The sequence below is a fragment of the Bradyrhizobium sp. LTSP885 genome, from assembly GCF_000938305.1.
Lineage (GTDB): Bacteria > Pseudomonadota > Alphaproteobacteria > Rhizobiales > Xanthobacteraceae > Bradyrhizobium.
On sequence record NZ_JYMT01000043.1, the window covers coordinates 167,927 to 213,622 of the forward strand.

At 64.3% G+C, this 45,696-nt stretch carries 44 protein-coding genes (1 of these 44 running past the window's edge); 25 read left to right on the plus strand and 19 right to left on the minus strand.

Annotated features, from left to right (window positions below):
• Positions 1-801, minus strand: partial view of a LysR family transcriptional regulator gene (locus UP09_RS34750; RefSeq protein WP_044542916.1) — the 5' portion only. It extends 63 nt beyond the left edge of the window; the window shows 801 of its 864 coding nt (coding positions 1-801); the start codon lies at positions 799-801; the stop codon falls past the left edge of the window.
• A 96-nt stretch (positions 802-897) separates the two neighbouring features.
• On the opposite strand from UP09_RS34750, the gene UP09_RS34755 reads away from it, so the two are divergent.
• Together UP09_RS34755 and UP09_RS34760 are read left to right on the plus strand one after the other, a co-directional pair.
• On the plus strand, positions 898-1,827 hold the full coding sequence (locus UP09_RS34755; protein ID WP_044542917.1) for a DMT family transporter: 930 nt from the start codon (positions 898-900) through the stop codon (positions 1,825-1,827).
• 99 nt (positions 1,828-1,926) lie between these two features.
• A complete protein-coding gene (locus UP09_RS34760; protein ID WP_044542919.1) occupies positions 1,927-3,276 on the plus strand; it encodes an NRAMP family divalent metal transporter in 1,350 nt (449 codons plus the stop codon).
• 22 nt (positions 3,277-3,298) lie between these two features.
• Here UP09_RS34760 and UP09_RS34765 read toward each other — a convergent pair whose 3' ends face one another.
• The gene (locus UP09_RS34765; RefSeq protein ID WP_044542920.1) at positions 3,299-3,781 is read right to left on the minus strand and encodes an Lrp/AsnC family transcriptional regulator; all 483 of its coding nucleotides are present in this window, start codon (positions 3,779-3,781) and stop codon (positions 3,299-3,301) included.
• Between the two features lie 144 nt (positions 3,782-3,925).
• Here UP09_RS34765 and UP09_RS34770 point away from each other — a divergent pair, with 144 nt between their 5' ends.
• The gene (locus UP09_RS34770; protein WP_044542921.1) at positions 3,926-5,233 is read left to right on the plus strand and encodes an aspartate aminotransferase family protein; all 1,308 of its coding nucleotides are present in this window, start codon (positions 3,926-3,928) and stop codon (positions 5,231-5,233) included.
• On the opposite strand, the gene UP09_RS34775 is transcribed toward UP09_RS34770, so the two are convergent.
• From UP09_RS34775 to UP09_RS34795, 5 genes are all read right to left on the minus strand, one after another.
• Positions 5,234-6,016 carry a TIGR02186 family protein gene (locus UP09_RS34775; protein WP_283806035.1) on the minus strand — a complete coding sequence of 261 codons (783 nt, stop codon included), beginning with the start codon at positions 6,014-6,016 and terminating at the stop codon, positions 5,234-5,236.
• Complete coding sequence (locus UP09_RS34780) at positions 6,013-6,945, minus strand: sulfite exporter TauE/SafE family protein (protein WP_044543189.1); 933 nt, start codon at positions 6,943-6,945, stop codon at positions 6,013-6,015. Before UP09_RS34780 ends, UP09_RS34775 begins: the two co-directional genes overlap by 4 nt.
• 255 nt (positions 6,946-7,200) lie before the next feature.
• Complete coding sequence (locus tag UP09_RS34785; protein ID WP_052833304.1) at positions 7,201-8,016, minus strand: COG3904 family protein; 816 nt, start codon at positions 8,014-8,016, stop codon at positions 7,201-7,203.
• A gap of 96 nt (positions 8,017-8,112) precedes the next feature.
• A complete protein-coding gene (locus UP09_RS34790; RefSeq protein WP_044542922.1) occupies positions 8,113-11,688 on the minus strand; it encodes a tetratricopeptide repeat protein in 3,576 nt (1,191 codons plus the stop codon).
• 229 nt (positions 11,689-11,917) lie between these two features.
• Positions 11,918-12,502 carry a PadR family transcriptional regulator gene (locus tag UP09_RS34795; protein ID WP_044542923.1) on the minus strand — a complete coding sequence of 195 codons (585 nt, stop codon included), beginning with the start codon at positions 12,500-12,502 and terminating at the stop codon, positions 11,918-11,920.
• 173 nt (positions 12,503-12,675) lie between these two features.
• Between UP09_RS34795 and UP09_RS34800 the strand changes: the two genes are divergently transcribed.
• The 4 genes from UP09_RS34800 (at position 12,676) to UP09_RS34815 (ending at position 18,649) form a co-directional block, all read left to right on the plus strand.
• On the plus strand, positions 12,676-13,095 hold the full coding sequence (locus UP09_RS34800) for a nuclear transport factor 2 family protein (protein WP_044542924.1): 420 nt from the start codon (positions 12,676-12,678) through the stop codon (positions 13,093-13,095).
• Positions 13,096-13,200: 105 nt separating this feature from the next.
• The gene (locus tag UP09_RS34805; RefSeq protein ID WP_044542925.1) at positions 13,201-14,991 is read left to right on the plus strand and encodes an acyl-CoA dehydrogenase C-terminal domain-containing protein; all 1,791 of its coding nucleotides are present in this window, start codon (positions 13,201-13,203) and stop codon (positions 14,989-14,991) included.
• A gap of 74 nt (positions 14,992-15,065) precedes the next feature.
• A complete protein-coding gene (locus tag UP09_RS34810) occupies positions 15,066-16,274 on the plus strand; it encodes an acetyl-CoA C-acetyltransferase (protein ID WP_044542926.1) in 1,209 nt (402 codons plus the stop codon).
• Between the two features lie 149 nt (positions 16,275-16,423).
• Complete coding sequence (locus tag UP09_RS34815) at positions 16,424-18,649, plus strand: 3-hydroxyacyl-CoA dehydrogenase NAD-binding domain-containing protein (protein WP_044542927.1); 2,226 nt, start codon at positions 16,424-16,426, stop codon at positions 18,647-18,649.
• A gap of 160 nt (positions 18,650-18,809) precedes the next feature.
• Here UP09_RS34815 and gstA read toward each other — a convergent pair whose 3' ends face one another.
• Positions 18,810-19,427: a glutathione transferase GstA gene (gene gstA, locus UP09_RS34820; RefSeq protein ID WP_044542929.1), complete on the minus strand. Its 618-nt coding sequence runs from the start codon at positions 19,425-19,427 to the stop codon at positions 18,810-18,812.
• Between the two features lie 130 nt (positions 19,428-19,557).
• On the opposite strand from gstA, the gene UP09_RS34825 reads away from it, so the two are divergent.
• The 3 genes from UP09_RS34825 (at position 19,558) to UP09_RS34835 (ending at position 22,245) form a co-directional block, all read left to right on the plus strand.
• Positions 19,558-20,082 carry a MarR family winged helix-turn-helix transcriptional regulator gene (locus tag UP09_RS34825; RefSeq protein ID WP_044542930.1) on the plus strand — a complete coding sequence of 175 codons (525 nt, stop codon included), beginning with the start codon at positions 19,558-19,560 and terminating at the stop codon, positions 20,080-20,082.
• A gap of 93 nt (positions 20,083-20,175) precedes the next feature.
• Positions 20,176-21,546 carry a glutamate--cysteine ligase gene (locus UP09_RS34830; protein ID WP_044542931.1) on the plus strand — a complete coding sequence of 457 codons (1,371 nt, stop codon included), beginning with the start codon at positions 20,176-20,178 and terminating at the stop codon, positions 21,544-21,546.
• Positions 21,547-21,690: 144 nt separating this feature from the next.
• Positions 21,691-22,245 (plus strand): PAN domain-containing protein, encoded by a 555-nt coding sequence (locus UP09_RS34835; protein ID WP_044542932.1) that lies wholly within the window; start codon positions 21,691-21,693, stop codon positions 22,243-22,245.
• An 85-nt stretch (positions 22,246-22,330) separates the two neighbouring features.
• On the opposite strand, the gene UP09_RS34840 is transcribed toward UP09_RS34835, so the two are convergent.
• The 3 genes from UP09_RS34840 to tldD all read right to left on the minus strand — a co-directional run bounded on the left by UP09_RS34840 (position 22,331) and on the right by tldD (position 25,282).
• Entirely contained in the window at positions 22,331-22,906 is a 576-nt protein-coding gene (locus UP09_RS34840; protein WP_044542933.1) for a nucleotidyltransferase family protein, read from the minus strand.
• Between the two features lie 181 nt (positions 22,907-23,087).
• Positions 23,088-23,858: a signal peptidase I gene (gene lepB, locus UP09_RS34845; RefSeq protein ID WP_044542934.1), complete on the minus strand. Its 771-nt coding sequence runs from the start codon at positions 23,856-23,858 to the stop codon at positions 23,088-23,090.
• Positions 23,858-25,282: a metalloprotease TldD gene (tldD, locus tag UP09_RS34850; RefSeq protein WP_044542935.1), complete on the minus strand. Its 1,425-nt coding sequence runs from the start codon at positions 25,280-25,282 to the stop codon at positions 23,858-23,860. The genes lepB and tldD overlap by 1 nt, the downstream gene beginning before the upstream one ends.
• A gap of 12 nt (positions 25,283-25,294) precedes the next feature.
• Between tldD and UP09_RS34855 the strand changes: the two genes are divergently transcribed.
• Complete coding sequence (locus UP09_RS34855) at positions 25,295-25,888, plus strand: GNAT family N-acetyltransferase (RefSeq protein WP_349643938.1); 594 nt, start codon at positions 25,295-25,297, stop codon at positions 25,886-25,888.
• 12 nt (positions 25,889-25,900) lie between these two features.
• On the opposite strand, the gene UP09_RS36665 is transcribed toward UP09_RS34855, so the two are convergent.
• Complete coding sequence (locus UP09_RS36665; RefSeq protein WP_063840172.1) at positions 25,901-26,386, minus strand: winged helix-turn-helix transcriptional regulator; 486 nt, start codon at positions 26,384-26,386, stop codon at positions 25,901-25,903.
• A 138-nt stretch (positions 26,387-26,524) separates the two neighbouring features.
• On the opposite strand from UP09_RS36665, the gene UP09_RS34865 reads away from it, so the two are divergent.
• The 3 genes from UP09_RS34865 to UP09_RS34875 all read left to right on the plus strand — a co-directional run bounded on the left by UP09_RS34865 (position 26,525) and on the right by UP09_RS34875 (position 28,346).
• The gene (locus UP09_RS34865) at positions 26,525-26,956 is read left to right on the plus strand and encodes a DoxX family protein (RefSeq protein WP_044542937.1); all 432 of its coding nucleotides are present in this window, start codon (positions 26,525-26,527) and stop codon (positions 26,954-26,956) included.
• Between the two features lie 305 nt (positions 26,957-27,261).
• Positions 27,262-27,582 carry a DsrE family protein gene (locus UP09_RS38695; RefSeq protein ID WP_245302375.1) on the plus strand — a complete coding sequence of 107 codons (321 nt, stop codon included), beginning with the start codon at positions 27,262-27,264 and terminating at the stop codon, positions 27,580-27,582.
• A gap of 119 nt (positions 27,583-27,701) precedes the next feature.
• Positions 27,702-28,346, plus strand: a complete 645-nt coding sequence (locus UP09_RS34875) for a TlpA disulfide reductase family protein (protein ID WP_245302378.1) — start codon at positions 27,702-27,704, stop codon at positions 28,344-28,346.
• A 21-nt stretch (positions 28,347-28,367) separates the two neighbouring features.
• Here the strand turns inward: UP09_RS34875 and UP09_RS34880 are convergent, their stop codons facing one another.
• Positions 28,368-28,901, minus strand: a complete 534-nt coding sequence (locus UP09_RS34880; RefSeq protein WP_044542938.1) for an invasion associated locus B family protein — start codon at positions 28,899-28,901, stop codon at positions 28,368-28,370.
• 510 nt (positions 28,902-29,411) lie between these two features.
• On the opposite strand from UP09_RS34880, the gene coxB reads away from it, so the two are divergent.
• The 8 genes from coxB to UP09_RS34920 all read left to right on the plus strand — a co-directional run bounded on the left by coxB (position 29,412) and on the right by UP09_RS34920 (position 36,150).
• The gene (coxB, locus tag UP09_RS34885; protein WP_044542939.1) at positions 29,412-30,251 is read left to right on the plus strand and encodes a cytochrome c oxidase subunit II; all 840 of its coding nucleotides are present in this window, start codon (positions 29,412-29,414) and stop codon (positions 30,249-30,251) included.
• Positions 30,252-30,331: 80 nt separating this feature from the next.
• A complete protein-coding gene (gene ctaD / locus UP09_RS34890) occupies positions 30,332-31,960 on the plus strand; it encodes a cytochrome c oxidase subunit I (RefSeq protein ID WP_044542940.1) in 1,629 nt (542 codons plus the stop codon).
• A 61-nt stretch (positions 31,961-32,021) separates the two neighbouring features.
• On the plus strand, positions 32,022-32,960 hold the full coding sequence (locus tag UP09_RS34895; protein WP_044542941.1) for a heme o synthase: 939 nt from the start codon (positions 32,022-32,024) through the stop codon (positions 32,958-32,960).
• Between the two features lie 55 nt (positions 32,961-33,015).
• Positions 33,016-33,180, plus strand: a complete 165-nt coding sequence (locus UP09_RS34900) for a cytochrome c oxidase system small membrane protein (protein ID WP_044542942.1) — start codon at positions 33,016-33,018, stop codon at positions 33,178-33,180.
• Positions 33,181-33,185: 5 nt separating this feature from the next.
• Positions 33,186-33,815 carry a cytochrome c oxidase assembly protein gene (locus UP09_RS34905; RefSeq protein WP_044543194.1) on the plus strand — a complete coding sequence of 210 codons (630 nt, stop codon included), beginning with the start codon at positions 33,186-33,188 and terminating at the stop codon, positions 33,813-33,815.
• Positions 33,816-33,873: 58 nt separating this feature from the next.
• On the plus strand, positions 33,874-34,770 hold the full coding sequence (locus UP09_RS34910) for a cytochrome c oxidase subunit 3 (protein ID WP_044542943.1): 897 nt from the start codon (positions 33,874-33,876) through the stop codon (positions 34,768-34,770).
• Positions 34,771-35,002: 232 nt separating this feature from the next.
• Complete coding sequence (locus tag UP09_RS34915; RefSeq protein ID WP_044542944.1) at positions 35,003-35,389, plus strand: DUF983 domain-containing protein; 387 nt, start codon at positions 35,003-35,005, stop codon at positions 35,387-35,389.
• Positions 35,386-36,150: an SURF1 family protein gene (locus tag UP09_RS34920; RefSeq protein ID WP_044542945.1), complete on the plus strand. Its 765-nt coding sequence runs from the start codon at positions 35,386-35,388 to the stop codon at positions 36,148-36,150. The genes UP09_RS34915 and UP09_RS34920 overlap by 4 nt, the downstream gene beginning before the upstream one ends.
• 21 nt (positions 36,151-36,171) lie before the next feature.
• On the opposite strand, the gene UP09_RS34925 is transcribed toward UP09_RS34920, so the two are convergent.
• A complete protein-coding gene (locus UP09_RS34925; RefSeq protein ID WP_044542946.1) occupies positions 36,172-37,068 on the minus strand; it encodes an amino acid ABC transporter substrate-binding protein in 897 nt (298 codons plus the stop codon).
• A gap of 17 nt (positions 37,069-37,085) precedes the next feature.
• Positions 37,086-38,408, minus strand: coding sequence for an aspartate aminotransferase family protein (locus UP09_RS34930; RefSeq protein WP_044542947.1), 1,323 nt, complete (start codon positions 38,406-38,408; stop codon positions 37,086-37,088).
• 235 nt (positions 38,409-38,643) lie between these two features.
• Between UP09_RS34930 and gcvA the strand changes: the two genes are divergently transcribed.
• Positions 38,644-39,549 carry a transcriptional regulator GcvA gene (gene gcvA, locus UP09_RS34935; RefSeq protein ID WP_044542948.1) on the plus strand — a complete coding sequence of 302 codons (906 nt, stop codon included), beginning with the start codon at positions 38,644-38,646 and terminating at the stop codon, positions 39,547-39,549.
• Between the two features lie 115 nt (positions 39,550-39,664).
• Here gcvA and UP09_RS34940 read toward each other — a convergent pair whose 3' ends face one another.
• The 3 genes from UP09_RS34940 to UP09_RS34950 form a co-directional block, all read right to left on the minus strand.
• Positions 39,665-39,994, minus strand: coding sequence for a GlsB/YeaQ/YmgE family stress response membrane protein (locus UP09_RS34940; RefSeq protein ID WP_044542949.1), 330 nt, complete (start codon positions 39,992-39,994; stop codon positions 39,665-39,667).
• 148 nt (positions 39,995-40,142) lie between these two features.
• Positions 40,143-41,735, minus strand: a complete 1,593-nt coding sequence (locus UP09_RS34945; protein WP_044542950.1) for a DHA2 family efflux MFS transporter permease subunit — start codon at positions 41,733-41,735, stop codon at positions 40,143-40,145.
• Positions 41,732-43,030 (minus strand): HlyD family secretion protein, encoded by a 1,299-nt coding sequence (locus UP09_RS34950; RefSeq protein WP_082070413.1) that lies wholly within the window; start codon positions 43,028-43,030, stop codon positions 41,732-41,734. Before UP09_RS34950 ends, UP09_RS34945 begins: the two co-directional genes overlap by 4 nt.
• A 205-nt stretch (positions 43,031-43,235) precedes the next feature.
• Between UP09_RS34950 and UP09_RS34955 the strand changes: the two genes are divergently transcribed.
• A complete protein-coding gene (locus UP09_RS34955) occupies positions 43,236-43,949 on the plus strand; it encodes a TetR/AcrR family transcriptional regulator (RefSeq protein WP_052833301.1) in 714 nt (237 codons plus the stop codon).
• 165 nt (positions 43,950-44,114) lie between these two features.
• The gene (locus UP09_RS34960; protein WP_044542951.1) at positions 44,115-44,609 is read left to right on the plus strand and encodes an SGNH/GDSL hydrolase family protein; all 495 of its coding nucleotides are present in this window, start codon (positions 44,115-44,117) and stop codon (positions 44,607-44,609) included.
• Positions 44,610-44,633: 24 nt separating this feature from the next.
• On the opposite strand, the gene UP09_RS34965 is transcribed toward UP09_RS34960, so the two are convergent.
• Positions 44,634-45,608 carry a magnesium transporter CorA family protein gene (locus tag UP09_RS34965; RefSeq protein WP_044542952.1) on the minus strand — a complete coding sequence of 325 codons (975 nt, stop codon included), beginning with the start codon at positions 45,606-45,608 and terminating at the stop codon, positions 44,634-44,636.
• Positions 45,609-45,696: the final 88 nt, after the last annotated feature.

Here is a 45,696-nt window from a genome sequence, read left to right on the forward strand (position 1 = left end):
CGCGGGGCTGGCATCGGGGGCTGCGACCAGCGCCACTTCCGTCTTGTCGATCGGCGCAAAACCGTCTTTTGCCGTGAGCACGCGGTGATCGGCCTGGATCGCGATCTCGGCGAGGATGCTCAGGCCCATGCCTGCGGCGATCGCGGCCTGGATGCCGGAGAGGTTCGACGACGTATAGGCCATGTGCCAGTTGCGCCCCGCGCTCTCCAGCGCATGGATCGCGCCGGCGCGATAAAGACAGCCCGGCGGAAAGCCGATCAGCGGCACCGATCCCACATTGGTGTCGCGCGGATGCTGCTTGCTGGTGACCCAGTGCACGCGCTCCGGCCAGACCGCGATGCCGCCTTTTTCGCCCGCCGCGCGCTTGAACAGCGCGAGATCGAGTTCGCCGCGTTCGAGGTCGCGCCGCAACTGCGTGCTCTGGTCGGTGCGGACGTCGAGCCGCAGCGCGGGATGCGAACGCGAGAATGCCGCAAGCAGTTTGGCCAGCCGGAAGGCGGCGAAATCTTCGGGAACCCCGAGCCGGATCGCGCCCTCATTGCCGGGCCGCGACACCACATCGCGCGCCTCTTCAGCCAGCGCCAGCAGCCGCCTTGCGTAGGACAGCAGGCGCTCGCCGGCCTCGGTCGGCGTCACATCCTTGCCGCTGCGGATCAGCAATGGCTGGCCGACATCCTCCTCCAGCCGCTTGATCTGCTGACTGACCGTGGATTGCGTGCGGTGGACCCGCACGCCGGCGCGGGTGAAGCCGCCGGCATCGACCACCGAGACGAAACTGCGCAGCAGCTCCAGGTCGAGCATTGCAGGCCCCATTCGAAAATCAACTGCATGTCAGTTTATCATTTAATTTCCAAATATCAAGGCGCGGACCTAGATCATGGAGGAAGGAGAAACCCCATGTCAGTCGCCCCCGCCGTCGCGATGTCCCGCCCCCGCTTCAACGCCCTTCCGTTCCTGATCGCCCTGTTTTGTCTGCTCTGGAGCTTCGCCTTCGTGGCCGGCAAGATCGGCGTCACGGACTGCCCGCCGCTGATCCTGCTGGCCGCGCGGTTTTCGCTCGCCGGCATCCTGATCCTCGGCGTCTCCTTGCTGCGCAGGGATACGTGGGACCTCACCTGGCGCGACGCGGCCGTGTTCGCCGTCCTCGGCGTCGCCAATAACGCGCTCTATCTCGGCCTCGGCTATACCGGGCTGAAGACGGTGTCGGCCGGTCTCGGCGGATTGATCGTCTCCGCCAATCCGGTATTCACTGCTGTTCTGGCGGCGCTGTTTCTCGGCGAAGCCCTGACCTGGCGCAAGGTCGCGGGCCTGCTGCTCGGAATTCTCGGCGTTGCGTTCATCGTTTGGCATCGTATGAAAGTCGGCACGGACAATCCGCACGGCATCCTGTTCACGCTGGCGTCACTCGCCTCGATCGTGACCGGCACCATCCTGTTCAAGCTGTTGGCGCCCAAGGGCAGCCTGTGGATCGGCAACGGCATCCAGAACATCGCCGGTGGGCTTGCGGTGATGCCGTTCGCCTTCGCTTTCGCTGATGTCAGCGACATCGTGCCGAGCGCGCGGCTTGCCGAAGCCTTCGCCTTCCTCGTACTGGGCGGCTCGATCCTCGGCTATCTGATCTGGTTTCACCTCCTGAAAGTGTGTGGCGCGACCGCGGCAAGCGCCTATCACTTCCTGATGCCGCCGCTCGCCATGCTGTTCGCGTTCTTCGTGCTCGGTGAACATGTCGAATTTCGCGACCTGCTCGGGATCGTTCCGGTCGCAATCGGCATTTATCTGGTGACCCGTCCGGCGGCCGCCGCTCCCTCGAAGAGGAGCGTGACATGAGCATCACGATCACGCATCGGGGGGCGTGATTGCCAGCGCGAGTTTCATAAATGGAACCATGGCGGTATCGGTCCGTTGTCGAACGGGCCGGAACCGGGCATGACGCAGCACAGACAGACCTCACCGGAGCACAACGCCAAGCCCGGCAGCGCCAAGCCCGGCAGCGCGGCGGCGAAAGCTGCGCGCGGGCCGTTCAGCCTCAAATATATCGCGAAGGCGCTCGGCCCCGGCCTGATCACCGGCGCCTCCGACGACGATCCGTCGGGAATCGGCACCTACAGCCAGGCCGGCGCGCAGCTCGGCTACGGCATCGGCTGGACCATGCTGCTGACCTTTCCGCTGATGGTGGCGATCCAGGAGATTTCCGCGCGCGTCGGCCGCGTCACCGGACACGGCATTTCAGGCAATGTCTGCCGGCATTATCCGCCTTGGCTGCTGGTCGTTGTCGTAGCGCTGCTGTTCATCGCCAACACCATCAACATCGCAGCCGATCTCGCTGCCATGGCGGATGCGTCGAAGCTTCTGGTCGGCGGTCCCGCCATCCTCTATGTCGTGCTGTTCGGCGTGACTTCGGTGGCCGCGCAGATCTTCATGGACTACAAGCGCTACGTCGCGGTGCTGAAATGGCTGACGCTCAGCCTGTTCGCCTATGTCGCGGCCCTGGCCTTCGCCAAGGTCTCGTGGGGCGAGGCGTTGGCCGGCGCGCTGGTGCCGCGTTTCACCTGGAGCGCGGATTATTTCACGACCATTGTCGCGATCTTCGGCACCACGATCTCGCCCTATCTGTTCTTCTGGCAGGCGTCGCAGGAAGCCGAGGAGCAGCGCATCGACGCCAGGAAACATCCGCTGATCGAGCGGCACTATGGCGCGCGGCAGGAATTCTCCCGGATCCGCGCCGACACCGTCGTCGGCATGGCGTTCTCCAACCTGATCGCGCTGTCGATCATCGTTACCGCCGCCGCAACGCTGCACGCTGCGGGAAAGACCGACATCCAGACCTCGGCGCAGGCGGCCGAGGCGCTGCGGCCGATCGCCGGGCCATTTGCGGAAGTGATCTTCGCACTCGGCATCGTCGGGACTGGATTGTTGGCGATCCCGGTGCTCGGGGGTGCGACGGCCTACGCGGTCGGCGAGGCAGGGCGATGGTCGGTCGGCCTGGCGCGCAAGCCGAAGGAAGCGATCGCGTTCTATTCGGTGCTGGCGCTGTCGGGCGCGATCGGCATCGCGCTCAACTTCACTCCGATCAATCCGATCTCGGCGCTGTACTGGAGCGCGGTCGTCAATGGCGTGCTCGCTATTCCCGTGATGGTGCTGCTGATGGTGATGGCGCGCCGCAAGGATGTGATGGGCCATTTCGTGATCGGCGGTTGGCTCTATTGGCTCGGCTGGCTCTCGACCGGGGCGATGGCGCTCAGCGTGATCGCGATGGGAGTGGGGCTGCTTTTTTAAATCATCGCGCCGTCATCACCGGTCAGAACAGCGAGGTGTCGATCTTTGTCGTCGATTTGTTCTTTCGCAGGATGATGGTCGTGCGGTAGCTCGCGATATCGGTGACCGGATGCATGAGGCGGTCGAGGATGAACGATTGATAGCGTGCGAGGTCGGAGGACACGACCCGCAGCGAGTAATCCCAATCGCCGGCAATCATGCAGCACTCGACGACCTCCGCAAGGCCGATCACCTTCTTCTCGAAGCGCTCGAAGGATTCCCTGTTCTGTTGCTTGAGGCGGACTTCGACGATCGCGTCGAACCCGAGCCCTACGCGAGCAGGGTCCACCAACGCCACATAGGAGCTGATGACGCCGGCATCTTCGAGCGTCCGGACGCGTCTCATGCAGGGGGCGGACGAGAGGCCGATCCGTTCGGCCAGCTCGAGATTCGTGATGCGCCCCTCGACCTGGAGCACGTCGAGGATTTTCCGGTCGATCTCGTCGAGCACCATCGTGGTTCCCATTATTTTCGAATTCTCTGTGTTTTGCGCAATTAATTACAGAACTAGCTCGGAAATGCATCTCAAATCGCAATGTCATTGCGTCGGTGCGCGCATAGGATGGGCAGAGGGTTGGACACGCGGCGACTCGGCAACAAGGGGACGGGCATGGCTGGAAATGACGACAAATCCTTTTGGGATCGTGCGCGGCGTCACCTCATCAGGTATGGCGGAACGTTCGCTCCTGTGATCATCGAGCGCGCCTCCGGATCGTTCGTTTATGACGCCGACGGCCGTGCCATCCTCGATTTCACGTCCGGCCAGATGAGCGCCGTGCTCGGTCACGGTCACCCCGAGATCGTCCGGACCATCAGTGAGCATGCCGAACGGCTCGATCATCTCTTCAGCGGCATGCTGACGCGCCCGGTGGTCTCGCTGGCTGAAAAGCTCGCGGAGCTGCTGCCGCCGGGGCTTGATCGCGTCATGCTGCTGAGCACGGGGGCTGAGTCAAACGAGGCTGCCATCAAGATGGCGAAGCTTTTCACCGGCGGCTTCGAGACCGTTGCGTTTGCGCAGTCCTGGCACGGGATGACATCGGGTGCGGCCGGGGCGACCTATTCGGCCGGCCGCAAGGGCTATGGTCCCGCGCCGGTCGGATCGCTCGCGATCCCGACGCCGAATCCCTATCGTCCCCGGTTCGGCAACGCGGCCGATTGGCGGGCCGAATTGGCCTACGCCTTCGATCTCGTCGACCGCCAATCGACCGGATCGCTCGCGTGCATGATCGCCGAGCCGATCCTCTCTTCCGGCGGGCTGATCGATCTGCCGGAGGGCTACCTTGCCGAGCTGAAGGAGCTGTGCCGCGCGCGGGGCATGCTACTGATCGTCGACGAAGCACAGACGGGCCTCGGGCGAACCGGCGCCATGTTCGCCTTCGAGCGCGACGGCGCCGTGCCTGATATCCTGACCTTGTCGAAGACGCTCGGCGCCGGTCTGCCTCTGGCCGCGGTCATCACGTCAGCCGAAATCGAGGAACGCTGTCACGAACGTGGCTTCCTCTTCTACACGACGCATGTGTCGGACCCGATGCCGGCCGCGGTCGGTCTGAAGGTCATCGAGATCATCCTGCGCGACCGATTGGTCGAGCGCGCTGGAATCGCGGGTGCGCGGCTGAGGGACGGGCTCCTCGCGCTTCAGAACCGGTTCGAATGCATTGGTGACGTGCGCGGCAGAGGACTGATGCAAGGCATCGAGATCGTGCGCGACCGCTACAGCAAGGCGCCTGACGAAGCGCTCGGAACGCGCGTGTCGCAGCGCTGCATGGAACTCGGATTGAGCACCAACATCGTGCAGTTGCCCGGCATGGGCAGCGTATTCCGCATTGCTCCGCCACTGACGATCAGCGATGACGAGATCGATCTCGGCCTCTCGATCCTGGGCGACGCTTTCGAAAGCGCATTGCAACGGCAGGGGTGACTAATCCTTGCGGAACACGATCGAGGCCATCCAGCCCGTCATCAGCGCCATGAACGCGGTGACGAGGCCATAGACAAAGCCGTTCTGCCGCGCAGTGTTGGCGACGAACTGCTCGAAGCCGACCTTCACGATCTCGAAGGCGGTCTCGGTCTTGGTCACCAGCGCGCCGTCGGCGAACAGCTTGATCTCGACATTGTAGGTGCCGATCGGCACTTCGGCCGGCAACGGAATGCCGGTGCGGAACAAAGTCGGCGTCAGGAACGTCACCGCCGAGGGCGCCTCGCGATAGAGGCCGTGCTCGGAGCGCAGCCGCACGAAGGCGCTGCGGAACGGGTCGTTCGGCACCACGTCGGCGAAATCGGGGCCGACGCGCTGCATCAGCAGCACATTGTTGAGGCCGAGCTGCTGCCGCCGCTGCACCTCGGGCGAGGCGATCTCGTCGAACGGGCGGTTGGAAAACAGCGCGAGATAACCCGGAACCTGCAGGAACTGCCGATAGTCGGTGTTGATCCAGATGCCGAATTTGCGCTCCTTGCGCCGCGTCACCATGTCGGCGCGCGGGCCGGAGACCGTGACGACGAGGTCGTAATTACTGCGGCTGGCGGGCGTGCCGGCGTCCTTCTCGACCGAGCCGAACAGCACGAGCTCGCCGCCGGAATAGTTCGGCGTCACCGTGACGCGATGGTTGGAGACCGACACGATCAGCCGCTCGGCACGGGCAGGCACGGCCGCAAGCGTCGCTGCGAGCAGGCCCATGATCGCGAGCAGTGCGCGCCGGCTCATGGCGGGCCTCCGCCGCCGGTTTCGCGGATGCTGAAGAGATCCTGCGGCCGGATCACCAGCTCGACCGCGAAGCGGATGCCGACCGCGAGCACCAGAAGCCCGAGCAGGAGGCGCAGATGCTCGCCGCGGATCTTCTGACCGGCACGCGCGCCGAACTGCGCGCCGGTCACGCCGCCGATCATCAGGATCAGCGCCAGCACCGCGTCGACCAGGTGGTTGGTCACCGCGTGCAACATGGTCGCGAACACCATGGTGACGAGGGTCAGGACCATCGAGGTGCCGATCACGGTCGAGGTCGGCACCCGCAGCAGATAGATCATCAGCGGCACCAGGATGAAGCCGCCGCCGATGCCCATCACAGCGCCGATGAAGCCGATCACGAGGCCGACCACGATGACGGGAATCACGGAGAGATAGATCTTGGAGCGCTTGAAGCGCACTTTCAGCGGCAGGCCGTGGATCCAGCCATGGCTGCCCGGCTTGCGCAGCGTGACCGGGCCGCCGCGGCGGGCGCGCAGCATCGCGCGCAGGCCCTCCCAGAACATCAGCCCGCCGACGGTGGTCAGCAGGATGACGTAGGACAACGCGATCATCAGGTCGAGCTGGCCGAGCGAGCGCAGCAAGGTGAAGGTCCAGACGCCGAGCGCGGTGCCGATCGTGCCGCCTGTCAGCAACACCGCCGCCAGCAGCGGATCAATCGCGCGTCGCCGCCAATAGGAGATCGCGCCGGAGAACGACGAGGCCGCGATGTGGCTGGCGACCGAGGCGACCGCGACGGCGGGCGCGATGCCGACGAAGATCAGCAGCGGCGTCATCAGGAAGCCGCCGCCGATGCCGAACATGCCGGAGACGAAGCCGACCGCCGCGCCCATCGCCAGGATGAGGAAGACATTGACCGGAATGTCGGCGATCGGGAGGTAAAGCTGCACGCGCGTCGCTTCTTGTTTCGTCGCAAGGCAGGCGCAAGGCCGCGTCACGGCGTGGTGTCCTGGTCGGGCTTTCTCCGGCAGAACAATCCGGTTGGCGCGCAAGATGCAGGCGAACGCGGGTCGATTGCCGCGTCCCTGCATAACCGAATTCGGCGGGAGGAGGGACTAAAGAATCCGCCTCAAACGGCTTTTTTGCCGCACGTCGGCGGGGCCCCGCTAACGTGGTTGATGATTCAGATTAATGACAGCTTCAGCTCATCGATACGCAAGGACCGTCGTGATGAGGTTCATCGCCAGCGCCTCCTTCTCGGTCAACCAGCGGATCTCCGAGGTCTGTGACATCGCCTCGACGATGCTCGACGAGACTCCCATGCCCGTCATATAGCCGAGCAGGAGGCCCTGGCTGCGCTGTGTCTCGGCTACGGGATCATCCGTCGGTTTGGGCACCCTGAAGCGGTGAACGCCGAGCATCGAACCGCGAATTCCGTAACGATCCTCGCCACCGGCAAAGATCAAGACGCAGGCGCTTGCGCAAATGGCCGGGCGCACCTTCCCGGACGCATCGGCCGTGCCGACGGCCGTGAACAGCCCGCGGGCTCGAATGGTCTCGCCGATGATTGCAGCCTGGTCCACCAAACCGCCCGGCGATGAAAGCAGTACCAAGTCGCCGTCCGACAGATGCGCTTCCTCTAGCCGGTCGTGGAACCAACTCGCGCTTGCGGCGCCGATCTCGCCTTCAATGGTCAGGACGCGCCGTTTACGGCCATCGATGTTGATGGACGGGATGACGGAAGACGTCATGGTCGGCGAGCCATGACTCTCCCGCCAATATTCCCACGCCCCCGGTTGGGAAAGATCCCGATAGGCTCGAATGCCGACGCCCGACAGGAGCAGCACAAAGAACGCTACGGACCAGAGCGAGGGCCTGAAGATGCCGTGCAGAGGTTGGACACGTGCGTCGAGCGGCGGGGCGTCCCGAGGCGGTACCTGAAGCGGCGGCGCAGTCCGGGGACCGGTTGGCGACGAACGGTGCAGTCCGGCCCCGGCATCCTGGCGGTCATCGACAGACAAGCGCATCCCTCCTGGCAGCGGGCGCTGTTCGCGGTTCGTGCCTATCTACACGATTGGGGAGGGGGAGGACAACGACGCCGGGCGGCGCCGCGAACCTTAGTGGGCGACCAGCGCCGCGGTCCGCTTCGACGGCAGCTTGGCGGGCTTTGCGGGAGCCGGAGCCGGCTGTGCAGTGGCGCTGTCCCAACCGCCGGTCGGGGCCGGGACATTGACCGCGTCGCTCGGCTGGGGCTCGGGCGTGAAGGTCTGGATCGCGAGCTTGGCGGCGGCCAGGGACTGCGGATCGAGCCGCTTGGCGATATCGTCGCGCTTGTGGCCGGAATCGGCATCGCCCTGGGCGGCTGCCAGGCTGAACCATTTGAACGACTCGGCCAGGTTCTGTTCGACGCCGATGCCGCGGGCATAGAGGATGCCGAGGTTGAACTGGCTGTCGGCGACGCCGCGGTCGGCGGCCTTGCGGAACCACTGCGCCGCGCTCTTGTAGTCGGCGCCCTTGCCGCCACCGTCGGCGTCGAGCACGGCGAGGTTATGCATCGCCTTGGCGTTGCCGCGCTCGGCGGCCTGCACATAGTAGCGCCGCGCCATGTCGGCGTCGCGCTTCATGCTGAGGCCCTTCTCATAGAATGTGCCGAGCCGGAAGATCGCAGGCACCACGCCGGCCTGCGCCGCGCGGCCATACCATTTGGCGGCTTCGTCGAGATTGGCGGCGATGCCCTTGCCCTCGGCATAGCGCATGCCGACCTCATAGGCCGCGGTCGGATCGCCCTTCAGCGCGGCGGAACGCAGCAACGGTCCGCCGATCGCGTCAGGCAGTTTCTCGCCCGGCGGAATCTGGATCATGGCGAGCTTGCCGGTGACGACCGGTGCGGTCGGAATCGTACCGGTGATGTCGTTGGCGCTGACCGGCGACGCCGCGACGGGGACCGCCGCCGGGGCCGGCGGGATCGTGACCTGAGCGCTGTCGAGCGTGTTCGGCGCGGAAACGTTGTTGGATTGCCGGCCGAGCGGGGTCGGCGAAGTCATCGACGGCGTGGGCGCGGCAGATGGTGCGGCGGGCGTTGGAGCGGCGGAGGTGTCGGCAGGCGGCTGTACCGGGGCTGCGGCCGGCTCGCTGCTTTCCACCGCCGGCATCTGCGGTGTCGAGCCGGTGTCGAGCAGGTTCATCGCCATCTTGATGGTGCCGAGCAGGATCACGACCACGCTCGCGCTGACCAGCAGCGAGCGGATCTTGGAGGTGATGGTCGACGGCTGGCCCTCGGCGGCGTCAGCCTTGATCGCAGGCTTGTCTGGAGCCTTGTCGGGATTCTTGGCCTTCTCGGCTTTTGCCTTGGCGGCAGCCTTGCTGGCGGCGCGCGCCGCCTTCTCGTTGACCGGTTGCACAGCGGCGGCTTGCGCCGCGCGGCGCGCCGCGGCGATGAAGCTCGACGTCGAGACCGGCTCCTTCTTGGCCGCTGGAAGATCACTGATCGCGCTCTCGGACGCGGCGATCCGCTCCGACGGCGACGACATGCGCCCGGTGGGACGCGTGCCCGGCTCGAGCGGATGATCCGGCGGCAGTTCCGGCGCGATCGCAGCGCGCGCGGGCGCCGCATGCGGCTCAAGGATCTCGCTGATGGCGCGCGGCGGAATCGGTGGCAGCGGCGGCGGTGCGGAGACCTGCGGCTCCGCGGCATGGAATTCGCGCGGCGCGGCCGCAAAATGCTCCTGCGCGAGAGCAGGATTGGGCAGTTCGGGTTTATACGGCTCAGGCCTGTACGATTCAGCCTTGTACGATTCAGGTCTGGGTTGCGCGATCGGCTGCGGCATCGCTGCGCGCGGCATCTCCATCCGCGGCATCTCGACCCGCGCTTCGATTGGCGCAGGCGGTGCGGGGGGCGGCGCAGTGCGTACCGCGCGCAGATCGTTCTCGATCATCGACAGACGGTCGACGACATGGCCGAGCGTATTGTGAACGGTCTCCAGCGAGTCCTGGGTGCGGCGATCGGTCTCCGACTGGCTGAAGCGGATGTCGGACAGCTCGCGCTTCATCAGGTCGACCAGGCCCGAGTCCATCATCGGCTGCGGCGCGGAGACGTTGATGTTGCGGGTGGCGTCGGCGAGCGAGGCGATATGGGCGTGCTGGGCCTCGAGGTGCCGCATGATGTCATGCAGCCCTTCCTCGACTCGGCCGAGATTGCCGGGGCGCTGGTCGGACGAGGACGCATCCAGCCGTTCGAGCAAATACGAGACCCGCTGCTCGAGATGGGCGAACGCCGACGCGCTGTCATTGCCGACCTGCAGGCGATCGATCCGCTCCGAGAGCGTGCGCACCGCACCTTCGATGGCGTCGGTATTGTCGGTGCCAACCGGCCGCTCGCGGCCTTCCAGCGTCGAGGTGAGGGCTGCGATGCGCTGCTCCAGCGCGGCGAACGCATCGCCATTGCCATCGGAGCGCGACATCCGCGAAAGCTGGTCGACCCGAGTCGACAGCGTCTGCACGTCGTCGGACAGCCGCACCAGCGCGTCGTTGGAGGCGACGTTGGAGATGATGGCGCGCAGCGCTGCGATCGCACCCTCGAGCTGTTGCACCGTGGACGGATCGTCATTGGCGCGCAGGATCATGTCGAGCTTGCCGCCGAGATTGCGGATCGCCTCGTCGTAGCCGGTGAGCTGCTCGGCCGGGGTCAGCGTGCGCAGCACCTCGCGGATCTCGGACAGTGCGCGTTCGATGCCGGCGATCGCCTGGCCGTTGCCGTTGCCGTTCTCCTGGCGGATCTCGTCGATCCGACGATGCAGCGAGCGGACTTCGTTCTCGATCGATTCGATCGCCCGGCGCGGCATCGCTTCGGTGATGGCCTGGCGGATGTCGGCAAGCTCGCTGCGGAACGCGGTGATCGATTGCTCGATATGGTCGGGCCGCTGCATCGCCTCGATCTGGCTCGTGATCTTGAGCAGATGCCGCTCCAGCGAGGAGAAATCGGGTCCGGCAGGCGCGCTGGGAGCAGTCGGCGGCGCATAGGCGGCCATCGGCGGCGCCGCGGGCGGCATCGGGGGGGCGCTGCGCGGTGGCATCTGCCGCGGAGCGGCGGCGTCGAGTTCGTTCTGGCGCGCGGCGATCTCGGCGATCGCGGAATCGAACGAGGCCGGGCTCAGCGGCGGCGAGGGGCGATAGACCTGCGCGGCGGCGCGCTCGACCAAATCCTCCTGGCGTTGCCGATCCTGCTGCTGCCGATCCTGAATTTGCCGATCCGGGTTCGGCCGGTCTTGCAGCTGCGGCTCGCGGACCGGTTGCGGCCGGGAAATCTGCGACAGCCGCGCGTCGAGGCGCGAGATGGCGTCATTGAGCTGGCGGGCGACGGTCGGCTGACCGCGCGGCACGTCCGGGCGCGCGTCGCTGTGCGAGGCGGGGGCAGGCGAAGGGGCAGGTGTGGAAATCTGTTCGATCTGGCGGGTGATCGCGTCGAGACGTTGGTGGATATCGGCAACGTCGCTTCGCTCGCGGCTCGGCATCGGCGGCCGTTGCTGCTGCTGTTGCAGTTCATGGGCCGCGCGGTAGTCCGGCGGGCTGGCTTCGCCGACAGTGGAATTGAGCCAATCGTTCAGCGACATGCCGGCACGGCGCGCAGCCGCCTCGGCCCTTTCGCGGACGGAGGGATCGATGCCGTCAACACTCCACGATACGCGCGAATTCATGATTCCGTCCGGTCCCGACTCCGGCGCCACACCCTGCGCCTGCAGCCTCCCCGCGCATCCCAGTTAAGAGACAATCGAATTCTGCGCGGGTCGTCTGCCTCAGCTGCTGACTTTTTCCCGTCACGGTAAATAACGGGTTAAAGAATGGGGCCAGCGAGCCTTAAAGTTGGGAGTCCGGGAACCGGATGCGCCGGATCAGGACAGGGCGCCCCCAAGGACAGAGCAGTGCCTAGCCGCTGCTCTCGTGCTTGTCGTCGAGGGGCAGCAAATTGCCGCGCTGGGAGATCGCCGAGAGTGCATCGAGCGCCTCCTCGCACCACTCCACCACCACACGTTCATGGCGCATCCCGAGGCGCAAGCTAAGCATCTTGCCGAGGTCGGCCGGCGGCGCTGTGCCGTCCGGAAAGCGCTTGTTGAGCAGGCGTTCATAGCGCTCGTAGCGGTCGCGGTGATGTTCCAGCCGTGCCATGAGGTCGGTCCGCAAGGGTTCGATGTCGACGGTGTCCAGCGCGTAGAGTCGGACCAGGAGATCGTCCTTGATCGACGGCGGCACGCTTGGCCGCGCCGCCCAGTGCTTCAGCGCCGCACGGCCCTCCGGCGTCAGGGTATAGACCAGCTTGTTGGGCTTGCCCGACTGCACCACCTCGCGGCCCTGGACATGGCCCTTGTCGCGCAGCCGGGACAGCTCGCGGTAGATCTGCTGATGGTCGGCCTTCCAGAAGAAGCCGATCGAGGCGTCGAACGTCTTGGCGAGCTCATAGCCCGTCATCGGACGTTCCGTGAGGCAGGCGAGGATTGCGTCACCGAGTGCCAACGCCCACCTCCATCTCAGTTCCCAAGGCCTATTCCCAAGGCCTATTCCAAGCTCGCTTGACTTTATGCGTTACTATGCATATGCGTCAATATGCATATGGTGATCGGCGTGCCGCCGCTGTCGCGGCCGCGGATCGGTGTTCAAGCTTCCCAACCCACCGCAGGAGACGTCCGATGAGCAGACCGGGCCTCGACAAGTGGTACGCCTACATGAAGTCGCACGACACCGCTGCGCTGTGGGATTTGCTGCATCCCGACGCGGTGTTCGAAAGCCCTGTCGTGCATACGCCGCAACGCGGCCGCGACATCACCTTCAAATATCTGACCGGCGCCGCCAAGGTGCTCGGCGGTCCGACCTTCAAATATCTGGGTGAATGGCGCAACGACACCGGCGCCGTGCTCGAATTCGAAAACGAGATCGACGGCATCAAGATCAACGGCGTCGACATCATCAGTTTCGACGCGGACGGCCGGATCACGCATTTCAAGGTGATGGTACGGCCGCTCAAGGGCATCAACCTGCTGCATCGGCTGATGGGAGATGAGCTGATGAAGCAGGCGGGCGGCGCAACGTCGCAATCACCGTCCCGATAGTACCTGCCGCGGACCTCCGGAACCGGATAAGGTCCACTCCAACGAACAAGCACAAGTGCTCTGCGTCAGTCGCCACTGCGACCGCGAGCCAGCCGGGAGACCAGCATGCCGACCTACAAGGCCCCCATTGAAGACGTCAATTTCCTGCTCAACGACGTCTTCCAGATCGATCGCTACGACAATCTTCCCGGCTTCTCCGATGCGTCGGCGGATGTCCGCGAGGCGATCCTCGGCGAGGCCGCCAAGCTAGCTGAAGAAGTGCTGCAGCCGCTCAACCGCGTCGGCGATCTCGAAGGCTGCAAGCACAATGACGACGGCAGCGTCACCGCGCCAAAGGGCTTCAAGCAAGCCTTCAAGCAGGTCGCTGAAGGCGGTTGGCTCGGGCTGTCGGCGCCGACTGAATATGGCGGCCAGGGCCTGCCGGTGACGCTCTCCCAAGCGGTCAACGAATTCCAGATCTCCGCCAACATGGCGTTCGCGATGTATGGCGGTCTCACCATGGGCGCGACCGCCGCGCTCGTGGTGCACGGCACTCCCGAGCAGAAGAAGACCTATCTGCCGAAGATGATCGCCGGCGAATGGACCGGCACCATGAACCTGACCGAGCCGCAGTGCGGTACCGATCTCGGCCTGTTGCGCACCAAGGCGGCGCGTCAAGGTGACGGCAGCTTCAAGATTTCGGGCACCAAGATCTTCATCTCCGCCGGCGAGCACGACCTCACCGACAACATCATCCATCTGGTGCTGGCGCGCATTGAAGGCGCGCCGGCCGGCATCAAGGGCGTTTCGCTCTTCGTCGTCCCCAAGGTGCTGGTCAATGCCGACGGATCGCTCGGCGCGCGCAATGGCGTCTCCTGCGGCTCGATCGAGCACAAGATGGGCATCCACGGTAATTCCACCTGCGTGATGAACTACGACAGCGCCATCGGCTGGCTGATCGGCGAAGAGAACAAGGGCATGCAGGGCATGTTCGTGATGATGAACGAGGCCCGCCTCGGCGTCGCCGTGCAGGGGCTCGCGCAGTCTGAAGTCGCCTATCAGAACGCGGTCGCCTATGCGCGCGAGCGTCTGCAGGGCCGGTCGCTGACCGGCGTGAAGGCGGCCGACAAGCCGGCCGATCCGATCATCGTGCATCCCGACATTCGCCGCGCCCTGCTCAGCATCCGCGCCTTCAACGAGGCGGCGCGGGCGATGGTGGTGTGGACTGCGCTGAAGAGCGACGTTGCCCATCGTTCCAGCGATCCGAAGGATCGCCAGGAGGCGGACGATCACATGGGGCTGATGACGCCGGTTTTGAAGGGTGTGCTGACCGACACCGGTTTCGCCAACACGGTCTCGGCGCAACAGGTGTTCGGCGGTCATGGCTACATCGCCGAGCACGGCATGGAGCAGTTCGTGCGCGATGCGCGCATCGCGATGATCTATGAGGGCGCCAACGGCATCCAGGCGCTCGATCTGGTCGGCCGCAAGCTGCCGCGCGATGGCGGCCGCGCCGCGATGGCATTCTTCGGCGAAGTCGGCGCCTTCGCCAAGGAGCATGGCGGCGACGAGGCGATGAAGCCGTTCGTCACCCCGCTCTCGACCGCGCTCGGCCATCTGCAGCAGGCGACCGGCTGGCTGATGCAGAATGCGCTGACCAAACCCGACAATGCCGGCGCCGCCGCGACCGACTACATGAAATTGTTCGGCCTGGTCGCGATGGCCTTCATGTGGGCGAAGATGGCCAAGGTGGCGCAGGACAAGATCGCCGCCGGCGATGCCTCGCCCTATTTGACCACCAAGCTCGTCACCGGCCGCTTCTTCATGGAGAAGCTGCTGCCGGAGACCGCCGTGCATCTGGCGCGAATCCAGAGCGGCAGCGCGACGGTGATGGAACTGGCCGCGGAAGCGTTCTAAAAAAATCGCCGCCGCACCCCTGCGACGGCGCTCCGTTCCGTTATATATTATGATCCTCATATAAGGAGGGCGTCATGCCTGAGGCCTATATCTACGATCACGTTCGCACCCCGCGCGGCCGCGGCAAGTCCGATGGCGCACTCCACGAAGTCACCGCGCTGGCGCTCGCCACCGTGCCGCTGAAGGCGCTGAAAGACCGCAACAATCTCGGCGAAGACACAATCGACGACGTCGTGCTCGGCGTGGTCGATCCGGTCGGCGAAGCGGGCTCCGACATCGCGCGCTTCGCAGCGCTCAACGCCGGTCTGGGCGAGAAGGTGCCTGGCGTGCAGATCAGCCGCTTCTGCGCCTCCGGCCTCGACGCCGTGAATTTCGCCGCAGCCCAGATCATGGCCGGCCAGCATGAGCTTGTGATCGGTGGCGGCGCGGAATCGATGAGCCGCGTCGGCATCGGTGCCTCCGGCGGCGCCTGGCCGATGGATCCCTCGATGGCGGTGCCGGCCTATTTCATGCCGCAGGGCATTTCGGCCGACCTGATCGCGACCAAATACGGCTTCTCGCGCGACGACGTCGACGCCTACGCCGTTCAGAGCCAGCAGCGCGCGGCGAAGGCTTGGGACGAAGGCCGCTTCAGCAAGTCGGTGGTGCCGGTGAAGGATTTCAACGGCCTCACCATCCTCGCCAAGGATGAGCATATGCGCCCCACCACGACGATGCAGTCGCTGGCGCAGCTGCAGCCGGCGTTTGCGGCGATGGCGGCCATGGCCGGCTTCGATGCGGTCGCGACCCAGTCGCATCCCGAGGTCGAGAAGGTCAATTACGTGCATCACGCCGGCAATTCGTCCGGCATCGTCGACGGCGCCGGCGCGGTGCTGCTCGGCAGCAAGGAGGCAGGTGCCAAGCACGGCCTGAAGCCGCGTGCAAGAATCCGGGCGTTCGCCAACATCGGTTCTGAGCCGGCGATGATGCTGACCGGGCCGGTCGACGTCACCGAAAAGCTGTTCGAGCGCTCCGGCATGAAGAAGTCCGACATCGATCTGTTCGAACTCAACGAGGCCTTTGCCTCGGTGGTGCTGCGCTACATCCAGGCCTTCGACATCGACAATGCCAAGATCAACGTCAATGGCGGCGCGATCGCGCTCGGCCATCCGCTCGGCGCGACCGGCGCGATGATCCTCGGCACCGTGCTCGACGAGCTCGAGCGCACCAACAAGTCGACGGCGCTGGTGACGTTGTGCATCGGCGGCGGCATGGGTACCGCCACCATCATCGAGCGCGTGTAACTTCCGTAGGGTGGGCAAAGGCGCACTTGCGCCGTGCCCACCACAGCTTGCTGAGAACTTGATGGTGGGCACGCTTCGCTTTGCCCACCCTACGATCTGAGTACAACCGCCGCGCCTGAGATCGGCTGCCGGCACCGAGGGAGCACAACATGGCTTACAAGAATTTCAAGTTCGAAACCGACGCCGACGGCATTGCGCTGGTCACCTGGGATATCCCGGGCCGTTCGATGAACGTGCTCGACGAGACCTCGATCAATGAGATCGAGGCGATCGTCAAGCAGACCTCGGCCGATGCCGCGATCAAGGGCGTCGTCATCACCTCCAGCAAGGACGCGTTCTGCGCCGGCGCCGATCTTTCGATGCTCGAGGGCATGAGCCACACCTATAAGCAGCTTCTCAAGGAGAAGGGCGAGGAAGCCGCCAACCAGGTGCTGTTCGACCAGAGCCGCCGCTTCTCGCAGGTGTTTCGCTCGATCGAAACCTCAGGCAAGCCGTGGGCTGCTGCGATCAACGGCCTGGCGCTCGGCGGCGGGTTCGAGATCACGCTGTCCTGCCACTACCGCGTCGCCGCGGAGAATCCGAAGACCCGGCTCGGCCTGCCCGAGATCAAGGTCGGCCTGTTCCCCGGCGCCGGCGGCACCCAGCGCGTGCCGCGCATCGTGTCGCCGCAGGATGCGATGCAACTGCTGCTCAAGGGCGAGGCGATCAACCTCGCGAAAGCAAAAGCGCTCAATCTGATTCACGCCATCGTTCCTGCCGCCGACCTGATCAAGGCGGCAAAGGACTGGATCAAGGGCGGTGGCAAGGCGATTGCGCCGTGGGACGAGAAGGGCTTCAAGCTGCCCGGCGGCCCGGTGTTCTCGAAGGCCGGCATGCAGATGTTCCCGGCCGGCAATGCAATCTATCGCCGCGAGACCTACGACAATTATCCGGCCGCGCGCGCCATCATGAGCTGCGTCTATGAGGGCCTGCAGTTGCCGATCGACGCCGCGCTGCGCGTCGAGTCGCGCTACTTCACCAAGATCCTGCGCTCGAATGAAGCAGCTGCGATGATCCGCTCGCTGTTCCTGTCGATGCAGGAATTGAACAAGGGCGCGCGGCGTCCGGACAATGTGCCGCCGACCAAGGTGAAGAAGCTCGCCGTGATCGGCGCCGGCTTCATGGGCGCCAGCGTCGGCTTCGTCTCGGCGCAGGCCGGCATCGACGTCGTGCTGGTCGACCGCGACCAGGACAGCGCCGACAAGGGCAGGGGCCATGCGAAGACCGTGATCGACGGGCTGATCGCCAAGGGCCGCATGAAGCAGGACGCCGGCGACGCCATCCTGTCGCGCATCTCGGCGACCGCAGATTACAACGCGATCAGCGACTGCGACCTCGTGATCGAGGCCGTGTTCGAGGACCGCAAAATCAAGGCGGACACCTATGCCAAGGCGCAGCCGCTGCTGAAGGCGGGCGCGATCTTTGCCTCCAACACCTCGACCTTGCCGATCAACTCGCTGGCCGAAGAGTTCAAGGATCAGGGCCGGTTCCTCGGTATCCATTTCTTCTCGCCGGTCGAGAAGATGATGCTGGTCGAGATCATCAAGGGCAAGAACACCGGCGACGTCGCGCTTGCGACCGCGCTGGATTACGTGCGCGCGATCGGCAAGACCCCGATCGTAGTCAACGACTCGAGAGGCTTCTTCGCCAATCGCTGCGTGATGCGCTACATCGCCGAGGGCAACGAGATGCTGCTCGAAGGTGTGCCGCCGGCGATGATCGAGAACACCGCCAAGATGGCCGGCATGCCGGTCGGGCCGCTGTCGCTGCAGGACGAGGTCGCGCTCGATCTCGGTCTCAAGATCACCAAGGCGACGGAAGCCGATCTCGGCCCCAACGCGGTCGACCAAGCGCAGAAGAAGTTGATGGTCGAGATGGTCGAGAAGCAGGGCCGCTTCGGCCGCAAGAACGGCAAGGGCTTCTATGACTACCCCGAGAAAGGCAAGGGCCAGAAGAGCCTGTGGCCGGGTCTCGCTGATTTGCAGCCGAAGCATCTCGACCCTGATACGCTCGATGTCGAGGAGCTGAAGCAGCGTTTCCTGGTGGCGCAGGCGGTGGAGGCCGCGCGCACCGTCGAGGACCACGTCATCACCGATGTCCGCGAGGCCGATGTCGGCTCGATCCTCGGCTTCGGCTTCGCGCCGTTCACTGGCGGCACGCTGTCCTATATCGACTTCATGGGCACCAAGACCTTCGTCGAACTCTGCCACACCTTCGAGGCCAAATACGGCTCGCGCTTCACGCCGCCGAAGCTGCTTGAGGAGATGGCTGCCAAGGGCGAGACCTTCTACGGCCGCTTTCCGCCGAAGAAGGCGGCGGCGCAGGCCGCGGAGTAAGAGGCACGTTGGTAGCCCGGATGGAGCGCAGCGAAATCCGGGACAGCCTCTCCGCCTTGTGAAGGCCCCGGATTGTGCTTCGCTCCATCCGGGCTACGCATCAAACAAAAAAGGGCCGGATCATCGATCCGGCCCTTTCGCTATTCCACGAACTGAAGGCTTACGCCGCCTTCAGCAGGCCTTCCTTCTTCAGCGCTTCCTGCACGTGCGGACGCGCGGCGACGCGGGCCTTGTAGGCGGTCAAATGGGGCAGGCCGGAGAGATCGAAGCCGAGCCGGTCGGTCGCCCACATGATCATGGTGAAGAGGTAGCCGTCGGCGACCGTGAACTGGTTGCCCATCAGGTAGTCGTGTCCGGCAAGCTGGCTCTCGACATATTTGAACTTGCCCATCGCGCGGTCCTTGAAGAACGCCTTGGCGTCATCGGCGAGCACCGGCGAGAACATCGGGCCGAGGTTCTTGTGCAGCTCGGTCGTGATGTAGTTCAGCCATTCCAGCAGCTTGTAGCGCTCGTTGGAATCGCGGGCTGGCGCCAGCTTCTTGTCCGCGGCCTTGTCGGCGATCATCTGGATGATGATCGGTCCCTCGGTGACCAGTTCGCCGGAGTCGAGCGCGAGCGCGGGCACCTGGCCCTTGGGGTTCACTTTCAGGAAATCGTCACCGTTTTCGAGCTTCTTGGCGCGCAAATCGACCTTCACCAGGTCGTAGGGCAGGCCGGCTTCGAGCAGCGCGATATGGGGGGAGAGGGAGCAGGCGCCGGGGGCATAATAGAGTTTCATGGGGTAATTCCTTCCCTTGTTCTTGGTATCCGGAGAGGGATTGCCTACATGCACCTGCATGGAATAGTCAAGATTGATGCAGATGCATTCAGTGCGGTAGACTTTGTTCCGGGACCTTATGGGCTAGACCATGAAACGCAAGCTATCGACCGAGGCGACCGCCGCCTGGATCCGCCTGATGCGGGTTCCGAGCCGGGTGCTGGACTGTGTCGAGCACGATTTGAAGAAGGCTGGCTTTCCGCCGCTGGCCTGGTACGACGCGCTGCTCGAGCTGTCGCGCGCGCCGTCCGGCGAGTTGCGTCCGGTCGAGCTCGAGCGGCAGATGCTGATCCCGCAATATTCGACGTCGCGGCTGATCGATCGCCTGGTCGACGAGGGTCTGGCCGCGCGGCGCGAATGCAAGATCGACAAGCGCGGCCAGTTCGTCGAGATCACCGACGCCGGACGCGAGCTGCAGAAGCGAATGTGGAGCGCGTATTCCGCCGCGATCGACAAGCATGTCGGCTCGAAATTGTCTGACCCCGACGCGGCAAAACTCTGCGGCCTGCTCGACCGTCTCGGCTGCTCATGCGATGACGCCAAGAGCGATAGTAAGAGCGACGGCAAAAGCGAGACCAAGCCGGCCGCTGCCCGAGACGGCGTGCCGGCCCGATGACATCCCTGATCCCATCATCCGCGGCCGCCCGGCTTCGCGGATCTCCCTGCCACCACGCGCATTCGATCGAAGCGCCCTTGAGTTGGATTTCGTATGGCGCGTGACCAGATCGATATGACGCCGCTGCAATCGCGCGACGAACTCGTCGCGTGGTTCGAGGCGGGCTCAAAGCCGGAGTCCGAATTCCGTATCGGCACCGAGCACGAGAAGACACCCTTCACGCTCGATGGCCACAAGCCCGTGCCTTACGAGGGCGCGAGGGGCATCGGCGCGCTGCTGGAGGGCATGAAGCTCCTGCTCGGCTGGGAGCCGATCATGGAGCGCGGCAACATCATCGGGCTCTATGACGTCACCGGCGGCGGCGCGATTTCGCTCGAGCCGGGTGGGCAGTTCGAACTGTCGGGCGCGCCGGTCGAGACCGTGCACCAGACCCAGGCCGAGCTGATGGCGCATCTGGCGCAGGTGCGGGAGATCGCGACGCCGCTCGGCATCGGCTTCCTCGGCCTCGGCATGACGCCGTCCTGGTCGCGGGCGCAGATCCCGGTGATGCCGAAGGGCCGCTACAAGATCATGTCGAACTACATGCCGAAGGTCGGCAAATACGGCCTCGACATGATGTTCCGGACCTGCACGGTGCAGACCAATCTCGACTTCTCCTCCGAAGCCGACATGGTGAAGAAGCTGCGCGTCTCGGTGGCGCTGCAGCCGATCGCGACGGCTTTGTTCGCCAACTCGCCGTTCACCGAGGGCAAGCCGAACGGCCTGCTGTCGTTCCGCTCCGAGATCTGGCGCGACACCGACAATGCGCGGTCGGGCATGATCCCGTTCGCGTTCGAGGACGGCATGGGGTTTGAGCGCTATGTCGATTACGCGCTCGACGTGCCCATGTATTTCGTCAAGCGCGGCGACGAATATATCGACGTCGCCGGCTCCTCGTTCCGCGATTTCTTCGCCGGCAACAACAAGGCCTTCCCCGGCCAGCGTCCGACGCTGTCGGACTGGGCCAATCATCTGTCGACGATCTTCCCCGAGGTGCGGCTGAAGCGTTACCTCGAAATGCGCGGCGCCGACGGCGTGCCGTGGGGCCGGCTGCCGGCGCTGCCGGCTTTCTGGGTCGGCCTGCTCTACGACAATGACAGTCTCGATGGGGCCTGGGAGATCATCCGCCACTGGACCGCACCGGAGCGGCAGGCATTGCGCGACGATGTACCGCGTTTCGGCTTCAAGGCGCGGATCAAGGACCGTTATCTGTTCGAGATCGCCAAGGAGTGCCTGATCCTGTCGCATGCCGGACTGCGGCGCCGCGGCCGGATCGATCATCTCGGGCGCGACGAGAGCCGCTACCTCGAGCCGCTGGAGCGGATCATCGAATGCGGCCGCTCGCCGGCGGAAGAGATGCTGGAGAAGTTCAACGGGCCCTGGAAGGGCTCGGTCGACCCGGCCTATCAGGAATACGCCTTCTAAAGCGCTTTCACAGTGATGGAATCGGGGCATCCGAGGCCTTGGTCTCGGGCCGCGGTTCCGTGCCGTTCATCCGCCGTACAGGTTCGTGGCGCTCAAATGGCCGCCCGCGGATGGCGCGGGGCGCAAAAATTTGAAAGCAATCTCATGGGGATGGGCCGCCTGTTCAGGGCGTGTGTGGTGACGTTCGCCGCTCTTGCGGCCATTGTCGTCGCGCGCCCGGCGCTGGCACAGACCAATTTCGACCGTCCCGGCGGCGACTATCAGAACTCGCCGGTGACGTCGGGCGATCCCGCCGATTGCGCGCTGGCTTGCGAGCGCGACCGCCGCTGCCGCGCCTGGAGCTTCAACTATCCGACCGACACCAACAATGGCGCGGTGTGCTGGCTGAAAAACAGCGTGCCGACACGGGTGCAGGACGTCTGCTGCGTCTCCGGGGTTCGCGGTGCCGGCGTCGTCGAACCGCACAACGGCCCGATCGAAACCTCGATCGACCGCTTCGGCGGCGACTACAAGAACTTTGAATTAAAGAGCAGCGACGGCGACGAGGCCTGCCAGGCCGCCTGCACCGCCGACAACAAGTGCCGCGCCTGGACCTACGCTCGCCCCGGCTATGCCGGCCGCGACGCACATTGCTTCCTGAAGAAAGACATCAAGCCGCCGCGACGGAAGGCGGGGTTTACGTCAGGCGTGGTGCGGTGAACGCGTAGCCCGGATGGAGCGAAGCGCAATCCGGGACAATCCCTCCGCTGGGCGAAGTCCCGGATTTCGCTTCGCTGCATCCGGGCTACGAAAGTTTATCCGCCGCCGCCACCGTGATCTCCGGCCACAGCACCTTCCAGCGCGCGGCTTTTGTCGCGTAGTTCGCCGCGGAAAAATTCGCTGTCAGGTTCGGCCGCACGATCAGGTTGGCGACATCGTTGAATCCATTGGGCGCGTAGACGTCGTATCCATCCGCGGTGCGGCGGATGCCGATGCGGGTGTTTTCTGTGAGGAAGCGATCGATGCCGTCGGTCGAGCGCGACAATGGCGGGTAGGGAACGCCGTGCTTGTCGGGATACCAGAGATGGACGCGGGCCTGGTTGCGCGCCTCGATCGCGACGCCGAGGTGACCGAGGCGATCCTGCAAGCCGCGGATCACCGCGTCCTCGGCTTCCCATGATCGATCGGGATCGAAATAGAAGATGTCATAGTCGCTGATGCCGTAGGCGACCGGCCGCTTGGTCAGAACGTTCCACACGGTCTGCACCAGGCAGCCGGAGACCAGCCAGGCATCGGGCAGGGCCATGGCAAACAATTCACCGACGATGACTTCGTTGGCGGAATTGCGAAGCGTTGCTGCGAGGAATTCGTCTTGGGTCATGCAAGCGAGAATGTCAGCTCGCGCGAGCCGACTCTATCCAGTCGTCATGCCCGGGCTTGTCCCGGGCATCCACGTCTTGGGAATGAGTAAAGAATGTAGCCCGGATGAGCGGAGCGATATCCGGGGCTTGCGTCGACCCTGTCCCGGATGTCGCTTCGCTCATCCGGGCTACGTCAGCCGCTCAATGCACCGAGGTAAAAAACCGTGCGAGGCGGAAGCCGGAGAGCCAGGTCCACATCGGCTGGCTGCGGATGCCCATGTCCCAGGAGCCGACCACCGCGTCGGCGCGGCCGATCAGATTGTCGATCGGCAACAGGCCGACGCCGCCATCGCGCACCGGCACGCGACTGTCGGCGGAATTGTCCCTGTTGTCGCCGAGCACGAACAGTTTTCCGGGCGGCACCGTCACCTCGGCCGTGTTATCGAGCCGGCCGTTGTCGTGCATCTTGAAGATCGCATGGTCGACGCCGTTCGGCAGCGTCTCGACATAGCGGTAGGCGTCCTCGCCGCCGCCGCGGTCGTCCTCGGCAAAGCCGGTGCCATCGGGCTTCAGCGCTGCCGGATGGTCGTTGATGAAGAGCTGGCCCTGCCGCATCTGGATGCGGTCGCCGGGGAGACCGACCACGCGCTTGACCCAGGCCTGCGAGCGGTCGCCCGGCCAGCGGAACACGACGACGTCGCCGCGCTTCGGCGTCTCGCCGAACAGGCGACCGGTTTCCGGCAGTGTGATCTGGATCGGCAGCGAGGCTGCGCCGTAGCCATAAGGGTATTTCGAGGCCACCAGTGCATCGCCGATCAGCAGCGTCGGCTCCATCGAGCCTGACGGCACGTAGAACGGCTCGGCGATCGCGCCCTTGGCGAGGAACACGACGGCGACGATCGCAGCCAGTTGCACGGCCTGGCCGCGCCAGGTCGACGGCTTGGCCGTCACGACTTCGTTTCCGCTGCTCACTAGCCCGTTCCTCCGACCGTAATCCGTTCCATCCGCAGCGTCGGCTGGCCGACGCCGACCGGCACGCCCTGGCCGTTCTTGCCGCAGGTGCCGATTCCGGTATCCAGCGCAAGATCGTTGCCGATCATGGTGATCCTGTGGAGATCGGTCGGCCCGTTGCCGATCAGCATCGCGCCCTTCAGTGGGGCGCCGAGCTTGCCGTTCTCGATCTTGTAGGCCTCGGTGCACTGGAACACGTATTTGCCCGAAGTGATGTCGACCTGGCCGCCGCCGAAATTGGCGGCGTAGATGCCGTTCTTGACCGAGGCGAGGATCTCGGCCGGGTCGCGGTCGCCCGAGAGCATGTAGGTGTTGGTCATGCGCGGCATCGGCACATGGGCGTAGCTCTGCCGTCGCCCGTTGCCGGTCGGCTTCATGCCCATCAGCCGGGCGTTCTGGCGGTCCTGCATGTAGCCGACCAGGATGCCGTCCTCGATCAGCACGGTGCGGTTGGTCGGCGTGCCCTCATCGTCGATCGAGAGCGAGCCACGTCGGGAGGCCATGGTGCCGTCATCGACCACGGTGACGCCCTTGGCCGCGACCTGCTTGCCCATCAGGCCCGCAAAGGCTGAGGTCTGCTTGCGATTGAAATCGCCTTCCAGCCCATGGCCGACCGCTTCATGCAGCATCACGCCGGGCCAGCCGGACCCGAGCACCACGTCCATCTCGCCGGCGGGCGCCGGGACCGATTCCAGATTGACCAGCGCCTCACGCAGCGCGCCGTCGGCGGCGTTGCGCCAGGCCTTGGTCTCGATGAAGCGGGCGTAACCCTCGCGGCCGCCATAGCCCATGCTGCCGCTCTCCTGCCGGTCGCCCTGGCCGGCAACGACGGAGACATTGACGCGCACCAGCGGGCGGATATCGCGATAGCTCTCGCCATCGGGCCGCACGATCTCGACCACCTGCCAGCTCGCCATCAGGCTGGCCGAGACCTGCCGCACCCGCGGATCCTTGTCGCGGATATAAGCGTCGATCTCGCCGAGCAGCTTGACCTTGGCCTCGAACGCGGGCCCGTCCAGCGGGTTCTCGTCGCCGTAAAGCTTGACGTTGGTGTGTGCCGGCGCGGCCGCATAGTTGCCGGAATAGCCGCCGCGGACCGCGGCAACAGCGTCCGCCGCGCGGATCAGCGCCGGGACCGAGACGTCGGAGGAATGCGCATAGCCGACCGCGTCGTCCTTGACCGCGCGCAGGCCGAACCCTTGAGAGGTATCGTAGGTCGCCTGCTTCAGCCGGCCATTGTCGAACACCAGCGCCTCGCTCTGGCCGTACTCGAGAAACAATTCGCCGTCGTCGGCCCCCGCAAGCCCGCGCGCCACCTCGCGGCGGACGGCATCGCGGTCGAGATTGGCACGGTCGAGCAGGGAGGTTGTGGCGAGATTGGTCATCAGGTCCGTCCGTTGTCGGAATATTCGATCCAAGATAGTGGTTTATCGGCTGTTCCGCGAGGGGCAGGGCAACACGTTGGCGAGACCATGAATACGGTAGAAATAGTTCCGATCCGAGAAGAATATGCTGAGGGCTTCAACCGGGTCCTCGGCGTTGTCGCTCGGGAGCGGCGCTATTTGTCGTTTCTCGATGCCCCGTCGATCGAATCGACGCGAGCCTTCATCCGCGACAACATCAACAGCGGGTTTCCGCAGGTTGTCGCCCTGTCTGACGATGAGGTGGTCGGCTGGTGCGACGTGACGCGCAAGGCGCGGCCGGTTCATTCCCATGTCGGTATCCTCGGGATGGGCTTGTTGCCAGCCTTCAGAGGCCAGGGACTCGGAATCAAGCTGATCGAGCGGGCTCTCACCGCAGCAAAGGAATTCGGATTTCACCGTGTCGAATTGTCAGTGCGGGCAGATAATTTGAATGCGATCGCACTCTACAAGAAAGCCGGCTTTGAACCTGAAGGCCGTCTGCGTAACGGTGTCTACGTCGACAACGTCCATTGCGACTTGATGCTGATGGGTATCCTGCTTCAGTCGGCCGAAGGCAACTTGTCGTAGTCCTCGCCCAGTTCAGGTTGAGCGGGCACCCGGCTCCCTGCCTTGGCTGGCTGGCGTTCGGCCGGTCTGCGCCTGTCCCGGCGGCGTTGGCTGCTCTGGTTCGCCGGCCGGCGACGCTTTGGGATGAGCACCGGTCGGAAAGCCATGCTCCTGCGACCACCGGAACAGTTCATCGAACACCGGTTTGAGGGCCCTGGCCGATGGCGTCATTTCATATTCCACGCGGGGCGGCACTTCGGGATAGACCGTGCGCTTCACCAGTCCATTGGCCTCGAGATCGCGCAACTGCGTTGTCAGCATGTGCTGGGTGACGCCGGGGATCGACTGGCGCAATTCGCCAAACCGGCGCTTGCGCTCGACCAGCTGCCAGAGGATGTCGCCCTTCCATTTTCCGGCCAGCACCGCCAGCGCGCGATGAAATTGCTGCGTATGGCACGGCGCCGAGGCGACAATATCGTCGCCCTTGTCCTCGTTTTTCCCATTAGTCATCTTTTTCATACTACCTCATAAAAAGCATCCTACTTGTATTTTCCATCTTACTCCCGAATTTTGGGTACCGAAAGCCTTTGCGGGGCTGCCACGGGGATGGCGGCCGACCGCACGGCCTGATCGGTTTGAGCATATCGGGAGCCATCAATGTCACTTGCTGCTGTACCGGCGCCGCCACGCTGGCAATCCGCCAGTCTCTGGGTCGTCAGAGGATTGCTTGCGCTAGCCTTTGCTGCCGCGGGCGCCGCCAAGCTCTATGGCGTGCCGATGCTGGTCGAGGAATTCCAGCACATCGGCCTCGGGCAATGGTTCCGCTACTTCACGGGAACGCTGGAGCTGCTCGGGGCTTTCCTGATCCTGGTGCCGTCGCTGGCGGCGTTCGGCGCCTTGCTGCTGATCTGCATCATGATCGGAGCGACCTTCAGCCATCTGTTTGTGATCGGCGGCTCGCCGGTGCCCGCACTGGTACTGTTGGCACTGAGCGCCATCGTCGCCTACGCCAGGCGCGGCCAGATCTTCGCCGTCATCGATGCCGGCGATGACGTCCTGCATGGCGAAAGATCCGAGCCGACCGCCTAGCGCGTTTTCGCGCCAAGAAACCGCGTCAAGACAAGAATCCAGAGCCCCGTTCCGATTCCATCGGAACGGGAAAGGCTCTGGCGATCAATCAAGTCCGGGTACGTATGATGGATCGTGTGGTCTGGTATCGCCGCAAACCAATTGCGGTTTCCATGTTCTGCCTGGCATTCGCGATCCCGTTTTTTGCGACCCTGGCCGCGACCGAGACCTGTTCGGCGAATTCAAAGGATCGAAGCGACCAGGTCGTTCAGAGACCACCGCTTCACCGCATCGTGCTCCAGGTCAATTCGGATGATCCGACGACCATGAAACACGCGATCACCAACTCGCTCAACGCGTTCAAGAACTACAGCGAGAAGAACGAGCAGGTTGCCATCGAGATCGTCGCCTATGGCCCTGGCGTCCACATGTTCAGGGCCGACACCTCGCCGGTAAAGGATCTCCTGCACTATCTGCGGGCCAATCATCCCGAAGTGGCGTTCAGCATGTGCGGCAATACGAAAATGATCATGGAAAAAAACGAGGGGCGGCCGCTGCCGCTGGTCGATGGCACGCAGGTCGTTCCCTATGGCGTGGCGCGGTTGGTCGAGCTTCAGGAAGCCGGCTGGACTTATCTTCGGCCCTAGAGCCTTTTCCGTTCCGATGGAATCGGAACGGGGCTCTAGATTCTTGTTTTGACGCGTTTTCTTCACGCGAACCGGTATCCACTTCGCTCGAAAACGCTCTGATTGGAGATTGCTCGATCGTGACCGATGAAGGAAAGGCCCTCGAAGTGTCCGCGCGCGTCATCACCCGGCGCACGGCGCTGGCCGGCGTTTCGGCGGCGATCGCAACCGCGGCCGTCCCGTCTTCCCCCGCCGTTGCGCTCTCTGATGGACCGCCGCCGTTCGGAACGGTCCGCCACCAGTTCACGATCCTGCAACCCGTCCGGATGGTGCCATCCGTATCGATCACGCGCCTGGACGGCTCGACGGTGAATTTCGCCGCGTTTCGCGGCAAGGTCGTGCTGGTGAACTTCTGGGCGACCTGGTGTCCCGCCTGCCGGACCGAATTGCCCAGTCTCGATCGGTTGCAGGAGGCCATGGGCCGCAAATATCTGGAGGTCGTGGCGGTCTCCGCCGATCGTGACGGCGGCGCGACGGTCACGCCATTCTTGCGGCGCCTCGGTATCCGGCACCTCAACATCGGTCTCGATCCGCGAGCCCGGATGGTACGCGCCGGCGATGATGAATCCGCCACGCCGTTTCCGCTCTACGGAATGCCGATCTCATACATCGTCAGCCCGTCCGGCCGGATCGAAGGCTACATGGTTGGGGAAGCCGACTGGTCGTCGGAGGACGCCAGGAATCTGCTGAACTACTACCTCGACGCGGATCAAGCGCCGCGCTGATCGAGCTGCGCGCTCGCGGGCTCACGGCAGCTTGTCATACCCCTCTCCCAGCCCATTCAAACTGAGCGGGAACCCGATACCTTCTTCCGGCGTCTCGAAGATGATGAAGGTCGCGGTCTTGGCGGTCTTGAGCTGGCCGAGCAGCTTGTCGTCCATCACGACTTCAGCGACGCAGCCATTGGGCAGGCAACGGACAAAGCCGGCGCGGCCGACGTCCTGGTTGTCGAGCTTCAGGCCGAGGCCGGAGGGGAGGAGGACGCCGAGGGGCGCGACCACGCGCATCAGGCGGCTCTTCTGGTCGGCGGTCTTCAGCACGATCACGGTGAGGCCGGCGTTGGAGCGGTCTTCGGCGACAACGCTCTGGATCAGGGCGCATTGCTCGGCCTGTGCCCCCGGCGGGGTGTCGCAGCGGATCTGCCAGTCGCCATGGACCGAGCGCACCGCGCCCTGCGCGTTCGCCGCCTGGGGCAGGCCGAGCAGGAGGCCCGCGGCAAGCAGGCCGCCCAGCCAGCCGGCCGGTGCGGGACGTCTTGCCTGACTATTCGAAGCGCCCATCCGGGTCGATCCTCAAGTAATGTTCGGTTCGTCATGTTCGGTCGGGACCGGCCGTCCGTTCGGCCGCACGCGACCCATCGACTATACCGCGACTGATACCGCAATGACGGCGCCTTAAAGGCGATCTCTGTGCAATTCCAGCGCCGGATCGGGGCTATCAGCAGCGAATCAGGTTCCTACAGGGTACCCCGCCTGTGCGTACATCCGGTAATCCGTCTGTCAACAGCACCGGCACGCGTTTCAGCGAGTTTCGCTTGAATTTGCGGGAAAATTCGCTGGCCGCAGATTAGTCGCCCTCGCATGGCTTCCGTCCCTACTACTGCATTGCGAGCGCCTGCGAATTATGGTTTGAGAGGCTGGATTTCGACGCGTTCTAGCGATCTGGCTCCCGTACCCTCCTTGACTTCACCACGGGTACGTCTGGAAGGCCGTTTGTCAGGGCGGATCGTGCCGCATGTCCGGCCATATGCCGGGGGTGCGTTGGGGAACTATCAAGGGAGCGCGGGCGGCATGAAGATGTCGATTGGCCAGATTGGCCGGCAGTTGCTGGGATTTGCGGTGGCCGGGATGGCGCTTGCCGCCGGCGGAACGGCCTTCGCCGAAATGGGGCAGCCGGTGCCCTGGGAGTACAAGCTCCAGGAAGCCGCGACCCCGGTGATGGAGAACATCACCTGGTTCCACAACTTCCTGTCCGTGCTGATCACCGTGATCACGCTGTTCGTGCTGGCGCTGCTCGTCATCGTGGTGGTGAAGTTCAACTCCAAGGCCAATCCGGTCCCCTCCAAGACCACCCACAACACGCTGATCGAGGTGGCCTGGACGCTGATCCCGGTGCTGATCCTGGTCGGCATCGCGGTGCCGTCGTTCCGCCTGCTGTTCCTCGAACTCGACGTGCCGACGCCTGATATCACGATCAAGGCTACCGGCAAGCAGTGGTACTGGTCCTACGCCTACCCTGATAACGGCAAGTTCGAGTTCGATTCGCTGCTCGACAAGGACAAGGCGCCGCGCCTGCTCGGCGTCGACAACGAGATGGTCGTCCCTGTGAACAAGGTGGTGCGGATCCAGACCACCGGCGCCGACGTGATCCATTCCTTCGCGGTGCCGGCCTTCGGCATCAAGATCGACTCGGTCCCCGGCCGCCTCAACGAGACCTGGTTCAAGGCCACCAAGACCGGCATGTTCTACGGTCAGTGCTCGGAATTATGCGGCAAGGACCACGCCTTCATGCCGATCGCGGTGCGGGTCGTCAGCGACCAGGAGTTCGCGACCTGGGTTGACGGTGCGAAGAAGAAATTTGCGACCAACCCGGCGAATTCCTACGCTTCGGCTGGTCAGGTGGCGCAGTAGGCTCAAGGCTTACCGCGCAACTGGACTAAGGGCGACGGGACCGCGAGGTCCGAGAGGGACTGCAAGGCAGGATTTGGAACATGGCTACAGGCGCTGCGACACACGACGATCACGCCGGGGATCACGGACATGATGATCACGCCCATCATCCGACCGGATGGCGGCGTTATGTTTACTCCACGAACCACAAGGACATCGGTACGATGTACCTGGTCTTTGCGGTGATCGCGGGCATCATCGGCGCCGCGATGTCGATCGCGATCCGCGCCGAGCTGATGTATCCGGGCGTCCAGATCTTCCACGAGACGCACACCTACAATGTGTTCGTGACCTCGCACGGCCTGATCATGATCTTCTTCATGGTGATGCCGGCGATGATCGGCGGCTTCGGCAACTGGATGGTGCCGCTGATGATCGGTGCGCCCGACATGGCGTTCCCGCGCATGAACAACATCTCGTTCTGGTTGCTGCCGGCCTCCTTCGCGCTGCTGCTGACCTCGACCTTCGTCGAGGGTGAGCCGGGCGCCAATGGTGTCGGCGCGGGCTGGACGATGTACGCGCCGCTGTCGACCTCGGGCCATCCGGGACCGGCGGTCGACTTCGCGATCCTGTCGCTGCATCTGGCCGGTGCGTCGTCGATCCTCGGTGCCATCAACTTCATCACGACGATCTTCAACATGCGCGCGCCGGGCATGACCCTGCACAAGATGCCGCTGTTCGTCTGGTCGATCCTGGTGACGGTGTTCCTGCTGTTGCTGTCGCTGCCAGTGCTCGCCGGTGCGATCACCATGCTGCTGACCGACCGCAATTTCGGTACCACCTTCTTTGCGGCCGACGGCGGCGGCGATCCCGTGCTGTTCCAGCATCTGTTCTGGTTCTTCGGCCACCCCGAAGTGTACATCCTGATCCTGCCCGCATTCGGCATGGTCAGCCAGATCGTCTCGACCTTCTCGAAGAAGCCGGTGTTTGGCTATCTCGGCATGGCCTACGCCATGGTCGCGATCGGCGGCATCGGCTTCGTGGTGTGGGCGCACCACATGTACACGGTCGGCATGTCCAGCGCGACGCAGGCCTATTTCGTCGCCGCCACGATGGTGATCGCGGTGCCGACCGGCGTGAAGATCTTCTCCTGGATCGCCACGATGTGGGGCGGCTCGATCGAGTTCAAGGCGCCGATGATCTGGGCGATCGGCTTCATCTTCCTGTTCACGCTCGGTGGCGTCACCGGCGTCGTGCTCGCCAATGCCGGCGTCGACCGCGTGCTGCAGGATACTTACTACGTCGTGGCGCACTTCCACTACGTGCTGTCGCTCGGCGCGGTGTTCGGCATCTTCGCCGGCTGGTACTACTGGTTCCCGAAGATGTTCGGCTACATGTACTCGGAGACCATCGCCAAGGCGCACTTCTGGTTCACCTTCGTCGGCGTCAATTTGGTGTTCTTCCCGCAGCACTTCCTCGGGTTGTCGGGCATGCCGCGCCGCTACGTCGACTATCCGGATGCGTTCGCCGGCTGGAACCTGGTCTCCTCGATCGGCTCCTACATCTCCGGCGTCGGCGTCCTGATCTTCATCTACGGCGTGATCGATGCCTTCGTCCGCAAGGAACAGGCTGCGAACAATCCGTGGGGTTCGGGTGCGACCACGCTGGAGTGGACGCTGACCTCGCCGCCGCCGTTCCATCAGTTCGAAGTGCTGCCGCGCGTGCAGTAATCCTGAGACAGCGCGGCGCACCCAAAGTGCGCCGTGCTTTTAAGAGAAGTGAGACCTGATCTTGTCGGTTGTCGATCACAACGCCATCGAGCTGCCCCGGATCTCCGAGGCCGAAGTGGGCGACTACATCGCGCTCTTGAAGCCGCGCGTGATGTCGCTGGTGATCTTCACCGCGCTGGTCGGGTTGATGATCGCGCCGGGTCACGTCCATCCGGTGCTGGCATTCACCTCGATCCTCTGCATCGCAGTCGGCGCCGGCGCCTCCGGCGCGCTCAACATGGCCTATGAGGGCGATATCGACGCCCTGATGTCGCGGACCGCCAACCGGCCGATCCCGCGCGGCCGGATCACGCAAGCCGAGGCGGCCACGTTCGGCATCACACTCGCCTTCTTCTCGGTGATGACGCTCGGCATCCTCGTCAACTGGCTGGCGGGCGCGCTGCTCGCCTTCACGATCTTCTTCTATGCCGTGGTCTACACGATGTGGCTGAAGCGCTGGACCGCGCAGAACATCGTGATCGGCGGCGCCGCTGGCGCGCTGCCGCCGGTGGTGGCGTGGGCGGCGGCGACCGGCTCGCTGTCGGTCGAGCCGATCCTGCTGTTCCTGATCATCTTCTTCTGGACCCCGCCGCATTTCTGGGCGCTGGCACTGTTCCGCAGCGACGACTATGCGCGCGCCGGGATCCCGATGTTGCCGATCGTCGCCGGTCCCGACGCGACCCGGCTGCAGATCCTGCTCTACACCATCGTGCTGGTCGCGGTCGCGCTCGCGCCGTGGCCGCTCGGCTATTTCGATGCAGTCTACGGCGTCACGTCGCTGGTGGCAGGTGCCGGCATGCTTTGGCTCGCCATCGAGGTCTATCGCCGCCGCGAGGGCACGGCGGCCAATCGCGCCACCCGCAGACTGTTTGCTTTCTCGATCTTCTATCTGTTCGCGCTGTTCGCGGTTCTCCTCGCCGAGGTCGTCGTCCGCGCAATTGCGCCATTTATCACGGGATAGGGGGCGCGAGGGGCGTATGGGGACGCAAGGGGCGCAAGGGATAGTCGGGTTACCAATGGACGAGAATCGCGAGCCGGACGGAATCGTCCTCACCGCGGCGCAGCTCAAGAGCCGCCGCCAGCGTTCGATTGCCATTGCGCTCGCGCTCGGCGTTCTCGTCGTGCTGTTTTTCGCGGTCACCCTGGTCAAGGGACCGGCCGTGCTGGTGCGGCCGCTGTGACCGAGATGACGAACCAGCCAACCCCGCAAGCCGCGCGCGCCAAGGTGTCGCGCCGCGGGCTGACGCGTGATGCAGTGGTCGCATCGATCTGCGGGTTCGTGGTGGTGCTGATGGTCGGCGCGTCCTATGCCGCCGTTCCCTTCTACAACTGGTTCTGCCGCACCACCGGCTTCAACGGCACCACCCAGGTCGCGACCTCGGCGCCGTCTGTGGCGCCGCTCGAGCGCACCATCTCGGTCAGCTTCGATTCCAACGTCGCGCCGGGCCTGCCCTGGAAGTTCCAGCCTGAGAACAACGAGATCGAGGTCAAGATCGGCCAGGTCGTCACGGTCTATTACACCGTGACCAACCAGTCGGCGCGCACCACCACCGGACAGGCCGCCTACAACGTCGCGCCGCTGACGGTCGGCGCGTACTTCCAGAAGCTCAACTGCTTCTGCTTCACCGAGCAGACCATGGCGCCCGGCGAAAAGCGCGAGATGGCCGTGGTGTTCTATGTCGATCCGGCGCTTGCGAAAGACAGCGAGAACGACACGCTGAAATCGATTACGTTGTCCTACACTTTCTTCCCGGTGCGCGATCCGGCGCCGAAGCCTGTCGCAGCAGGCGAGGCGGAGCAGCGCAAGGGCGGCTAGCGGTTTTTGAATTTGAGACGATACGTGCCTGAGACGGCACGCGAATGGAGAGACGGCAATGGCTGAGGCGCAAGTCAAGCATCACGACTATCATCTCGTCGACCCGAGCCCGTGGCCGGTGGTCGGCTCGATCTCGGCCTTCATCATGGCGGTCGGCGCGGTCGGCTGGATGCATCATCTGTATTCGGCCGCCCCGATCGTGTTCGGCATCGGCACCGTCGGTGTGCTCTACACCATGGCGAGCTGGTGGGCCGACGTGATCAAGGAAGCCCAGTACAAGGGCGACCACACCCGTGTGGTGCAGATCAGCCATCGCTACGGCATGATCCTTTTCATCGCCTCCGAGGTGATGTTCTTCGTCGCCTGGTTCTGGGCGTTCTTCAACTCGGCGCTGTTCCCGGCCGATGCGGTCCATGCCACCCGCGACGCGGTGTTCGGCTGCGGCGCCGGCACCGCGATGGGCGCCTGCAGCGTGCCCGGCACCTGGCCGCCGCATGGCATCGAGACCTTCGATCCCTGGCATCTGCCGCTGCTCAACACGCTGCTGCTCTTGACCTCGGGCACGACAGTCACCTGGGCCCACCACGCGCTGCTCGAGAACGACCGCCAGGGCCTCAAGCAGGGCCTGATCCTGACCGTCATCCTCGGCGCCTGCTTCACCTGCGTGCAGGCCTATGAGTACGCCCATGCGACGTTCTCGTTCGGTGGCAACGTCTATGGCTCGACCTTCTTCATGGCGACCGGGTTCCACGGGTTCCACGTGCTGGTCGGCACCATCTTCCTGCTGGTCTGCCTGATCCGCGCCTATAAGGGGCACTTCACGCCGACGGTGCACCTCGGCTTCGAATTCGCCGCCTGGTACTGGCACTTCGTCGACGTGGTCTGGCTGTTCCTGTTCATCTGCATCTACGTCTGGGGCCACGGCGCCGAAGCCATGGCCCACGGCGCGGGCTAACTTCACGTCCGACGTGCTAGGAAAGGGGCGGCCCAACGGCCGCCCTTTTTTGTTACCTTCTCCCCTTGTGGGAGAAGGTGGCGCGAAGCGCCGGATGAGGGGTCTCTATCCGCGGAGACAGACCCCTCACCCGGCTGCATCTCGTGGAGTTTATCATCGGGCGGCGCTTTGCGCCGACCCGGCGGCTCGATTTCGCCACCCTCTCCCACAAGGGGAGAGGGAAAGGATCCAGATGACGGACACACTGCCCACCGTGACCGAGAGCGCCCTGCGCGGCCTTGCCTGCAAATGTCCGCGCTGCGGCAAGGGCAAGCTCTATTCCGGATTCCTGACGCTGGCGCCGCGCTGCTCGAGTTGCGGCCTCGACTATGCCTTCATCGATGCCGGCGACGGGCCGGCGGTCTTCATCGTCCTGCTGGCCGGCGCCATCGTGGTCACATCAGCGCTGATCGTCGAGGTGAAGTACCAGCCACCATACTGGGTGCATGCGGTGCTGTGGCTGCCGCTGATCGTCGTCACCACGCTGTTGCCGCTGCGCGCGATGAAGTCGCTGCTGATCGCCTTGCAATTCCACCACAAGGCAGCCGAAGGCCAGCTGACCCGGCACGACCCGACATGAGCGACACGACAGCTCGCCGGCCGAGCGCCGCCGGCTTCGGCGTTTTCACGCTGATCATGGTCGCGGCCTTTGTCGGCCTCGGCGTCTGGCAATTGCAGCGGCGGGTCGAGAAGCACGCGCTGATCGCGATGCTCGACGCCCGTCTGGGGACAGCCCCGGATGCGCTGCCGCAGCCGTCAGCCTGGCCCACGCTGACATCGGCCAGGGATGAATTCCGTCGCGTCACCTTCACCGCAACTTACGCCAAGCTGCCGGATGCGATGGTCTACAGCTCTGGCTCCGCGGTGCGCGCGGATATCAGCGGTCCCGGCACCTGGGCGTTCCTGCCGGCGAAGCTCGCAAGCGGCGAGACCGTCGTGATCAATACCGGCTTTGTCCAGAACACGATGCAGGAACGCGGCTTTGAGGATCGTGTCGCCGGCCGTCTCGTCACCGGCGCGCCGGTCATGCTCAGCGGCTATATCCGCTTTCCCGAACCCCCGGGCACACTGACGCCCAAGGAAGATCTGCCGAAACGGCTGTGGTTCGCGCGCGACCATCGCGCCATGGCGCAAGTGCTCGGCTGGGGTGAGGTGGCGCCGTTCTACATCGACCTCGAAGCGCCGGTGCCGGACAGCGGCACGCCGAAGCCAGGACCGCTGGAGGTCCACCTCAAGGACGACCACATGCAATACGCCATCACCTGGTTCTCGCTGGCCGCCGCCGTCGTGGTCGCCTTCGGCGTCTGGTGGCGCGGCCAGTGGCGCTCCAAGGGGGCTTGAAGGAAACGCCCCTGGTCCAACCTACGGCGTAAGTGCGTCGCTCGGCGATGCGACGCGGGCCTTCATTGCATCGCTCATCGGCAGCAGCAGGTTCAGTCCCTTCGGAGGGATCGGCTGCTCGAACCATTTGGCGTAGAGCCTGTCGAATTCGCCTGATGCCATCTTCTCCCTGATCGCGGCATCGACCAGCGCCTTGAACTCCGGATCTGCGCGCCGCATCATCAGGCCGTAATAGGTCGGCGCGTAGGTCGCCGCCAGCATCCGGTACGCCTTCGGATCGGGTGCGTTGGCGACCATTCCAGCGACCAGGATGTCATCCTCGAACCATGCAGCCGCGCGGTCGGTTCGCAGCATCAGGATCGACTCGGCGTGATCCTTGGCCTGAACGATCTTCACCTTCAGCTGCTGCTCGGCAATGATCTTCTGGACCACCCCGAGATTCAGCGAACCCTGCGTGACCACGATCGTCTGCCCCTCGAGCGCCTTCAGCTCCGTAACCGGAGACGAGGCAGCGACCAGCCAGCGCGGCGAAGCGACGTAGGTCGCAATCGAGAACGACACCTGCTTCTGCCGTTCGGCGGTGTTGGTCGTGCTGCCGCACTCGATGTCGACGGTGCCGTTCTGCAGCAGCGGAATCCGGTTGGAGGCATCCACCGCGACGGCGTCGATCGCGAGCTCCGGCCGCCGCAATGCGGATCGGACCTTGTCGGCCACGGCCGAACACAGGTCGAGCGAGAGCCCAGTCGGCTTCTGGTCCGTCCCGAGATAGGCGAACGGAATCGACGCCTCGCGATAACCGAACGTGATCCTGCCGAGCTCCCTGATCTTGTCGAGGGTGGGACTCGCCGCCTGGCTCGCATGAACATCGAACGTCGCCAGCGACAGGGCGGCCAGAGCCAAGGTTGGAATGCGGATCATCTCAGCCTCTCCTGTTGCTAAGCGGTCTTGTTTCGCGACAGCTCGTCGAGGCTTTCCCTCAGAGATCGATCGAGGATTTCGACGGCCCGATCGATTTCATCGGTGGAAACGGTCAATGGTGGCGCGATCCGCCACACCGATCCGCGCTCGGGACGGCGGCGGATGTTCATGCTCAGGCCGTGCTCGAAGCACTTCTGCGTCGTCAGTCCGCCGAGCCGATGCGCCGCCTGCTTGCTGTTGCGATCGGTGACCAGTTCGACGCCGAGCAAGAGGCCGGCGCCCCTGATGTCGCCGATCTGCTCGTATTTCTGCTGCAGCCCCTCGAACTTGCTGCGCAGGTAGCCGCCCATCACATTGGCGCGCTCGACCAGCTTCTCTTTCGTGATCACGCGAAGCACCGCCAGTCCGACCTCCGCCAGCAGGGGATCGGAGACGTGGCTGGTGTAATAGGTGAAGTGATCGTCGTGCAGCTTGCTCTCGATTGCCGCGGTGGTCGACACCGCCGCAAGCGGCAGCCCGCCACCCAACGTCTTCGACATCGTCATGATGTCGGGGACGACGCCGAAATACTCCGATCCGGTCTTGGTGCCGATGCGTCCGAACGCGGTTTGTGCCTCGTCGAAGATCAAGAGCATGCCACGGTCATGAGCCGCCTTGCGCAGCGCCTCCATGAACGCCTTTGGCGGCACCAGCACGCCGCCGGCGCTGATGATCGGCTCGGCAATGATCGCCGCACCTCGCCCGCTCGACTGCATGTCGAACATCTTCAACGCGAGTTCGAGATTGGCGAGCGCGGAATCCTCGTCACTGTCCTTTACAATGTAGGGACGGTAGGCATTGGGCTCGGGGATCACGAAGACGCCGGGCGCTGGCACGCCGTAGCCCTTGCGGTCGCTCGCCATCGACACCGAGGCCGCGCCTCCGGTGATGCCGTGCCAGGAGCCGCCGAGCACCAGCACTTCGTAGCCGCCGGTATACATCTTGGCCATCCGCAACGCGACTTCGGTGGCTTCCGAACCGGTGTTGATGAAGATCGAGCGCTTGAGGTCGCCCGGCAACCAATCCGTGGCGAGAACCTGGGCCAGTTCGGCGACCACCTCGGGGATCATCCCGCTGAACAGATGGAAGGCCTTCTTGCCGGCGCGCTCTACCGCCTCGACGATTGCCGGATGGTTGTGACCGATCGTGGCGCACATCTGTCCCGAGGTGAAATCGAGATATTCGCGGCCGTCGCTGTCGGTGACGATCGTCCCCTTCGCCGAGGTGAAGAGGTTCGGGAAGACGTCCCCGCCATACCGGACAAGGAATTCGTCGGCGGCGGCTTTCAGCGCTGAAGTCATGGGCTCTCCTCGGGCAGGCGGCATAGCGCTGCCGCCGCATGGCAATGCGGCGCGGCACCGTTGAATCCGCCTGATGTTCGCGGGTCGGTTTTCGGGGCAGGTATCTGTTGCGTCAGGGCTGTCGCGGTACGAGAATTGCCTGAGCTAACGGCAATATTCGTAATGAGCGGCCATCATGCGCGCCACATCAAAAAACTCAGCAGCCGGTGAGGGGGAGTCACCTCCTCGACCGCGCATGCCGCCGCTCAAGGCGCTGCTGGCGTTTGAGGCGGCCTCGCGGCATGGCAGCTTCAGCCGTGCCGCCGACGAACTGGGCGTCACACCATCGGCCGTCAGCCACCACATCCAGAACCTCGAGGACTTCCTCGGCGTTCAGGTGTTCTCCCGGCACGCCGGCCGCGCTGTTCTCACCAACGCGGGCCGGGTCTACGCCAGCGAGATCGAGCGTGCGTTCGGAACCATTGTGGGCGCGACGCGACTGGTGGCGCCGCAGTCGCAGCGCGACCATCTGTTCATCGCCAGCGGACCGAGTTTTGCCGCCAAATGGTTGCAGCCGCGGATCGGCAATTTCATCGAGCAGCACCCGGAGATCGGGATCAGGCTGTCGACGATCACGGACTTGCGCGAGCTCGAAACCACGCGCTTCGACCTCGCACTCGCCTATGGCTGCCCACCCGCCGGCAATGGCCGGCAGATCGAGCCGTTGCTGGCGGAACGCTTGCGCCCATTATGCAGTCCACGGCTGATCGAACAGGTCGGGCTGCGCGCGCCGGCCGATCTCGCCCGCGCCACGTTGATTCATTCCTCCAATGCCCTGACCTGGACCGACTACTTACGAAAGGTCGCAGGCTCGAACATCAAGGCCCATCACGAACTCTGGTTCGATCGATCCACCATGGCGATCGACGCGGCGGTCGAAGGGCTCGGCGTGGTGCTGGAGAGCGAGCTTCTCGCCGCCGACGAACTGAAAAAGGGCACGCTCGTCGCGCCCTTCGATCACCGGAGCATGGAGGTCGAAACCGTCACCTACTATCTTGTGCGCTCCGCCGAGGCCAAGGGCCGCAGCCATGTCACGGCGTTTGAAGCCTGGTTGCGCGGCCAGCTCTCGGCCGCGAACCTGCGGATGACCACCTTGGCTTGACGCCACGATAGTTGGTCCGCCCGGGAGCTGCGCGCGTTCAGTCAAACCACCGCGGCGGATATGAAGGTCCCAAGTGGCACGTCGAGCCCGTAAGCCAAGCTGTGGGTTGCGTACATTACCAACGTCCGCCCCATCCGCCTCGCCACCTGTTTCCCCAGCCACCTCGCCAGCTGCTGCCCCATCCGCCGCCGCCACGAACGAGCCGCACGACAAGGAGCAGCAATACCGCACCGATGGTGGCGTTGACGATCGCACTGACGACGCCGGTCCCGAGATGGATGCCGAGCTGAGGCAACAGCCAGCTTCCGATAAAGGCGCCGAGAATTCCCACGATCAGGTCACCGATGAGTCCAAAACCGGTCCCTCGCACAATCTGTCCCGCCAGCCAGCCTGCGACGAGACCGACGAATAACACGACCAACAGGCCTTCACTCGACATATTCATGTGCCACCTCTGCGCGGTGCGTCGAGATTCCAACGGCCCTGACGATGGCTGTAAGCTGATCCCGCCGCGTTCGGGGATCAGTTCACAACTGCCCCCGCGACCAAGGGTTCCGCGACGACAACCTATATTTGAACAGCTCTATTTAAACTCAATGGCCCATATTGACGGCACCACCAAGTTTGACCTTGCGCAGCGTCAGCGCGAGCGGCACGGCCGACAGCGAGATCAGCATCAGCACCCAGAACGCATCCATATAGGCAAGGAATGACGCCTGGTTCTGCACCTGCTGTCCGATCCACTGGATCGCCTGATCGTGCGCCTGCGCCAGCGAGCTGCCATGGCCGGCGAAGAAGTTCGTGATCTGCTGCAGCGTATCCTGATATTGCGGGCTCGACGGGACCACCTGCTCGACAAGCCGGTTCTGGTGGAACTGCTCGCGATGCGTCAGCACGTTTGAAACGACGGAGACGCCGATCGAACCGCCGGTGTTGCGCGCCGCGTTGATCAAAGCGGAGGCCTGGTCGGTCTTGGATGGCGGAATGCCGTCATAGGACGCTGCCATGATCGGAACGAAGATCAGCGGCAGGCCGACGCCGAGCAGCATGCGCGAGCGCGCCATGAACCAGAAGCCGAGATCGCCGTACACGTTGGTCATGCTGTACATCGAGAGCGCGATGACAACAGCACCGGCGACGATCAGATATTTGGGCTGCACTTTCGCGGCGAAACGGCCGACGACGAACATCATCGCCATCGTGACCACGCCGCCGGGCGACAGGACGAGGCCGGCCCAGGTTGCGGTGTAGCCAAAGTCCTGCTGCACCAGCTGCGGCAGGAACTGGGTGGTCGCGAGCAGGATGGCGCCGGTTGCCAGCATCACCAGGAAGCAGGCGCCGAACTGCCTGGACGCCACCATCCGCAAGTCGATCATCGGATTGCGGCGCGTCATCTCCCACGGGATCATCAGTACGAACGCCGTGCCGCAGATCACTGCGAAGGTGACGATAAAGGGTGAACCGAACCAGTCGTCCTCCAGGCCGCGGTCGAGCATGACCTCGAGCGCGCCGAGGAAGGTTGCAACCAGCGCGAAGCCGATGACATCGAATCCGTTATCCTGCCGTGGCTGTTCGTCCTTCTTGGCGGGCTCGTGCAACACCGCCGCGATCAGGGCGATCGCAAACACGCCGACCGGCGCGTTGATCAGAAAGCACCAGTGCCAGGAGAGATTGTCGGACAGCCAGCCGCCGAGCGTCGGCCCGACCACCGGCGCCACCACCACGGCAACGCCGAACACCGCAAAGGCCTGACCGCGTTTGGCCGGCGGGAATGCGTCGGCCAGGATCGACTGGGCCACCGGCACCATGCCGCCGCCGCCAAGACCCTGCAGAATACGAAACAGCAACAGCGCGTTCAGATTGGACGCAAACCCGCACAGCACCGAGCTGACGGTGAAGATCCCGAGGCAGATCAGAAAGAACCGCTTGCGCCCTAGCATTTTGGCAAGAAAGCTGGAGGCGGTCAGGATGATCGCGTTGGACACCAGATAGGAGGTGACAACCCAGGACGCTTCGTCCTCGCTCACGCCCATGCCGCCCGCGATATAGGGCAGCGCCACATTGGCGATGGTGGTGTCGAGCACCTCCATGAAGCTCGCGAGCGCGACCACGATGGCGATCAGCCACGGGTTCGGGGCGATGCTGGGGACGGAGAAACCCTTGGCGTCGATCGCGGCAGCGCTCATAGGAACCTCCGGCGACTCAGACTTCCAAGGCGCTCGACGAGCGACGGCGAGGCGTCGATCCGCACCGTCGGCACCACAGACATGCCCGGGCCGAGCGCGACGTCGGTCGGCGGGTTGTCCATCACGATCTTGACCGGCACGCGCTGGACGATCTTGACGTAATTGCCGGTGGCATTCTGCGCCGGCAGCAGCGAGAACGCGGTGCCGGATCCGGGTTGAACGCTCTCGACATGGCCGTTGATGGTGCGTCCCGGATAGGCGTCGATCTTCAGCGTCACCTTCTCGCCGGGCCGCATCCGGTCGAGCTGGATCTCCTTGAAGTTCGCCGTCACCCAGATCTCATCAGGTACGAACATGGTCAGGTTTGTGCCGGTTTGTGCGAACTGGCCGATGGCGGCCGAGAGGTTGGCGACGCGGCCGGGCTGGGCGGCCGTGACCGTCGTGTACGACAGATTGAGTTGTGCCTGGTCGCGCTGGGCCTCGGCCTGCGCGAGGCTTGCGACCGCGCTCTTGCGTTGTGCCTTGAGCGACTCGACCTGCCGCTGCGCCAGATTCAGCGTCGCCTTCGCGCTCAGAAGCGCGGACTGCTGCTGATGGAGTTGCGAGGTATATTGTTCGGAGTTCTGAACGGTGCCATAGCCGGTCTGCTCCAGATGCTGGTAGCGCGCCGCCTGTTGCTGGGCGAACACCAGCGCCGCGTCCGCCTGATCTACCTGCGCCTGGTTGGCGGCAATCTGGGCCTGCTGCACGTCGAGTTGTGCGTCGATGTTCTCGATGCTGGCGCGCGCGGCTGCGACCTGAGCCTCTGCCTGCGCCAGCGCGACGCGATAGTCGCGGTCATCGAGACGGGCGATCACGTCGCCGGCGGCAACATGCTGGTTGTCGGTGACGGGAATGGCGGTGACGTATCCGGACACTTTGGGCGCGAGCGCGAACTGCCGCGCCGCGACGAAGGCGTCGTCGGTCGATTCGAAATGTCTGGTGTAGTCCATATAGAGATAGCCACCGCCGATCGTGGCGGCGAGCAGCACGGCGCCGATCGCGGAGACCACGGGCCGCCGGCGCAGGAAACTGCCCTGGCGCACTTTGCCGTCGGCCTGCTGTTCAACGGCTTCCGGCCGAACGGGAGAGGCAGGCTGCTTGCCGACCGGGCTTTCCCGCGGGGACGGCGCCCGCGCGGCGGGCTCCTGCTTGTCGGACCCGACGCTGGGCGCATCCAAGGCCGCAATAGGCGGCGGGCTTTCAACGCTCTCAACCCGCGGTTCGCCCCGTTCCAAAACACTGTCTTCGAACATGATCGCTGCTCCTGCTACCGGGCGAGGTCAGCGAGGGCCTCGCATAAAGGAACGGAACCGTTCCGTTCTGTGCGACAAGTAGTCCCGTCGAGGATGCGCGTCAATAGGAACGGAACCGTTCCGTTCTATTTACAAGAAGATGTGATTACGATAAATTGGGACGCGCAGCCGGCCCGCCGGCAGGACGGAACCCGGTGCAATCGTGATGAACACCAGCGACGTGAAGGCGATACCAGCGCCGCGAGCAAAGCGCGCCGCGGTGCGCTTTGGCCGACCGCCGAAGGAGCTTGCCGGAGAGGTGGATGCGCGCATCCTCGATGCGGCGCGACGGGTCTTCCTGCAGCGCGGGTTCGAAGGCGCCAGTATCGACGAGATCGCCGAGGTCGCGCGCTCCGGAAAGCGCACGATCTATGCGCGCTTCGAAGACAAGCGGGCGCTGTTCACCGAGGTGGTGACGCGGGACATTTTGCGCATCGCCGAATTCAAGACCAAGCCGCCGACCGGTGTGACAATCGAGGAGCGCCTCACGAATGCGGCGGCCACGCTGCTGCATTGGGGTTTCGACCCCGACAGGATCGGACTGATGCGGCTGGCGATCGCGGAAGCGAACCGCTTCCCCGATCTGGCCGCCGGCGTCAACCAGAGGGCGCGCGAGCTCAGTACCGAACTCGGGGCTGACCTGCTGCGCGAGCTGACACGGTCCGACCAACTTGGATCGCTGCCGGCCTTCGCGCCCGAGCACCTCGCGACGACCGCGAGGCTCTTCCTCGATATTATCGCCGTACCCATGCTGCTCAGGGCACTGTTCGTGGTTGATCTCAAGACGCTCGACCCGGAGATCGACGCGCATGTGGCGCGCGGGGTTACGTTCTTTCTTGCAGCCTGCCGCAACGGCGGCGTTGAGGGCCGCCAGGAATAGGCCCATTTTTTTGGCGACGCACTTTCCGGCACAGCACCGCTGAAGCCTGACACTGGCCACTGCACGATTGTGCAGCGAGTCAGGTCTAGCTACATTTTTGGCCTGAATTCGAAGAGCGCGGAAGGGGCGGCCATGCACGCAGGCACAAGAACTCTTTTCGCCGTGATGCTCATCGTATCAGGCCTTGTCCTGTCAAACCCGGCTTCGGCGCAAATCGTCGCGCTTGGCGCCAGCAACACCCAGGGCAAAGGCGTCGCCTCATCGGAGGCTTGGCCGGCTCTGTTGGAGGGCATGCTGCAGGCCAAAGGCAGGAGTGTTCACGTCACGAATGCGGGAATCAGTGGAGACACGACGGGCGGAATGCTGGCGCGCCTCGACAGTTCGGTGCCGGAAGGTACGACTCTCGTGATCCTGAATTTCGGTGGCAATGATTTCAAGCGCGGCCGGCACGGCAACGGGCCGATCGTCACCCCGGAAGACAGGCAAGCCAACATTGCAAGAATTCTCGGGGAGCTTCACCGGCGTCACATCCGCACGGTCGCCGCCGACGGGATCATCAACTCGGCGCGAGCCGCAGGCATGGTCCAGCCCGACCATATTCACCTGACCGCCGCCGGCCATCAGCGCGTCGCCGGTCAGTTGATCGGGATGGTCAGATAAACCCAGATCGAACGAGAGCCAGCCCTAATCGAACCAGCCGCGCCGCTTGAACCACAGTAGCGGCAATATCCCGCTGGCAATGATGGCCGCGCAGGCCAGCGGATAGCCGAACGTCCAGTTCAGTTCCGGCATGGTCTTGAAATTCATGCCCCAGACGCCGGCCAGAATGGTTGGGGGAACGCCGACGACGGAGACGATGGTCAGGATCTTGAACAGGTCGTTCTGCTGGATGTTGATGAATCCGAGAATGGCGTCCAGCAGCAACTGGATCTTGTCCGACAGGCGCGACTCATAATCGCTCAGCGAGGCGACATCCCTGGAGACGGCTTCCAGCCGCTTCTTCGACGCGGCTGTGATCCATTCATTGCCAACGTCCTCGGCGAATCCTGCTATTCGGCCGACGCCAAGCAGGACGTCGCGCGCTTTCGCCAAGCGATCGGCCAATTCGCCGACGCTCTCCAGCGCCTCGCGCAACCGGCGGCTGGAGCGGACCGGGCGCCGGGTTCGCACCAGGCCGCCCTTGAAGACGGCCCTCGACAGCTGATCGGCCTTGGCGCCCAGATGTTCCAGCACGTCGGCGCCACGATCGACCATGGCCTCGAGCAATGCGGTGAACACGCACATGCCGTTCTGCAGGCTGTTGTCCGAATCTATTCGCTTCATGACGGTGTCGAAGGCCGGCATAGACGCAAACCTCACCGTCACCAGCACCCGCGGGCCGATGATAAAGCCGACATTGGTGATCTCGGCTTCGTTGTTCGTATCGAGCCGCACCGCTGGCGAGCTGAGATAAAGCCGATCATGATCGGCGATCAGGCGGCTAGATGCCTCGATCTCGCTCAAGGCATCTTCCGTCGGCACACGTATATTGAGCCGGCTCTCGACGAACTGCTTTTCGTCCGCGGAAGGATCAAGCAGATCAATCCAGATAATCCCGGGCGGCAACTCAGCCCCGATGCTTTGCCAATCATCGGTCGCCCACCTGTACAGCGTCAGCACGCATCAAACTCCATCATCTCATATTGTGGCCGACGACAATAGCGAGGCTTGGAAAGCTGTTCCAGCTCTCGTCATTCCGGGGCTCGCG

Coding starts and splice junctions, on each gene's coding strand:
- UP09_RS34940 (WP_044542949.1), bottom strand. CDS start 39,994: ATGAATATGTCGAGTGAAGGCCTGTTGGTCGTGTTATTCGTCGGTCTC.
- UP09_RS34880 (WP_044542938.1), bottom strand. CDS start 28,901: ATGGGCGCTTCGAATAGTCAGGCAAGACGTCCCGCACCGGCCGGCTGG.
- UP09_RS34810 (WP_044542926.1), top strand. CDS start 15,066: ATGCCTGAGGCCTATATCTACGATCACGTTCGCACCCCGCGCGGCCGC.
- UP09_RS34830 (WP_044542931.1), top strand. CDS start 20,176: ATGGCGCGTGACCAGATCGATATGACGCCGCTGCAATCGCGCGACGAA.
- UP09_RS34755 (WP_044542917.1), top strand. CDS start 898: ATGTCAGTCGCCCCCGCCGTCGCGATGTCCCGCCCCCGCTTCAACGCC.
- UP09_RS34925 (WP_044542946.1), bottom strand. CDS start 37,068: ATGATCCGCATTCCAACCTTGGCTCTGGCCGCCCTGTCGCTGGCGACG.
- UP09_RS34840 (WP_044542933.1), bottom strand. CDS start 22,906: ATGACCCAAGACGAATTCCTCGCAGCAACGCTTCGCAATTCCGCCAAC.
- gcvA (WP_044542948.1), top strand. CDS start 38,644: ATGCCGCCGCTCAAGGCGCTGCTGGCGTTTGAGGCGGCCTCGCGGCAT.
- UP09_RS34900 (WP_044542942.1), top strand. CDS start 33,016: ATGGACGAGAATCGCGAGCCGGACGGAATCGTCCTCACCGCGGCGCAG.
- UP09_RS34770 (WP_044542921.1), top strand. CDS start 3,926: ATGGCTGGAAATGACGACAAATCCTTTTGGGATCGTGCGCGGCGTCAC.
- UP09_RS34825 (WP_044542930.1), top strand. CDS start 19,558: ATGAAACGCAAGCTATCGACCGAGGCGACCGCCGCCTGGATCCGCCTG.
- UP09_RS34760 (WP_044542919.1), top strand. CDS start 1,927: ATGACGCAGCACAGACAGACCTCACCGGAGCACAACGCCAAGCCCGGC.
- UP09_RS36665 (WP_063840172.1), bottom strand. CDS start 26,386: ATGAAAAAGATGACTAATGGGAAAAACGAGGACAAGGGCGACGATATT.
- UP09_RS34945 (WP_044542950.1), bottom strand. CDS start 41,735: ATGAGCGCTGCCGCGATCGACGCCAAGGGTTTCTCCGTCCCCAGCATC.
- UP09_RS34835 (WP_044542932.1), top strand. CDS start 21,691: ATGGGGATGGGCCGCCTGTTCAGGGCGTGTGTGGTGACGTTCGCCGCT.
- UP09_RS34765 (WP_044542920.1), bottom strand. CDS start 3,781: ATGGGAACCACGATGGTGCTCGACGAGATCGACCGGAAAATCCTCGAC.
- ctaD (WP_044542940.1), top strand. CDS start 30,332: ATGGCTACAGGCGCTGCGACACACGACGATCACGCCGGGGATCACGGA.
- UP09_RS34865 (WP_044542937.1), top strand. CDS start 26,525: ATGTCACTTGCTGCTGTACCGGCGCCGCCACGCTGGCAATCCGCCAGT.
- UP09_RS34805 (WP_044542925.1), top strand. CDS start 13,201: ATGCCGACCTACAAGGCCCCCATTGAAGACGTCAATTTCCTGCTCAAC.
- UP09_RS34775 (WP_283806035.1), bottom strand. CDS start 6,016: ATGAGCCGGCGCGCACTGCTCGCGATCATGGGCCTGCTCGCAGCGACG.
- gstA (WP_044542929.1), bottom strand. CDS start 19,427: ATGAAACTCTATTATGCCCCCGGCGCCTGCTCCCTCTCCCCCCATATC.
- UP09_RS34950 (WP_082070413.1), bottom strand. CDS start 43,030: ATGTTCGAAGACAGTGTTTTGGAACGGGGCGAACCGCGGGTTGAGAGC.
- UP09_RS34955 (WP_052833301.1), top strand. CDS start 43,236: ATGAACACCAGCGACGTGAAGGCGATACCAGCGCCGCGAGCAAAGCGC.
- UP09_RS34790 (WP_044542922.1), bottom strand. CDS start 11,688: ATGAATTCGCGCGTATCGTGGAGTGTTGACGGCATCGATCCCTCCGTC.
- UP09_RS38695 (WP_245302375.1), top strand. CDS start 27,262: ATGAAACACGCGATCACCAACTCGCTCAACGCGTTCAAGAACTACAGC.
- UP09_RS34910 (WP_044542943.1), top strand. CDS start 33,874: ATGGCTGAGGCGCAAGTCAAGCATCACGACTATCATCTCGTCGACCCG.
- tldD (WP_044542935.1), bottom strand. CDS start 25,282: ATGACCAATCTCGCCACAACCTCCCTGCTCGACCGTGCCAATCTCGAC.
- UP09_RS34920 (WP_044542945.1), top strand. CDS start 35,386: ATGAGCGACACGACAGCTCGCCGGCCGAGCGCCGCCGGCTTCGGCGTT.
- UP09_RS34800 (WP_044542924.1), top strand. CDS start 12,676: ATGAGCAGACCGGGCCTCGACAAGTGGTACGCCTACATGAAGTCGCAC.
- UP09_RS34960 (WP_044542951.1), top strand. CDS start 44,115: ATGCTCATCGTATCAGGCCTTGTCCTGTCAAACCCGGCTTCGGCGCAA.
- UP09_RS34915 (WP_044542944.1), top strand. CDS start 35,003: ATGACGGACACACTGCCCACCGTGACCGAGAGCGCCCTGCGCGGCCTT.
- UP09_RS34930 (WP_044542947.1), bottom strand. CDS start 38,408: ATGACTTCAGCGCTGAAAGCCGCCGCCGACGAATTCCTTGTCCGGTAT.
- UP09_RS34905 (WP_044543194.1), top strand. CDS start 33,186: ATGACGAACCAGCCAACCCCGCAAGCCGCGCGCGCCAAGGTGTCGCGC.
- coxB (WP_044542939.1), top strand. CDS start 29,412: ATGAAGATGTCGATTGGCCAGATTGGCCGGCAGTTGCTGGGATTTGCG.
- UP09_RS34815 (WP_044542927.1), top strand. CDS start 16,424: ATGGCTTACAAGAATTTCAAGTTCGAAACCGACGCCGACGGCATTGCG.